This window comes from Nakamurella endophytica (genome assembly GCF_014646215.1).
GTDB lineage: Bacteria > Actinomycetota > Actinomycetes > Mycobacteriales > Nakamurellaceae > Nakamurella > Nakamurella endophytica.
Window position 1 is genome coordinate 1 of record NZ_BMNA01000014.1, and the last position, 56,893, is coordinate 56,893.

54 protein-coding genes (1 of these 54 cut by a window edge) are annotated in these 56,893 nt (G+C 74.2%); 16 read left to right on the top strand and 38 right to left on the bottom strand.

Going from position 1 to position 56,893, the window contains the following annotated elements:
- Positions 1-61: 61 nt before the first annotated feature.
- From IEY37_RS19135 to efeU, 4 genes are all read right to left on the bottom strand, one after another.
- On the bottom strand, positions 62-610 hold the full coding sequence (locus tag IEY37_RS19135; RefSeq protein WP_188944519.1) for a helix-turn-helix domain-containing protein: 549 nt from the start codon (positions 608-610) through the stop codon (positions 62-64).
- Between the two features lie 232 nt (positions 611-842).
- Positions 843-2,159 (bottom strand): iron uptake transporter deferrochelatase/peroxidase subunit, encoded by a 1,317-nt coding sequence (gene efeB, locus IEY37_RS19140; protein WP_188944521.1) that lies wholly within the window; start codon positions 2,157-2,159, stop codon positions 843-845.
- The gene (gene efeO, locus IEY37_RS19145; RefSeq protein WP_188944523.1) at positions 2,156-3,430 is read right to left on the bottom strand and encodes an iron uptake system protein EfeO; all 1,275 of its coding nucleotides are present in this window, start codon (positions 3,428-3,430) and stop codon (positions 2,156-2,158) included. Before efeO ends, efeB begins: the two co-directional genes overlap by 4 nt.
- Positions 3,431-3,500: 70 nt before the next feature.
- Positions 3,501-5,162 (bottom strand): iron uptake transporter permease EfeU, encoded by a 1,662-nt coding sequence (gene efeU / locus IEY37_RS19150; protein WP_188944525.1) that lies wholly within the window; start codon positions 5,160-5,162, stop codon positions 3,501-3,503.
- Positions 5,163-5,353: 191 nt separating this feature from the next.
- Between efeU and IEY37_RS19155 the strand changes: the two genes are divergently transcribed.
- Entirely contained in the window at positions 5,354-5,923 is a 570-nt protein-coding gene (locus IEY37_RS19155; RefSeq protein WP_188944527.1) for a peptide deformylase, read from the top strand.
- 105 nt (positions 5,924-6,028) lie between these two features.
- Positions 6,029-8,491 (top strand): bifunctional alpha,alpha-trehalose-phosphate synthase (UDP-forming)/trehalose-phosphatase, encoded by a 2,463-nt coding sequence (locus tag IEY37_RS19160; RefSeq protein WP_308426415.1) that lies wholly within the window; start codon positions 6,029-6,031, stop codon positions 8,489-8,491.
- 47 nt (positions 8,492-8,538) lie between these two features.
- Here IEY37_RS19160 and IEY37_RS19165 read toward each other — a convergent pair whose 3' ends face one another.
- The gene (locus IEY37_RS19165; RefSeq protein ID WP_188944529.1) at positions 8,539-9,615 is read right to left on the bottom strand and encodes a LacI family DNA-binding transcriptional regulator; all 1,077 of its coding nucleotides are present in this window, start codon (positions 9,613-9,615) and stop codon (positions 8,539-8,541) included.
- Between the two features lie 321 nt (positions 9,616-9,936).
- On the opposite strand from IEY37_RS19165, the gene IEY37_RS19170 reads away from it, so the two are divergent.
- Positions 9,937-11,082 carry an ABC transporter ATP-binding protein gene (locus tag IEY37_RS19170; protein WP_188944531.1) on the top strand — a complete coding sequence of 382 codons (1,146 nt, stop codon included), beginning with the start codon at positions 9,937-9,939 and terminating at the stop codon, positions 11,080-11,082.
- A gap of 182 nt (positions 11,083-11,264) precedes the next feature.
- On the opposite strand, the gene IEY37_RS19175 is transcribed toward IEY37_RS19170, so the two are convergent.
- From IEY37_RS19175 to IEY37_RS19185, 3 genes are all read right to left on the bottom strand, one after another.
- Positions 11,265-12,185 (bottom strand): metal ABC transporter permease, encoded by a 921-nt coding sequence (locus IEY37_RS19175; protein WP_188944533.1) that lies wholly within the window; start codon positions 12,183-12,185, stop codon positions 11,265-11,267.
- A complete protein-coding gene (locus tag IEY37_RS19180) occupies positions 12,173-13,120 on the bottom strand; it encodes a metal ABC transporter ATP-binding protein (protein ID WP_188944588.1) in 948 nt (315 codons plus the stop codon). Before IEY37_RS19180 ends, IEY37_RS19175 begins: the two co-directional genes overlap by 13 nt.
- A 119-nt stretch (positions 13,121-13,239) precedes the next feature.
- Positions 13,240-14,175 carry a metal ABC transporter solute-binding protein, Zn/Mn family gene (locus IEY37_RS19185; RefSeq protein ID WP_229674655.1) on the bottom strand — a complete coding sequence of 312 codons (936 nt, stop codon included), beginning with the start codon at positions 14,173-14,175 and terminating at the stop codon, positions 13,240-13,242.
- Between the two features lie 223 nt (positions 14,176-14,398).
- Here IEY37_RS19185 and IEY37_RS19190 point away from each other — a divergent pair, with 223 nt between their 5' ends.
- Positions 14,399-15,220: a tyrosine-protein phosphatase gene (locus IEY37_RS19190; RefSeq protein WP_188944535.1), complete on the top strand. Its 822-nt coding sequence runs from the start codon at positions 14,399-14,401 to the stop codon at positions 15,218-15,220.
- Here the strand turns inward: IEY37_RS19190 and rlmB are convergent.
- From rlmB to IEY37_RS19205, 3 genes are all read right to left on the bottom strand, one after another.
- The gene (rlmB, locus tag IEY37_RS19195) at positions 15,208-16,179 is read right to left on the bottom strand and encodes a 23S rRNA (guanosine(2251)-2'-O)-methyltransferase RlmB (RefSeq protein WP_188944537.1); all 972 of its coding nucleotides are present in this window, start codon (positions 16,177-16,179) and stop codon (positions 15,208-15,210) included. The genes IEY37_RS19190 and rlmB overlap by 13 nt on opposite strands.
- A gap of 171 nt (positions 16,180-16,350) precedes the next feature.
- A complete protein-coding gene (gene cysS, locus IEY37_RS19200) occupies positions 16,351-17,739 on the bottom strand; it encodes a cysteine--tRNA ligase (RefSeq protein WP_188944539.1) in 1,389 nt (462 codons plus the stop codon).
- Positions 17,740-17,986: 247 nt separating this feature from the next.
- Entirely contained in the window at positions 17,987-18,310 is a 324-nt protein-coding gene (locus IEY37_RS19205; RefSeq protein WP_188944540.1) for a hypothetical protein, read from the bottom strand.
- Between IEY37_RS19205 and IEY37_RS19210 the strand changes: the two genes are divergently transcribed.
- The 4 genes from IEY37_RS19210 (at position 18,297) to IEY37_RS19225 (ending at position 22,506) form a co-directional block, all read left to right on the top strand.
- Complete coding sequence (locus tag IEY37_RS19210) at positions 18,297-19,454, top strand: extracellular solute-binding protein (protein WP_188944541.1); 1,158 nt, start codon at positions 18,297-18,299, stop codon at positions 19,452-19,454. The genes IEY37_RS19205 and IEY37_RS19210 overlap by 14 nt on opposite strands.
- A 182-nt stretch (positions 19,455-19,636) precedes the next feature.
- Positions 19,637-20,554 (top strand): carbohydrate ABC transporter permease, encoded by a 918-nt coding sequence (locus tag IEY37_RS19215; RefSeq protein WP_188944542.1) that lies wholly within the window; start codon positions 19,637-19,639, stop codon positions 20,552-20,554.
- Between the two features lies 1 nt (position 20,555).
- Positions 20,556-21,470: a carbohydrate ABC transporter permease gene (locus IEY37_RS19220; protein WP_229674656.1), complete on the top strand. Its 915-nt coding sequence runs from the start codon at positions 20,556-20,558 to the stop codon at positions 21,468-21,470.
- A gap of 127 nt (positions 21,471-21,597) precedes the next feature.
- Positions 21,598-22,506, top strand: coding sequence for an SIS domain-containing protein (locus IEY37_RS19225; RefSeq protein WP_229674657.1), 909 nt, complete (start codon positions 21,598-21,600; stop codon positions 22,504-22,506).
- Positions 22,507-22,585: 79 nt separating this feature from the next.
- Here IEY37_RS19225 and IEY37_RS19230 read toward each other — a convergent pair whose 3' ends face one another.
- Complete coding sequence (locus tag IEY37_RS19230) at positions 22,586-23,377, bottom strand: sugar phosphate isomerase/epimerase family protein (RefSeq protein ID WP_188944543.1); 792 nt, start codon at positions 23,375-23,377, stop codon at positions 22,586-22,588.
- A gap of 60 nt (positions 23,378-23,437) precedes the next feature.
- On the bottom strand, positions 23,438-23,755 hold the full coding sequence (locus IEY37_RS19235) for a hypothetical protein (RefSeq protein WP_188944544.1): 318 nt from the start codon (positions 23,753-23,755) through the stop codon (positions 23,438-23,440).
- Between the two features lie 116 nt (positions 23,756-23,871).
- Between IEY37_RS19235 and IEY37_RS19240 the strand changes: the two genes are divergently transcribed.
- Positions 23,872-24,126 carry a hypothetical protein gene (locus IEY37_RS19240; protein WP_188944546.1) on the top strand — a complete coding sequence of 85 codons (255 nt, stop codon included), beginning with the start codon at positions 23,872-23,874 and terminating at the stop codon, positions 24,124-24,126.
- Positions 24,127-24,139: 13 nt separating this feature from the next.
- Here the strand turns inward: IEY37_RS19240 and IEY37_RS19245 are convergent, their stop codons facing one another.
- The 8 genes from IEY37_RS19245 to IEY37_RS19280 form a co-directional block, all read right to left on the bottom strand.
- Positions 24,140-24,820, bottom strand: coding sequence for a winged helix-turn-helix domain-containing protein (locus tag IEY37_RS19245; protein ID WP_188944547.1), 681 nt, complete (start codon positions 24,818-24,820; stop codon positions 24,140-24,142).
- Complete coding sequence (locus IEY37_RS19250) at positions 24,821-26,110, bottom strand: sensor histidine kinase (protein WP_229674658.1); 1,290 nt, start codon at positions 26,108-26,110, stop codon at positions 24,821-24,823. It abuts the gene before it with no gap.
- A gap of 172 nt (positions 26,111-26,282) precedes the next feature.
- Positions 26,283-27,026: a phosphoglyceromutase gene (locus IEY37_RS19255; protein ID WP_188944548.1), complete on the bottom strand. Its 744-nt coding sequence runs from the start codon at positions 27,024-27,026 to the stop codon at positions 26,283-26,285.
- Positions 27,027-27,121: 95 nt separating this feature from the next.
- Positions 27,122-28,150, bottom strand: a complete 1,029-nt coding sequence (locus tag IEY37_RS19260) for a DUF4349 domain-containing protein (protein ID WP_188944549.1) — start codon at positions 28,148-28,150, stop codon at positions 27,122-27,124.
- Positions 28,151-28,417: 267 nt separating this feature from the next.
- Positions 28,418-29,086, bottom strand: coding sequence for a type III secretion system chaperone family protein (locus tag IEY37_RS19265; protein ID WP_229674659.1), 669 nt, complete (start codon positions 29,084-29,086; stop codon positions 28,418-28,420).
- Positions 29,083-30,486, bottom strand: a complete 1,404-nt coding sequence (mshA, locus tag IEY37_RS19270) for a D-inositol-3-phosphate glycosyltransferase (RefSeq protein ID WP_188944550.1) — start codon at positions 30,484-30,486, stop codon at positions 29,083-29,085. The genes IEY37_RS19265 and mshA overlap by 4 nt, the downstream gene beginning before the upstream one ends.
- A gap of 70 nt (positions 30,487-30,556) precedes the next feature.
- Entirely contained in the window at positions 30,557-31,921 is a 1,365-nt protein-coding gene (locus IEY37_RS19275) for a L,D-transpeptidase (RefSeq protein WP_188944551.1), read from the bottom strand.
- A gap of 270 nt (positions 31,922-32,191) precedes the next feature.
- Positions 32,192-33,313 (bottom strand): UDP-N-acetylmuramate dehydrogenase, encoded by a 1,122-nt coding sequence (locus IEY37_RS19280; protein WP_229674660.1) that lies wholly within the window; start codon positions 33,311-33,313, stop codon positions 32,192-32,194.
- Positions 33,314-33,449: 136 nt separating this feature from the next.
- On the opposite strand from IEY37_RS19280, the gene IEY37_RS19285 reads away from it, so the two are divergent.
- The 4 genes from IEY37_RS19285 to IEY37_RS19300 all read left to right on the top strand — a co-directional run bounded on the left by IEY37_RS19285 (position 33,450) and on the right by IEY37_RS19300 (position 37,373).
- Complete coding sequence (locus IEY37_RS19285) at positions 33,450-33,944, top strand: DUF2505 domain-containing protein (protein WP_188944553.1); 495 nt, start codon at positions 33,450-33,452, stop codon at positions 33,942-33,944.
- A complete protein-coding gene (purU, locus tag IEY37_RS19290; protein WP_188944554.1) occupies positions 33,941-34,828 on the top strand; it encodes a formyltetrahydrofolate deformylase in 888 nt (295 codons plus the stop codon). Before IEY37_RS19285 ends, purU begins: the two co-directional genes overlap by 4 nt.
- 289 nt (positions 34,829-35,117) lie before the next feature.
- Positions 35,118-36,026, top strand: coding sequence for a proteasome assembly chaperone family protein (locus tag IEY37_RS19295; RefSeq protein WP_188944555.1), 909 nt, complete (start codon positions 35,118-35,120; stop codon positions 36,024-36,026).
- A 126-nt stretch (positions 36,027-36,152) separates the two neighbouring features.
- On the top strand, positions 36,153-37,373 hold the full coding sequence (locus IEY37_RS19300) for a potassium channel family protein (RefSeq protein ID WP_229674661.1): 1,221 nt from the start codon (positions 36,153-36,155) through the stop codon (positions 37,371-37,373).
- A 55-nt stretch (positions 37,374-37,428) separates the two neighbouring features.
- On the opposite strand, the gene IEY37_RS19305 is transcribed toward IEY37_RS19300, so the two are convergent.
- From IEY37_RS19305 to IEY37_RS19325, 5 genes are all read right to left on the bottom strand, one after another.
- Positions 37,429-38,214 (bottom strand): SAM-dependent methyltransferase, encoded by a 786-nt coding sequence (locus IEY37_RS19305; RefSeq protein WP_188944556.1) that lies wholly within the window; start codon positions 38,212-38,214, stop codon positions 37,429-37,431.
- Between the two features lie 67 nt (positions 38,215-38,281).
- Positions 38,282-40,045 (bottom strand): putative bifunctional diguanylate cyclase/phosphodiesterase, encoded by a 1,764-nt coding sequence (locus IEY37_RS19310; RefSeq protein WP_188944557.1) that lies wholly within the window; start codon positions 40,043-40,045, stop codon positions 38,282-38,284.
- Complete coding sequence (locus tag IEY37_RS19315) at positions 40,029-40,421, bottom strand: DUF7793 family protein (RefSeq protein WP_188944558.1); 393 nt, start codon at positions 40,419-40,421, stop codon at positions 40,029-40,031. The genes IEY37_RS19310 and IEY37_RS19315 overlap by 17 nt, the downstream gene beginning before the upstream one ends.
- Positions 40,422-40,595: 174 nt before the next feature.
- Entirely contained in the window at positions 40,596-41,564 is a 969-nt protein-coding gene (locus tag IEY37_RS19320; protein ID WP_188944559.1) for a cation diffusion facilitator family transporter, read from the bottom strand.
- A gap of 120 nt (positions 41,565-41,684) precedes the next feature.
- Complete coding sequence (locus tag IEY37_RS19325) at positions 41,685-42,569, bottom strand: sigma-70 family RNA polymerase sigma factor (protein ID WP_188944560.1); 885 nt, start codon at positions 42,567-42,569, stop codon at positions 41,685-41,687.
- A gap of 398 nt (positions 42,570-42,967) precedes the next feature.
- Between IEY37_RS19325 and IEY37_RS19330 the strand changes: the two genes are divergently transcribed.
- A complete protein-coding gene (locus IEY37_RS19330; RefSeq protein WP_188944561.1) occupies positions 42,968-44,329 on the top strand; it encodes a glycoside hydrolase family 1 protein in 1,362 nt (453 codons plus the stop codon).
- A 40-nt stretch (positions 44,330-44,369) separates the two neighbouring features.
- On the opposite strand, the gene IEY37_RS19335 is transcribed toward IEY37_RS19330, so the two are convergent.
- The 5 genes from IEY37_RS19335 to IEY37_RS19355 form a co-directional block, all read right to left on the bottom strand.
- Positions 44,370-45,218: an inositol monophosphatase family protein gene (locus IEY37_RS19335; protein ID WP_229674662.1), complete on the bottom strand. Its 849-nt coding sequence runs from the start codon at positions 45,216-45,218 to the stop codon at positions 44,370-44,372.
- A gap of 83 nt (positions 45,219-45,301) precedes the next feature.
- Entirely contained in the window at positions 45,302-46,396 is a 1,095-nt protein-coding gene (locus tag IEY37_RS19340) for an ABC transporter ATP-binding protein (protein WP_268238037.1), read from the bottom strand.
- A 94-nt stretch (positions 46,397-46,490) separates the two neighbouring features.
- Positions 46,491-47,381 (bottom strand): ABC transporter permease, encoded by an 891-nt coding sequence (locus tag IEY37_RS19345; protein ID WP_229674663.1) that lies wholly within the window; start codon positions 47,379-47,381, stop codon positions 46,491-46,493.
- The gene (locus tag IEY37_RS19350; RefSeq protein WP_229674664.1) at positions 47,369-48,280 is read right to left on the bottom strand and encodes an ABC transporter permease; all 912 of its coding nucleotides are present in this window, start codon (positions 48,278-48,280) and stop codon (positions 47,369-47,371) included. The genes IEY37_RS19345 and IEY37_RS19350 overlap by 13 nt, the downstream gene beginning before the upstream one ends.
- A 25-nt stretch (positions 48,281-48,305) precedes the next feature.
- Positions 48,306-49,298, bottom strand: coding sequence for an ABC transporter substrate-binding protein (locus tag IEY37_RS19355; RefSeq protein WP_188944562.1), 993 nt, complete (start codon positions 49,296-49,298; stop codon positions 48,306-48,308).
- Between IEY37_RS19355 and IEY37_RS19360 the strand changes: the two genes are divergently transcribed.
- Positions 49,297-49,716 (top strand): hypothetical protein, encoded by a 420-nt coding sequence (locus tag IEY37_RS19360; protein WP_188944563.1) that lies wholly within the window; start codon positions 49,297-49,299, stop codon positions 49,714-49,716. The two genes, IEY37_RS19355 and IEY37_RS19360, sit on opposite strands and share 2 nt — an antisense overlap.
- Before the next feature lie 151 nt (positions 49,717-49,867).
- On the top strand, positions 49,868-50,824 hold the full coding sequence (locus IEY37_RS19365) for an LLM class F420-dependent oxidoreductase (protein ID WP_188944564.1): 957 nt from the start codon (positions 49,868-49,870) through the stop codon (positions 50,822-50,824).
- 136 nt (positions 50,825-50,960) lie between these two features.
- Here the strand turns inward: IEY37_RS19365 and IEY37_RS19370 are convergent, their stop codons facing one another.
- The 7 genes from IEY37_RS19370 to IEY37_RS19400 form a co-directional block, all read right to left on the bottom strand.
- Positions 50,961-51,725, bottom strand: coding sequence for a GNAT family N-acetyltransferase (locus tag IEY37_RS19370; RefSeq protein ID WP_229674665.1), 765 nt, complete (start codon positions 51,723-51,725; stop codon positions 50,961-50,963).
- Positions 51,722-52,360: a YbaK/EbsC family protein gene (locus IEY37_RS19375; RefSeq protein ID WP_188944565.1), complete on the bottom strand. Its 639-nt coding sequence runs from the start codon at positions 52,358-52,360 to the stop codon at positions 51,722-51,724. Before IEY37_RS19375 ends, IEY37_RS19370 begins: the two co-directional genes overlap by 4 nt.
- Positions 52,361-52,430: 70 nt before the next feature.
- The gene (locus tag IEY37_RS19380; RefSeq protein ID WP_229674666.1) at positions 52,431-53,933 is read right to left on the bottom strand and encodes an amidohydrolase family protein; all 1,503 of its coding nucleotides are present in this window, start codon (positions 53,931-53,933) and stop codon (positions 52,431-52,433) included.
- Positions 53,930-54,331, bottom strand: coding sequence for an allophanate hydrolase-related protein (locus IEY37_RS19385; protein WP_229674667.1), 402 nt, complete (start codon positions 54,329-54,331; stop codon positions 53,930-53,932). Before IEY37_RS19385 ends, IEY37_RS19380 begins: the two co-directional genes overlap by 4 nt.
- Before the next feature lie 177 nt (positions 54,332-54,508).
- Positions 54,509-55,312, bottom strand: a complete 804-nt coding sequence (locus tag IEY37_RS19390; RefSeq protein WP_188944566.1) for an ATP-binding cassette domain-containing protein — start codon at positions 55,310-55,312, stop codon at positions 54,509-54,511.
- Complete coding sequence (locus tag IEY37_RS19395) at positions 55,309-56,280, bottom strand: ABC transporter ATP-binding protein (protein ID WP_188944567.1); 972 nt, start codon at positions 56,278-56,280, stop codon at positions 55,309-55,311. Before IEY37_RS19395 ends, IEY37_RS19390 begins: the two co-directional genes overlap by 4 nt.
- Positions 56,277-56,893, bottom strand: the 3' portion of a protein-coding gene (locus IEY37_RS19400) for an ABC transporter permease (RefSeq protein WP_188944568.1). 301 nt of this gene lie beyond the right edge of the window; the window shows 617 of its 918 coding nt (coding positions 302-918); the start codon falls outside the window, past its right edge; the stop codon is at positions 56,277-56,279. Before IEY37_RS19400 ends, IEY37_RS19395 begins: the two co-directional genes overlap by 4 nt.

Sequence of the window (56,893 nt, forward strand, 5' to 3'; positions counted from 1 at the left end):
ACACCGCCATCGGAGGTCAACCACCCATCACCAGATTGACCAACCTCCCTGGGCAGTACAGCTAGACCAGGCTGCCGCTGCGTTGTGCCGGGATCTCGATCGGGTGACCGTCGCGGGGGCTCACCGTCCGCAGGATCGACCGGCACTCCTGCGCCGGGACCCCCATCAGCGAGGACAGCGCGGTGATGGCGCCCTGGTCCAGCACCATGACGCCGGACGGCGCCGTCGACCAGCCCGAGCCCTCCTGCAGGTCCACCCAGCGACGCACCGGGGCCAGGCGCTCGTCGCGGCTGGCACCCAGCTCGGTCAGGTCGATGGTCAGCGGGCTGCCGCCCTGGTCGTCCTGGCGCAGCGCGAGGCCGCGCTCGGCCTGCGCGACCAGCGTGCTCATGCTCTCGCCCAGCGCGTGGGCGATGACCCACAGCACGTCGACGCGCAACGACCGGTGTCCGGTCTCGTAGTTGGCCAGCGCCGCCTTGGAGATCAGGCCCCCGGTGCGGGCGGCGACCTGCGCCTGGGTCAACTTCTGCCGGCGGCGCGAGTCGCGCAGCAGCCGGCACACCGCGGACGCGAACATCTCCTGCGACCAGGAGTCCACGGCCTGCGTCATCTCGTCTCCGTCTGGGCTCGGCCACGCCCGTGCACGCCGCGAAGCCGGCCACTGGGCCGGGTAGGTCGTGGTGTCACAGAACAGGGCGAATCTGTGGTGTGAGCGATCGGCTCGACAGCAGAGTGTCATACCGACGTTCAAGTAAACACACAGTCGGAGGCGAGTGTCCACTTTCGGACCAGTGAATCATCCGAACGTGACAGTGAGTAGTCGTATCGGGTCTGCCGAGCGGTCAGTCGAAGAGGGACCGGCCGAACCAGTCGCCGGCCTGCCGCACACCGGGCGGGCACGCCCAGACACCACCGCCGATGTGCGCGATGTACTCGTTCATCAGGTCGGACTTGCCCAGCCGCGTCTGCAGCACCTTGAACTGGGCGTGCGGGTCCCGCTGGTAGGACAGGAAGAACAGCCCGGCCGCCAGCTTGCCGGTGTCCGGGTCCTGGCCGTCGGTGTAGTTGTAGCCGCGGCGTAGCAGCCGGACCCCGCCGTTGGCCTCGGGCGAGGCCAGCCGGACGTGCGAGTGCGGGTCGATGACCGGCACGCCGTCCGCGCCCGTGCGGTGGAAGTCGATCGGCGTGAACTCGGTGCCGCCGGTCAGCGGCGCACCGGTGTCCTTGCGGCGGCCGAAGATCCGCTGCTGGTCGGCCAGGTCGTCGGTGTCCCACGACTCGATCTCCATGCGGATCTTGCGGGCCACCAGGTAGCTGCCGTCGTCCATCCACCGCTGGTCGCTGCCGGAGACCCAGACGTGCTGGTCCAGGCCACCGGTGTCGTCGGCATGGATGTTGTTCGTGCCGTCGCGGAAGCCGAACAGGTTGCGCGGCGTGGTCTGCCCGGCGCCGGTGGCCGACGCCCGGCCGAAGCCCAGCTGCGACCAGCGCAGCACGGCCGTCCCCCGGGCGGCCCGGACCATGTTGCGGATCGCGTGGAAGACCACCTGCGGGTCGTCCGCACAGGCCTGGATGCACAGGTCGCCGCCGGTGATGGCCGGCTTCATGACCGCGTCGCCGGGGATGGTGCCCAGCGGCGCCAGCGCGGCGGGGCGCCGGTCCGCGAGGCCGAACCGGTCGTCGAACAGGGACGCACCGAAGCCCACCGTGATGGTCAGCGAGTACGGCCCGGAGTCCATGGCCTCGCCGGTGTCGAAGGGCGGGGCGTCGGGATTGCCGGGCGAGTCGCTGACCGGCCGGCCGGCGGTGAACCGCGCGGCCAGGGCGGCCCACCGGCCCAGCAGCCGCTGCACGTCCTGGACGTCGGTGGAGGTCACGTCGAGCGCGGCGAACATCAACCGCTCCTGCTGCGGCGTGGTGATGCCCGCCTGGCGCGTCCCGTAGAACGGCACGGTCTGCGCCTCGCGCTGGGCGGCCAGCTGCCCGGCGGTGACCGGCGGTGCGGCCTCGGCCGAGGCCAGCCCGACCCCGGCGGCCGCACCGGCCGCCAGGCCTGCGGCTCCGATCGCGGCCCCGCCGAGGAAGCGTCGGCGGCTGGTGCCGCGGCGCGCCGGGTCCGGCGTCGCGGCCGAGGTCCCCGGTCCGTGCGCACCGGTCATGCCGTGATCTTCCCCGCGATGGCCGACAGTGGTTCCTGGACGGCCAGCAGCGCGTCGGTGAGCTTCTTCTTGTCCGCGCTGGACAGGTCCTGGTACGGCGTCCAGCCGCCCAGCGCCTTGGGATCGCGGTAGGTGTCCAGCACCGTGGTCAAGGCCTGGAACCGCTGGGTGATCTGCGGGACCAGCGTCGGGTCGATCCGGTTCAGCGCGGGTTCCAGCGTCGCGAACGCCTGCTGGGAGCCCTCGACGTTGGCCTCGAAGTCGAGCAGGTCGATCCGGGAGTACGCCTCCTCCTCGCCGGTGATCTTGGACTTCAGGACCTCCTCGAGCAGCCCGCTGGCGCCGTTGGCGATCTCGAACGGGGCGTACCCCTTGCCGTCGTCGGCCTTGGTCGCGGTGGACAGCTGACCGGTGAGCGTCTGCAGCTTCTTCACGTCGGCGACCAGCTTGTCCGCCAGCGGGCCGAGCCCCTTGGTGGTCTTCTTGACGAACAGCGCCTGCTCGATGGGGTGGAAGCCGGTCCACTCGGTGCCGGCCTCGACGTCCCCGACGCGCAGGTCGATCGCCGGGTCCAGGTCCGGGAACGACTCCGCGACCGGCTCGATGCGCTCGTAGAACGGCCGGGCCCTGGCGTAGGCGGCCCGGGCGGCGGCGAGGTCGCCCGCCTTGACGGCGTCGGCCAGCTGCCGCACCGGTACCTGCAGGAACGAGACCTGGTCGTCGACGTACCCGGCGTACTCGACCGCGGCCTGCTGCAGCAGCTCGGCGATGTCGCCGGTGCTCTCCGCCGCCTTGCCGGTGACCGTGAAGGGAACCCGCTCGGTGGCCGCCCCCGGGCAGTAGATCTGGTAGGCGCCGCCGTCGACCCGCACGCTGAACGTGCTGTCGAAGCCCGGCGTCAGGTTCTCCCGCTCGCCCAGGATCCGCTGCGCGGCGACCAGCTCGAGCTCGGTGACCCCGGTGGCGTCGACGTTCCGCAGGTCGAACGTGACCTGGCCGGCCGGGACGGTGTCCGGGCTGACCGCGCAGCCCTGGGCGTCGGTGATCGTCACGGTGACCCGGGAGCCGGACCCGGCCGCTGCCGAGGACGCCGCACCCGCCGACGACCCGGCCGCGCCGCCCGCCGACGACCCCGCCGACGAGCCGGCCGAGGTGGCGGCCGACGAGGCGCCGGCGCCGGTGCTGGTGCCGCACGCGGTGGACAGGACGGCGGTCGCCAGCACGGCGGCCCCCAGGGCGGTGGCGCGGCGGGACAGCCGGGCGCGGGTCATCGAGTCTCCTGCAGCAGGTGGGGTGGTCTCGCGGGTGGTCGGCGGGTGGTGCGTACGGCGCGCGGCCGGGTCAGCGACCGGTGCCGGGTGGCGCGGCGGTGGCCAGCGGCGGCGTCGCCGCTGCGGGACGGGGGACGGGTGCGGGACGCCGGCGGGTCCAGGCGCCGGCGGCGAAGGCCAGCAGTACGGCCGCGAACACCGCCAGCAGGGCCGGCACGACGGTCCCGAGCACCTGCCGGCGGTCCGCGGCGGACTCGGCGTCGACCGCCGCGGCCGTGCGGGCCTGCAGCGTCGCGGCGTCCGGGGCGAGCGAGACCGACCGGATCGACCCTCCGCTGAGCGACCGGCCGTCCACCGCGAACCGGACCGTCCTGGTGCCGGTGAGGGCGACACCGAGCACCGTCCCGGTGGCCTGGTCGACCGACACCTGGGGGATCCAGCTGTCCCGGTAGTCGACCGCGAAGGTCGCGGTGCGCGGGACGTCGCCGGTGCCGATGGGCAGCCGGCCGCCGCCCAGCGCGGCGACCTGCTCCCGGGTCAGCGTCGCGGGCAGCCCGGCGGACGCCGCGGCCGGCGCGCTCACGGCGGCGCCGTCGTAGCGCAGGGCCGTGCGGCCGGCCACGCTCTCCTGCCCGGCCAGCCGGAGCTCGGAACTGCCCTGCACCACGGACCCGTCGGACAGCCGGAGGTCGAGCGTCGCGGAGCCGTCGCCCGGGGCGACGTCGACGGTCCCGGTGGCGGTGAGCGTGGCACCGGACAGGTCCTGGCCGCCGGCGGGGTCGCTGCCGGACCGGACCGCGCCGAGGGCGGCGACCGACGCCGGGCCGGTGGCCGAGGCGGCCGGCCGGACGGCGACGAGAACGACCGCGACGACGGCCGCGACAGCGGCGGTGCCGGCGAGCAGCGCGGCCCGGGTCCGGGCGGACGGGGTGCGCCGCGGCGGCCACAGCACCACGGCCAGCATCGGAACCAGGTACAGCGCCCAGGCGACCAGCTCGATCACCGGGACCGTCGCCCGGATGCCGAGCATGCCGGTGAGCAGGGACTCCTGGACGCTGCCCGGCCGGGCGAGGACGTCGAGCCGGACGGCGGTCTGCTGGCCGACCGTGATCCAGCCCGCCTCGTAGGCCGCCCGCAGCGTGCTCATCACCAGGCCGGCGGCGACCAGGACGAGCACCACGCCGGTGATCCGGAAGAAGCGCGACAGGTTGAGCCGGACACCGCCGCGGTAGATGAGGTAACCGAGCACCAGCGCGACCGCGACGCCGAGCACGGCGCCGATCGAGGCCTGCACCGGTGAGGTGGTGGAGTGGAACGCCGCCAGCAGGAAGACGGCGGTCTCGAAGCCCTCGCGGAAGACGGCCAGGAACGCCATGACCACCAGGGCCGCGGCGCCACCGCCGGCCAGTGCTCCCCCGGCCGCGGCCTGCAGGTCGCTCTTGAGGTCGCGGGAGTGCGCGCGCATCCAGAGCACCATGTAGCTGACCATCACCACCGCGATCGCGGCGACGACGCACTCGAGCATCTCCTGCTGGCGCTGCGGCAGCGCGCTGTCCACCAGCTGCAGCACCACGCCGACCGCGACGCAGACGGCGACCGCGATGCCCACGCCGAGCCACATCCGGCGCAGCGCGTCCGGACGGCCGCTGCGGCGCAGGAAGGCGGCGATGATGCCGACGATGAGGGCGGCCTCCAGGCCCTCGCGCAGGCCGATCACCAGCGTCGCGAGCACCGCGCCTCCGTCCGATCCTGTTAGGCAAGCCTTGCCTGCCAGCGCGACGGTACCCCATCGCCCTCGCGGCCCCAAGCGGTCGGTGACCCCCGTCGCGGCGAATTCCCCGGCGGTTCGCCGGGCGACCGGGGCGCGGTCGGCGACCGTTCACCCCGACCGGGCCGGCCGGGCGCCGCCCGTACCATCGCCGAGTGACGATCCTGCCCATCGTGATCTGCGGCGAACCGGTCCTGCACCGTCCCACCACCCCGGTGACCGTGTTCGACGAGGAGCTCGAGCGCTTCGTGCAGGACCTGTTCGACACCAACACCGCGGCCAACGGGGCGGGCCTGGCGGCCAACCAGGTCGGCGACTCACGGCGGGTCTTCGTCTACGACTGCCCCGACGACGGGCAACGCCGCCGCGGGTACGTGGTCAACCCGGAGCTGGTCACCTCGACGGTCCCCGAGACCATGCCCGACCCCGAGGACGACCTCGAGGGCTGCCTGTCGGTGCCCGGCGAGAACTTCCCGACCGGACGGGCGGAGTGGGCCAAGGTCACCGGCGTGGACGTGCACGGCGAGCCGGTCGAGGTGGAGGGCACCGGCTTCTTCGCGCGCTGCCTGCAGCACGAGACCGACCACCTGGACGGGCACCTCTACCTGGACCGGCTGATCGGCCGGAACGCCCGCGCGGCGAAGAAGGCGGTCAAGGCGCACGGCTGGGGCGTGCCCGGGCACAGCTGGTTGCCGGGCCGCGACCCGGACCCGTTCGGCCACTGACCGGCCGGACGGCCGCACCGTCGGGGTCCCCGGCGCCGGCCGAGATGCCGCAACCGGAGACGGGCGGCCCGGCTGCGGTGACCCCGGGGCACCTAGGGTGGTTCAGTGTCCCCTGGTTCCGCCCCCGAGGCGACTGTCCCGTCCGACGTCGAGCGCGACGACCCGGAAGGCCGGGAGGACGACGCGGCCGCTGCCGCGGACACCCCGGCCGAGCCGAGGTCGGACGACGGCGCGGACCCGGACGACGACGCGGATCCCGACGCCGACCCGGACCCGGACCCGGACCCGGACGACGCGGACCGGGACGACGACGCGACCGACATCAGCACCGACACCGATCGGGCCACCGGTCCGGCACCGTCCGACCGGGTCGACCTGATCGTCGTGGCGAACCGGCTGCCGTTCGACCTGGAGCCCCAGCCCGACGGCACCACCAAGGCGCGCCAGGCCCCCGGCGGCCTGGTCACCGCGCTGGAGCCGATCCTGTCGCACCGGCACGGCGCGTGGATCGGCTGGCCGGGCACCGCGGACGTCGAGCTGGAAGCCACCACCACCGACGACCTCGTGCTGCACCCGCTGCGGCTGTCCGCCGAGGAGGTCGACCTCTACTACGAGGGCTTCTCCAACGCGACGCTGTGGCCGCTGTACCACGACGCCGTCGCCGACTCCGAGTACCACCGCGAGTGGTGGAACGCCTACGAGCGGGTCAACGAGCGCTTCGCGGAGCGGGCGGCCGAGGTGGCCGCGGAGGGCGCCACCGTCTGGGTGCACGACTACCAGCTGCAGCTGGTCCCGCAGATGCTCCGGCGCCGGCGTCCCGACCTGCGCATCGGCTTCTTCCTGCACATCCCGTTCCCACCCGCCGAGCTGTTCAACAGGCTGCCGTGGCGCACCCAGATCCTGGCCGGGCTGCTGGGCGCCGACCTCATCGGCTTCCAGCTGCCGGGCGGCAGCCGGAACTTCGTCCGGCTGGCCCGGACGCTGCTGGGCGTCCCGTCCAACGGCGGCGAGCTGCAGTGGGAGGGACGGCGGATCCGGGCCGGCGCCTTCCCGATCTCGATCGACTCGGCGGCGCAGTCCGCGCTGGCGGCCACCCCGCAGGTGCACGCCGAGGCGCGCCGGCTGCGGTCCGACCTGGGCAACCCGCGGAAGATCATCCTGGGTGTCGACCGGCTGGACTACACCAAGGGCATCGACATCCGCCTGCGCGCCTTCGGCGAGCTGCTGGCCGAGGGCGACCCCGCGGTGCAGGACACCGTGCTCGTGCAGATCGCCACGCCGAGCCGGGAGCGGCTGCAGTCGTACAAGGCCGCCCGCGAGGACATCGAGCGCACCGTCGGCGCGCTGAACGGCGACTACGGCCGGATCGGCCGGCCCGCCGTGCACTACCTGCACCAGTCGCTGCCGCGGCAGGAGCTGGCCGCGTTCTACGTCGCCGCCGACGTCATGGCGGTCACCCCGCTGCGGGACGGGATGAACCTGGTGGCCAAGGAGTACGTCGCCTGCCGGGTCGACGGCGGCGGCGTGCTGCTGCTCTCCGAGTTCACCGGGGCGGCGCGCGAGCTCAAGTCCGCGCTGCTGGTGAACCCCTACGACGCGGACGGCGTCAAGGACGCGCTGCGCACGGCCCTGACCACCTCCGCGGTGCAGGCGCGGCGGCGGATGCGGACGCTGCGCCGGCAGGTGCTCACCCACGACGTCGACCGCTGGGCCGCGGCGTTCCTGTCCGAGCTGGAGGGCACCCGGGACCGGCTCGCCGAGGCCCGGGACCGGATCGGACCCGACGCGCTGGCCGCAGTGATGGCCATCAGCGACACCGAGCGGCTGCTCGTCGCCACCGACTTCGACGGGACGCTCGCCCCGATCGTCGACGACCCGGCGACGGCACGGCCGCTGCCGGAGACCGTCGAGGCGCTGCGGGCACTGGCCGCCATCCCCGGGACGACGGTCGCGGTGGTGTCCGGCCGCGCCCTGTCGGACCTGCGGGAGATGGTCGGCGACGGCCCCGGCGTGGAGCTGATCGGCAGCCACGGCGCCGAGACCAGCGAGCCCGGCGGCCGCGACGACCAGCTGTCGGGGGTCGCGGCGCAACGGCTGGCCAAGCTGCGCCGGGTGCTCCAGGCCATCACCGCCGAGTACCCGGGGATCCGGCTGGAGCCCAAGCCCACCGGCGTCGCGGTGCACCTGCGCGGCGCCGACGACGCCGACGCCAGCGCCGTCACCCGCGCCATCGAGGAGGACCCGGCGACCTGGTCCGGGGTACACCTGCTGCGCGGCAAGAAGGTGCTCGAGCTGTCCGTCGTGGCCACCGACAAGGGCCGCGCGGTGTCCGAGCTGGCGCACCGGCACCACTGCACCGGGACGGTCTTCATCGGCGACGACATCACGGACGAGAACGCCTTCAACGCCCTCGGCCCGCACGACCTGGGCGTCAAGGTGGGCGGCGGCGCGACCTCCGCGGACGTCCGGATCGCCGACCCGGCCCACGTGGGTGACCTGCTCCGGGTGCTGCGTCACGCACGTGGGCGCGGCCGCAGCAGGCACGGCGTCGGCGACGACGCCGGCTGACCGGCCGGCTCCCCGCCGGCGGCGCCCGTCCCCGGTGAAGCCGCCGGTCAGATCCGCGGCGGCGCCGTGGTCCGTCCGGGGGTGAGCGCGGTGGGCAGCACCACCCGCCGGCCGCGGGCGGTGCGGCCCGGGTCGAGCAGCAGCCGGCCGGCCTGCCGTCCCTTCTCCAGGGACGGCTGGACGACCGTGGTGAGCTCCAGGTCGAGGGCGGCGCGGACGCCGTCGAACCCGGTGACCGAGACGTCCTCGGGGACGCGCTGGCGCCGCCGCGCGAGTTCCTGCATGGCGCCCATCGCCAGCACGTCCGAGGTGGCGACCAGCGCCGTGATGCCGGGGTCCATCGCCAGCACCGCCGCGGCGCCGCGGGCGCCGGCCTCGAGCGAGTGGTCGAACTGCTCGACCACCGGCACCCGGTCCCAGGCGACCCCGGCCGCGACGAACCCGGCCCGCAGCCCCGCCAGCCGGTGCCGCTGCACGTGGTAGTGCGCCTGCTGCTGGCGCGCCAGGTCGACGGGCCCGTCCCGGCGCGCCCGGCCGAGCCGCATGCACACCACGCCGATCCGCCGGTGGCCCAGCTGCACCAGGTGCTCGGCGATCTCCCGGGCGGCCGCGGCGTCGTCGATGCCCACCAGGTCGGTGCCGCGCAGCGCGGGCTGGTCGCAGATCACCGCGGGCAGCCGCCGGGACAGCACGGCGTGCAGGTGCGGGTCGTCGTCGGGCATCGAGTAGGCGACGAAGCCGTCCACCGCGGCGCTGGCGACGCCGCTGACGTCGTCGGACCCGGGCCGGGCCGGCACCAGCAGCAGGCCGACCCTGGCCGTGTCGCACTCCAGCGTCAGGCCCTCCAGGAAGGCGAGCGCGGCCGGGTCCCGGAAGGCGTAGGAGAGCTGCTCGGTGAGCAGCAGTCCCACCGCTCCGGCCTTGCGGGTCCGCAGCGACCGGGCCACCGGATCCGGGCCGGGATAGCCCAACCGCGCGGCGGCCTCCATCACCCTGGCGCGCAGCTGCGGCGAGAGCTGGTCCGGCCGGTTGTAGGCATTGGAGACCGTCGTGCGGGACACCCCGATCTCGGCGGCCAGGGACGCCAGCGTCGCCGGTGGCCGGGAGCGGGGCGGCGAGTCCATCAGCAGAGGGTAGGACGGCACCGGTGGCGCTCCGACCGCCCGGCGACAGCGCGCCGCGCGTCGCGCGGTCCCGCTCCGGCGCGATCCACCCGGCGATCACCGGTAAGCGCTTTCCAGACGATCCTTCCGTTGCCGTCCCCTCGGCGTTACGGTGGGCCCCAGCGGGAGTGATCTCTCGTTGCGACCCACCGGCGGGCCGATCGAGCCGCGGGTGCACGTCCGAGCAGCACAGCGTGCGGCCGGCGCGGTCGCGATCGACGCGGCGGGACTCCCGCCGCCCGCACCCGCCGCGCGCGGGTCGATCGAAGGGACGCACACCACATGGCAGAGGTCGTCTACGACGAGGCCTCGCGGGTCTACGCCGGCAATCCGCCGGTCCGCGCGGTCGACAAGCTGAACCTGAACATCTCCGACGGCGAGTTCCTGGTGCTCGTCGGCCCCTCCGGCTCCGGCAAGTCCACCGCGCTGCGGATGCTGGCCGGGCTGGAGGACATCAACGAGGGCCGCATCCTCATCGGCGGCCGGGACGTCACCAACGTCCCGCCGAAGAACCGGGACATCGCGATGGTGTTCCAGTCGTACGCCCTCTACCCGCACATGACGGTCGCCGACAACATGGGCTTCGCGCTCAAGCTGCGCGGGGTGAACAAGGCCGAGATCGCCAAGAAGGTCCGCGAGGCCGCCGGCCTGCTCGACCTGGAGCGCTACCTGGACCGCAAGCCCAAGGCGCTCTCCGGCGGCCAGCGGCAGCGGGTCGCCATGGGCCGGGCCATCGTCCGCGAGCCGTCCGTCTTCCTCATGGACGAGCCGCTGTCGAACCTGGACGCCAAGCTCCGGGTGGAGACCCGCGCGAACATCGCCGAACTGCAGGCCCGCCTGGGCACCACCACCGTCTACGTCACCCACGACCAGGTCGAGGCCATGACGATGGGCCACCGGGTGGCGGTGCTCAAGGACGGCATCCTGCAGCAGGTCGACACCCCGCGGACGCTGTACGACCGCCCGAACAACGTCTTCGTCGCCGGATTCATGGGCTCGCCGGCCATGAACCTCTTGACCGCCCCGCTGGTCAGCGAGGGCGCCAAGCTCGGCGAGACCGTGGTGCCGCTGCCCCGCGAGCTGCTCGCCGAGGCCTCGTCCAAGGGCCTGACCGAGGTGACCTTCGGCGTCCGACCGGAGAACTTCACCCTGGCCAGCGAGGGCATCCCGGTCACCGTGGACCTGGTCGAGGAGCTCGGTGCGGACTCCTTCATCCACGGCCACGGGCCGGACGGCCGGCGCGTGGTCATCCGCGCGGACGCCCGGATCTCGCTGACCAACGGGTCCACCATCCGGGCCACGGTCACCGACGGCGACCACATCCACCTGTTCGACCCGACGACCGGCCTGCGGCTGCAGAGCTCGAAGGCGGTCCCGGCGGACGCGACGGCCCACGGCGGTTCGTCGCCGGCGCTGCAGAAGTCCTGAGCGGCCCCCGCCGGCGCCACTCGCGCCGCCGGTGACACTCCGCGAGGGCGGCCCGCTGCGTGCGGGCCGCCCTCCGGCGTCTGCGGACCCCGGACGGCGACACCGTGCGGGGACCCGCACCCCTCGTTGCGGCGACGGTGTGGCGGGCCGGGTTCTCGGCCCGCCGGGCGGACGGTGGGGCGTCAGGCCGACGGGGTCGTCGCGGGTGCGGCCGCCGGCTCGGCCGCACCGGCCCTGGCGGGTCGCCGGACCCAGCCGCGCCGGTCCCGAGCCGCGCCCACCAGTCGGCAGCCGAGGTAGATCAGGAACGAGATGGTCGTGACGTAGGGGCTGATCGGCAGGCTGCCGCCCACCCCGAGCAGGATGCCGCCGACCACCGCGGTGACCGCGAACACCACCGACAGCACCGGCACCCACAGCGCCGACGCGGTCACCCGCATCGCCGCGGCGGCGGGCGTCACCAGCAGCGCCAGCACCAGCAGCGCGCCGACGATCTGCACCGACATCGCCACCGCAAGCCCGAGCACCACCATGAACAGCGGCGACAGCGCGCGCACCGGCACGCCGCGGGCCGCGGCGATCTCCGGGTCCACGCTGGCGAACAGCAACGGTCGCCACAGCACCGCCAGGGCGACCAGCACCACCGCACTGATCACCGACAGCCAGCGCAGCTGCGGGTCGTCGACGGCGACGATCTGGCCGAGCAGGTAGCCGAACTTGTTCGCCGCGCGCCCGGTGTACAGCGACAGGAACAGCACGCCGAGGCCCAGCCCGAACGGCATGACGACGCCGATGGCCGACGACCGCTCCCGGGCCCGCACCCCCAGCACGCCGAAGATCAGCGCGGCCAGCAGCGACCCGACGACGGAGCCGACCACGACGTTGGCGCCGAGCAGCAGCGCCAGCGCCGCTCCGGCGAAGGACAGCTCGCTGATCCCGTGCACGGCGAAGCTCAGGTCGCGGAGCACCACGAACACGCCGATCAACCCGCCGACCAGGCCGAGCAGCGCACCGGCCAGCAGCGAGTTGTGCACCAGGGCCAGTAGAGCGCCGTAGTTCTGGAAGTCGAAGACCCGGCTCCACAGGTCGTTCACCGGCGCCATCCCTGGGTGGCCAGCGGGTCGTGGCGACCGTGGTCGTGGGCGTCCGGCGGGTGCGGCAGGTGGTCGTCCCAGGACTGGTGCAGCCCGGCCGCCATGTCACTGGCCGCGACGACGACGAGCCGGCCGTGGGCCTGGATGACGTCGACCGGCGCCTGGTAGAGCTCGGACAGCCGCTCCGAGGTCATCACCTCCGACGGCGGCCCCAGGGCCCAGCGTCCCTCCGCCAGGTAGAGGACCTGGTCCACGTAGTCGATGACGGCGTTGACCTCGTGGGTGACGAACAGCACGGCCGTGTCGCGGTCGCGGCGCCGCCGGTCGATGAGCGCCGCCACCTCCTGCTGGTGGGCCGGGTCGAGGGCGGCCAGCGGCTCGTCGCACAGCAGCAGCAGGGGGTCCGTCGCCAGCGCCTGCGCGACCCGGACCCGCTGCAGCTCGCCGCCGGAGAGCTGGGCGACGGGCACGTCCGCGAGGTGGGCCGCGCCGACGTCCGCGAGCAGCCGGTCGACGGTGTCCCGGAGCCGGCGGCGGGCGGCACCCACGGTGAACGGCGGCCCCCACCGGTGCCCGTCCACGCCGAGCCGCACCAGGTCGCGGACCCGCACGGCCGCGGCGGCGTCGATCGCGACCCGCTGCGGGACGTAGCCGACCAGGCCGCTCCCCCGCCGGACCGGCGCCCCGGCGATCCGGGCGGAGCCGTGCCGCAGCGGCTGCTGCCCGAGCAGCACCCGGAGCAGGCTGGTCTTGCCGGATCCGTTGGCGCCGAGCACGGCGACGAACTCGCCGCGGCGGATCGACAGGTCCAGGTGGGTCCACAGCACCCGGGCGCCGTACGTCAGCTCGGCGTCGGCCAGCTCGACGACCGCACCACGCGGCGAGGCGCTGGGCTGGGCGGGCACCGGATCAGTGTCCACCGTCGCGAGGGGCGTCCCGACCATCTCTGCAGTCCCGAGCTCCCCTGCCGTCCCGGCCACGCCGACCGTCGTGGCCGCCCCGGCCGTCCCGGCCGCTGGGCCGGTGCCCGCCACCCCGGACCGGCCGGCCGGCAGCCCGCGCGTCACCGGGTGACCGCCGCGGCGATGGCGTCCAGGTTGGCCTTCATCCAGCCCTGGTAGTCCTGTCCCTCCGGCAGGGTCTCGGTGACCGGCACGACCGGGACGCCGTTGGCCTTGGCGGCCGCCAGCACCTGCTCGGTCTGCGGGCCGGTGGTCTGCTCGTTGTAGACGAGCGCCCGCACCTGGTGGCCGGAGAACAGCGCCAGGGTCTGCGCCAGCACGGCCGGCGCCACGTCGGTCTCGTTCTCGACGGCCTCGCTGAACCGCTCCGGCGTGCGGTCCTGCACGCCGATCGCCTCCAGCATGTACAGCGGCACCGGCTCGGTGATCGCGACCGCCGCGCCCCGGGCGGTGCGGGCCACGTCGGTCTCCTGCTGCTCGAGCGCCCGGACGGCGCCGTCGAAGCGGCTCGCGTTCGACCGGTACGTGTCGGCGTGCGACGGGTCCTTGCGGCCGAGGGCGTCGGCCACGGCGTCGGCCACCGTCACGGCCGTCTTCAGGTCGTACCAGACGTGCTCGTTCAGATCCTCGGACTCCGCCCGACCGGACAGGGCCACGGCGTCGAGCACCGGCGCGGTGCTGTGCGCGGAGTCGATGAGCGTCGTCATGAAGTCGTCGTACCCGCCGCCGTTGCGCACCAGGACGTCGGCCCGGCTGACGGCGAGCAGGTTCTGGGCGTTCGCCTCGTAGGAGTGCGGGTCCGCCGACGGGTCGGAGAGCAGCGAGGTGACGGTGACCCGGTCGCCGCCGACCTGCCGCACCACGTCGCCCCAGACGTCGGTGGACGCGACCACCGACAGCGTCCCGCCGGCGGCGGAGCTCTGCGTGCTGCCCGCCGAGCCCTGGCCGGTGGAGCCGCACGCCGTCGCGGCCACCACCACGACGCCGAGCACGAATCCTGCCACCACCCGCGGCGTCCGCCGCACCGTCGTCGCCATCGAGGCCTCCTCCTGAGAATGGTTCTCACTATAGACAGGACGCCGCCCCTTGCCGACCCGGGGTCGCGCCCGGCGCGTCCGACGTGGTGGGCTGGCGGCAGAGACCGATACGGACGGGCACGGCGCCCGGCGACGCGGGTCCGCGTCCCACCGGTTCGGTCCGGGACCCGGGCGCGGCCGGAACGGCTCCGTCGGTCGGGACAGGGCGATACAGGGGGATACGGTGCGGCTGGTCAACTTCCGCGATGCGGCCGAGTTCGGCGGGACCCCACTGGCACCCGGACGGCTGTTCCGCTCCGCGGCGCCGTACCTGCTGACCGGGGCGGACGTCCAGCGCCTGCAGCAGCGGGGCATCGCCACGGCGGTGGACCTCCGCGAGCCGGACGAGGCGATGCCGCCGGACTGGCAGCCGGCCGTCGACCGGGGCCTCCGGGTGGTGCGGGTGCCGCTCGCCGGTCAGGTGATGGCGTCGCGGCGGGCCCGCCGCCGGGTGCAGGCGGACCGGGCCGAGGGGCATGCCGTGCTCGGCGGCTTCTACGTCGACATCGTGGAGCACGCCGGGGCCGGGCTGGTGCAGGTGCTCGAGACGGTGGCCGCGGGAGGACCGGTCCTGGTGCACTGCGCCGCCGGCAAGGACCGGACGGGCACGGTCGTCGCGCTGCTGCAGAGCCTGGCCGGCGCGGACGAGGACGCCGTCGTCCGCGACTACGTCGAGACCAACCAGGCGATGCCGGCGGTGCTCCGTCAGGAGTGGCTGGCGCGGTCCGGCGCCACCCCGGACGACACTGACCGGGCGGACACCGACGACACTGACGACACCGACGACACCGACGACACCTCGCCGACCGCCGCCGCGCGGGGGTCCGCGGACACCGACCCGATCACCGCACCGACCGGGCTGCAGGCGGCGCCGGAGGGGGCCATCCGGATGCTGCTGGACCACCTGCGCGAGCACGGTGGAACCCGCGCGGTGCTGGGCCGCCACGCCTCCCCGGACCTGCTGGACCGGGTGGTCGCCGCCTTGACCGCCGGTCAGCCGGCCTGAGCCACCCGCCGGCGCCGCGCCACCTCGGCCAGCACCACGCCGGCGGCGACCGACGCGTTCAGCGACTCGACCTGGCGCGCCATCGGGATCGACACCGTCACGTCGCACACGGTCCGGGTCAGCCGGGACAGGCCGCGGCCCTCCGACCCGACCACGAGGACCAGCGGCCCGGTGGCCAGCTCGAACGCGTCGGTGTCCACCGTGCCGTCGGCGTCCAGCCCGGCGATCATCAGCCCGGCCTCCGCGTACTCCTTGAGCGTCCGGACCAGGTTGGTGCACCGGGCGACGCGCAGCCGTGCCGCGGTCCCGGCCGACGTCCGCCACGCGGACGCGGTCATCCCGGCGGAGCGGCGTTCCGGCACCAGCACGCCGTGGGCACCGAAGGCGGCGGCCGAGCGGACGATGGCGCCCAGGTTCCTCGGGTCGGTCACCCCGTCCACGGCCACCACGAGCGCCGGCCGCCCCGAGTCCCGGGCGCGGGCCAGCAGGTCCTCCGGGTGCGCGTAGTCGTAGGGCGGCACCTGCAGCGCGAGCCCCTGGTGCACCGCACCGCCGGTGAGCCGGTCCAGCTCCGCCCGCGACACCTCGAGCAGCGCGATGCCGCGCTCGGCCACGGCGTTCACCGCCTCGGTCACCCGCTCGTCGGTGGCCAGGCCGGTGGCGACGTACAGCGCGGTCGCCGGCACTCCGGCCCGCAGCGCCTCCACGACGGGATTGCGCCCGACCACGGTCTCCGGCAGGTCACCGCGGTCGCGGCGCTGGCCGCCGGCGGGTGCCGCGTCGCGCCGGGCCGCCGCGGCGGCGCGCCGGGCGGCGGGGTGTCCCTTGCGCGCCTCGGCCGGCGGCGTCGGGCCCTTGCCGCGCAGACCACGCCTCGCCTGCCCGCCGGATCCGACGACGGCGCCCTTCTTGGTCCCCGTCTTGCGGACCGCGCCGCGTCGCTGGGAGTTGCCGGCCATGACGGTGCCGCCTTCCACACCTCGTGCTGCTGTCCCTGCCATCCTCCCGGGCACGGCGTCGCCCCGCCAAACCCGCCGGGGGCCGGTGCGACCGCCCGTCGCCCCCGGGTGTGGCACCGGACCGGACGGGCCCGGCCGGTGCCCGGCGGCGCCGGCCGGTCCCTGGGGAGGTCAGCCGACGGACCAGACCGGCCCGTCCGGGGTGTCCTCGACGGCGAAGCCGGCCGCGGACAGTTTGTCGCGGATGGCGTCCGCGGCGGCCCAGTCGCGCCGGGCCCGCGCCGCGGTGCGCTCCTGCAGCAGCTCGGTGAGCAGGGCGTCCGTCGCCGCGCGCAGCCCCCCGCCGGTCCCGCCGGCCGACGTCCACGGCTCGGCGAACGGGTCCAGGCCCAGCACCGCCAGCATGCCCCGGACCGCCGACGCCTCCGCCGCGGCTCCGTCGCCGTCCGCGGCCGCCAGGGCCGTGTTGCCGGCCCGCACCCGGTCGTGCAGCACGGCCAGCGCCCGGGGCACCGACAGGTCGTCGTCCATGGCCGCGGCGAAGTCCTCGGGGACGTCGCCGACCCCGGCCGGACCCACCCGTTCCGCGACCCGGGACAGGAAGCCCTCGACCCGCTCGAACGCCGTGGCCGCGTCGTCCAGAGCACCGTCGGAGAACTCGATCGACGAGCGGTAGTGCACGCTCACCAGGTAGTACCGCAGGGCGATCGGCCGGACCCGCCGGGTCAGCGCCGGCACCGACAGCACGTTGCCCAGCGACTTGGACATCTTCTCGCCGGCCATCGTCACCCAGTGCGAGTGGACCCAGTAGCGGGCGAACCCGGCGCCGGTGCCGTGCGACTGCGCCGCCTCGTTCTCGTGGTGCGGGAAGATGAGATCGATCCCGCCGCCGTGGATGTCGAACGCGTCGCCGAGGTAGGCGCGGGCCATCGCGGAGCACTCGATGTGCCAGCCGGGGCGACCGGGACCCCAGGGCGACGGCCAGGACGGCTCCCCCGGCTTGGCGGCCTTCCACATCGTGAAGTCGGCCGGGTCCCGCTTGCCGGCGCCTTCGGACTCGCCCTGCACCATCTCGTCGAGCCGCTGCCCGGACAGGAACCCGTAGTCCGGCTGCGTCCGGACGGCGAAGTAGACGTCGCCGGCGGCCGCGTAGGCACGGCCGGCGTCGATCAACTCCGCGATCATCTGCTGGATCTGCGGGATGTGGCCGGTGGCGCGCGGTTCGACGGTGGGCGGCAGGCAGCCCAGGGCGTCGTAGGCCCGGCTGAACTCCCGCTCGTGCTCGGCGGCCCAGGCCCACCACGGCCGGCCGGCCTCGGCCGCCTTGGTCAGGATCTTGTCGTCGATGTCGGTGACGTTCCGGACATGCACCACCTCGAAGCCGCTGAACTCGAGCCAGCGACGCAGCACGTCGTACACGATGCCGGCCCCCCGCAGGTGGCCGATGTGCGGCACGGCCTGCACCGTGGCCCCGCAGTTGTACAGACCGACCCGCCCGGGATGCAGCGGCTCGAACGGCCGCACCTCGCGGGCCGCCGTGTCGTACAGGCGCAGGGGCATCCCGGCATCGTACGAGGTGGCGCGCGGCACCCACGGCGTCCGGCGGCCCGCCGCGGGCGGCGCACGGGTCCCGGCCGCCCGGTCCGCGGGACGCGACGCGGCGTGCCGCCGGGCTGCCGGACGGGCGGCGGGCGACGATCCTCTGGCGGACGGACGGCGCCGCGTCACTCCGTCGACCGCTTGACGCCACCTGCGTGCTCCTTCAAGATGAGCAGTAATCTGCTCGAAGTTGCACTTTTGGCGCGTTTTACGCGCAGAAACTCGCAGTCCACCACCTCACCCCGGAGCTGCCCATGAAGAGATCCGCCGTCCTGACCGGCCTGACGCTCAGCGCAGGACTGCTGCTCGCCGCCTGCGGAGGTTCGTCGTCCGGCGGGTCGTCCACGTCGTCGAGCTCGTCCGTCTCGAGCCCGGCGTCGTCCGCAGAATCGTCCCCCGCGTCCTCCGCCGGGTCGTCGTCCGCAGCGACCTCCGGCGGCTCGTCCTCCGGAACCTCCTCGTCCGGTTCGACGGCCGGTTCGGGCGGCAGCGGCGCCCCGATGACCGGCGATGCGAACTTGTCGACGAGCATCTCGATCCTCGCTCCCAGCTACGCCGACTCCTCGAAGTCGGACTGGGAGACGATCATCTCGGGCTACAACAAGCTGTACCCGAACGTGAAGGTCAACCTGCAGATCGAGGCGTGGGACGGCTTCACCGACAAGGTGCAGACCCGGATCCAGGGCAACGACCTGCCGGACATCCTCAACGACAACAACTACGCCGACTACGTCAAGAACAACCTGCTCTACCCGATCACCGACGTGATGAGCCCGGCGACCTTCTCGTCGATCGTCCCGAGCCTGGCGGCCAACGGCAAGGGCACCGACGGCAAGCAGTGGGCCGCACCGGACATCGCCTCGGCGCGGATCATGGTCTACAACACCCAGCTGTTCCAGCAGGCCGGGGTGAGCACGCCGCCGAAGACCTGGGACGAGCTGCTGGCCGACGCCCAGAAGATCCAGAAGCTGGGCAACGGCATCTCCGGCTACGGCATGCCGCTGGGCAAGGAGGAGGCGCAGGTCGAGGCCAGCCTGTGGATCTGGGGCAACAAGGGCGACTGGGTCGACAGCTCCGGCAAGATCACCGCCAACTCGCCCGCCAACGTCGCGGCGTTCGACGAGATGAAGAAGTTCATCGACGGCGCCGCGGTACAGCCGAACCCCGGCGCCACGAACCGGCAGGCCGTCGCGGACCTGTTCAACCAGGGCAAGCTCGGCATGTACATCACCCACCCCGGCCTGGTCGCCGAGACCCGGAAGAAGTTCCCGAACGTCAAGTTCGAGCTGGCGCCGGTGCCGAGCAAGGACGGCACCACCAACGTCTCGCTCGGCGTCACGGACTTCATCGTCGCCTTCGACAACAAGGACGACAGCCGCAAGCAGGCGACGAAGGCCTTCCTGGATTACATGTACAGCCCCGAGGTGTACCAGAAGTGGGCAGCCGGGACCGGTCTGCTGCCGGTGACGGAGGGCGCGATCAAGCTCGGCGAGCAGTCGACGCCGGAGAACAAGCCGTTCTACGACGCGTTGCCCAACGTCAAGTTCCTGCCCCAGAGCAACCCGAACTGGTCCAACCTGCAGAACGCCCTGCAGGCCAACGGCGGTGAGATCGCCACCAAGTCCGGCCAGGAGACCCTGGACGACATCCAGGCGCAGGTCGACGCGGCGGGCTGACCCGCCCCGTCGCCGGCCGCCGGGCGGTGCGCGCACGTCGCCACCGCCCGGCCGCCGGGGCGGCCACAGGTCCGCGCGCGCCGCCCCGGGGCCGCGCGCGGACCGACGCTCGCGGGCGCACCCGCACCCCGACCGGCTCCCGTGCCGGACCCACCGACCCCGACCGGACGACAGGAGCCCCGATGGCCACCGCGCTGCACCCGCCGGAGGTCCGGCGCCGCGGCCGCGGCCGCGCTCTGCTGGCCGCCCTGCCCTGGCTGGCACCGGCGCTGGTGCTGATCATCGGCGTGGTGCTCTACCCGGCCGGTTACATGATCTACACGGCGTTCCGGAAGATCACCAAGATCGGCGTCGAGACCGGCGCCGCCGGGTGGTCGAACTTCCGCACGGCCCTGACGTTCCCGGCCGTGCCGATCGGCAAGGTCTTCCTCAACACCTTCGTCTGGACCGTGGTCGTCGTCGTGGCGACCGTGCTCCTCTCGCTCGCGCTGGCGCAGTTCCTCGACAAGACCTTCCGCGGCCGCAAGCTGGTGCGGCTGGCGGTCGTCGTGCCGTGGGCCGCGTCGGTGGTCATGACCTCGACCGTCTTCTACTACGGCCTCAACCGCGACTACGGCCTGATCAACAAGGCCCTGGTCGACCTGGGGATCCTGTCGGCGCCGTACGGGTTCACGCAGAACGCGACGTCCGCGTTCTGGGTGGCCGTGTTCGTCGCCGTCTTCGTGTCGCTGCCGTTCACCACGTACACGGTGCTGGCCGGCCTGCAGTCGGTGCCCGGAGAGGTGCTGGAGGCCGCGCAGGTCGACGGCGCCGGTCCCGCCGTGCGCTACCTGCGGGTGGTGCTGCCCATCCTGCGGCCGGCCATCGCGGTCGCCACCCTGATCAACATCATCAACGTCTTCAACTCGCTGCCGATCCTGCGGGTGCTCACCGGCTCGCTACCGGGCTATGGCGCGGACATCACCACGACGTTGATCTTCAAGTACAAAACCGCGCTGGGACCCGGTGTCTCGTCGGCGCTGTCGGTGGTCAACTTCCTGGTGGTGCTCGTCATCATCGCCATCTACCTGGCCGTCGTCCGGCCGACCCGGGAGGTCTGAGGTGACCGCCACGCCGAGCATCGCGCCGGTCCCCACCGTCCGCGACCGGCGCACCGGCCGGCCGCCCCGGCGGCGCGCCGGCGGCGGCGCCTCCCGACGGTCCAACCCGGTCGCCATGGCGATCGGCGCCGTGGTCATCGTGGTGGTCTTCCTGCTGCCCTACGTGATCATGCTGTCCGGGTCGCTGCGGTCCCAGCCGGACATCACCCACATCCCGCCGACCTACTTCGGCCCGTCGGTGCTGTTCCGCAACTACCTCACCATGTGGTCGTCCAGCGTGGACCCGGTCAAGGGCCTCATCGCCACCGTCGTCATCTCGACGTTCGCCACCCTGCTGGTGCTGGTCTGCGCGACGCCGGCGGCCTACTACACGGCCCGGTTCCGCTTCCCGGGCCGGCTGGCCTTTCTGCTGCTGGTGCTCGTCACGCAGATGCTGCAGCCCACCGTGCTGGCCGTGGGCCTGTTCCGGGAGATGCTGCAGCTGGGCATCAACGACACCTGGCTCGCGATGATCCTGATCAACGCCGCGTTCAACCTGGCGTTCGCCGTGTGGATCATGCAGTCGTTCTTCGCCGCCGTCCCCAAGGAGATCGACGAGGCGGCGACGATCGACGGTGCCGGCAAGCTGCAGGTGCTGTTCCGGGTGTCGCTCCCGCTGGTCTGGCCGGGCATCGTCACCGCGGTCATCTTCGTCTTCGTGGCGTCGTGGAACGAGTACGCCGCGTCCTCGGTGATCATGACGAGCAACGACAAGCAGCCGCTGACGGTGACGCTGCCGCGGTTCATCGGCCTGTACAACGCCGAGTGGCAGTACATCTTCGGCGTCTCTGTCGTCGCCGTGCTGCCGGTCGTGGTGCTGTTCGCGGTCATCGAGAAGCGGCTGATCGGCGGACTGACCGCCGGCGCCGTGAAGTGATGCCGCCGGCCGGCCCGACACCGCCCGGGTGGCGCCGCAGACCGCTTCGCCCTCGCCGTCGCTGGTCCCGGACCGCCGGGTCCCGCGCACCGATCCCGTCCGTCCCTTCCCGTCAGGAACAGTGCTGATGACCCCCGCGCCGATGACCCCCGCCGCCCACGTGACCGCCGAGATCGCCAGCCAGCCCGAGACCTGGCAGCGGGCCCTGGAACTGCTGCCCCGGGTCCGCGACGTGCTGCCCCGACCCGGCCAGCGGGTGGCCGTGGTGGGCTGCGGCACCAGCTGGTTCGTGGCGCAGAGCTACGCCGTGCACCGCGAAGCGGCGGGTCAGGGCTGGACCGATGCGTTCGCCGCCTCCGAGTTCCCCGACGCCCGCGCCGGTCAGTACGACCTCGTGGTGGCGATCAGTCGCTCCGGCACCACCACCGAGGTGCTCGACCTGCTGCGCCGGCTGCCGGACGGGCAGCGGACGCTGGCCGTGATCGGCGACCCGCGGTCGCCCGGTGCGTCGGCCGCCGACGACACCGTGCTGCTGGACTTCGCCGACGAGCAGTCCGTGGTGCAGACCAGGTTCGCGACCAGCGCACTGCTACTGCTGCGGGCCGGGCTCGGCGAGGACCTCGGCCCGGTCGTCGAGCAGGGGCGGGCGGCCGTGACCGCGGACCTGCCGCCGGGCTGGCAGGACCGCTGGCAGTTCGTCTTCCTCGGCACGGGAACCTCGGTGGGCATCGCGCACGAGGCCGCGCTCAAGATGCGGGAGGCGGCGCTGGCCTGGTCGGAGTCCTACCCGGCGTGGGACTACCGGCACGGGCCGATCGCGGTGGCCCAGGAGCGGACCCTGGCGTGGATCTTCGGCGAGCCGCCGGCCGGCCTGGAGGACCAGATCCGGGCGACCGGCGCCACGGTGGTCCGCAGCGACGACGACCCGCTGGCCTCGCTGGTGCTGGCCCAGCGGCTGGCCGTGGCGGTCGCGCTGCACCGGGATCTGGACCCCGACACGCCGCCGCACCTGACCCGGTCGATCGTCCTGTCCTGAGGTCCGCCGCCGGTCGGCGCGCCGGCGCTCGACGGGCCGGCGCGACGGGCATCTCTCGCAGCGGATGCCCGAGGACGGGTCAGCCGCGTCCCGGTCCGGGCCCCAGGTACCGCCGGGCGAACTCCAGCGACTCCCGGACGTCGACCACCCGCTGTGCGGCGCTGACCGTCCGGGTGGAGATCTCGACGACGACCGACCCGGAAAAGCCGTCGGCCACCATGGACTGCAGGATCCGGGCGCACGGCTGCGCCCCGCGGCCGGGCACCAGGTGTTCGTCCTTGGTGCTGCCGGACCCGTCGGTCAGGTGCAGGTGGGACAGTCGGCTGCCCATGCGCCGGTACATGTCCCAGGTGTCGATGCCGGACGTCGCGGTGTGCGACAGGTCGAGCGTGTAGTGGGCGTGCCCGGCCGAGACCGGGTCCCAGTGCGGCCGGTACCCGTTCACCAGCGCACCGGCCACCTTGAGCGGGAACATGTTCTCGACGGCGATGACCACGTCGGTGCGGCTTTGCAGCTCGGCGACCGACTCGGTGAAGCTGGCCGCCGCCGCCCGCTGCCAGACGAACGGCGGGTGCGTCACCACGGTGCGGGCGCCGACCTTCTCGGCCATGTCGATCGACCGGGCCAGCTTGACCAGCGGGTCGGTGGACCACACCGTCGAGGTGACCAGCAGGCACGGGCTGTGCACCGCGAGCACCGGCATCCGGTACCGGTCGGAGTAGGCCTTGATGGCGTCCGGGTTCTGGCTGGCCAGCTCCGTCTGGACCATGACCTCGACGCCGTCGTAGCCCAGCTCCGCTGCGCGGGAGAACCCTGCCGAGGTCGGCTCCGGGTAGACCGAGCCGGTCGACAACCCGACCGCCACCGCCACTCCGGCTCCCCTCCCTGCTGCCGTCCCGGCCGGGACCGCCTGGCCCGGGGACCTGCCACGCTACCTGCCGCCCGTCTCCGGCCGGCCCGTCCGGTGGGGTCCGGGGACCCCCTGGTCGGACGCACCGGGGTCGCGCCCGACGGCTGCGCCGCCGAGGGCGACCGGCGGGTCGCCGGGCGCCGGGCTCGGCGCCGGGCGCTCGGCCTCGGCCCGCACCACGGTCTCGGCCCGGTGCGCCGCCGGGTTCCACATGTCCTCGAACGGCCCGAGGAACGAGTGGTCGGTGCCCTGCCGGCGGGCCCGCCGGGCCAGCAGCACGAAGGCCGCCAGCGCCGCCACGACGACGCCGACCCCCAGCGCCGGCAGCCAGGCCTCCATGGGGCGCGACCGTACGCCGGCCGTACCCCACGCGCGTCTCGCGGACGCGGGCGGGGATCCACACCGGCGGACCGGGCCCTTGACACCTCTCGAACATGTGTTCGACCATGGTCCGCATGAGCAGCGACCGCCGCAGCATCGGGCCCCTGTCGCACGAGGTCCGCGATCGTGGCACCTGGAGCCGCGAGCGGCCGCCGGGTCACAGCCGCATCTGTTGGGCCGCCGCCCTGGGACGGGCGCGGCATGCCGCGCCACTGGCCCCCGAGGCGGCGGTGCCCGCAGAGGCCGGGCGCATCCTGGCCGCCGATCCCGCGGCCTGCCTGTGCGGCCGGCAGGCCGGGCACACCCGCGGCCGCCGGCAGCGGGCGTGACGCCGTGGGTGGATCAGACCTCGAGCTTGTACCCCAGCCCGCGCACGGTGATCAGGTAGCGCGGCGCTGCCGGATCCGGCTCGATCTTGGCGCGCAGCCGCTTGACGTGGACGTCGAGCGTCTTGGTGTCGCCGACGTAGTCCGCGCCCCAGACCCGGTCGATCAACTGCCCGCGGGTGAGCACCCGGCCGGTGTTGCGCATCAGGTACTCGAGGAGGTCGAACTCCTTGAGCGGCAGCGCCACCTCGGTCCCCTGCACGCTGACCACGTGCCGCTCCACGTCCATCCGCACGGGGCCGGCCACCAGCACCGACTCGGCGGGTTCCTCCGGTTCCGCGCCGCGCCGGAGGACGGCCCGGATGCGGGCCACCAGCTCCCGGGACGAGTACGGCTTGGTGATGTAGTCGTCCGCGCCGAGTTCCAGCCCGACGACCTTGTCGATCTCCGAGTCGCGGGCGGTCACCATGATCACCGGCACGGACCCCTTGGCCCGCAGCTGCCGGCACACCTCGGTGCCGCTCATCCCGGGCAGCATCAGGTCCAGCAGGACGATGTCCGCGCCGGACCGCTCGAACTCCGCGAGCGCGTCCGGCCCGGTACCGGCCACCGCCGTCGAGAAGCCCTCGCGGCGGAGGAGGAAGGCCAACGGGTCGGCCATCGACTCCTCGTCCTCGACGATCAACACCTTGGTCACTCAGTTCCCTCCGGTCAGTGCGGTGCGGGTGCGCGGCTGCCGGCCGGCACCCCCGGCGGGCACGCCCGGCGTGCCCGCGTCGATCGGATCCGCCCCGGCATCCGCGGCCGGGTCGGCGCCGCCCGTGGCGCCGTCGTCCGGCTCGTGGCCGTCGGGCTCGGTGCGGTACAGCGGCAGGCGCAGCGTGAAGGTCGACCCGGTGCCCGGCTTGGACCACACCGTCGCCTCGCCGCCGTGATTGGCGGCCACGTGCTTGACGATCGCGAGCCCCAGGCCGGTGCCGCCGGTGGCCCTGGACCGCGCCGGGTCGACGCGGAAGAACCGCTCGAAGACGCGGTCCAGGTGCTCGGCCGGGATGCCGATGCCGCGGTCGGTCACCGAGACCTCGACGTAGCCGTCGCGGACGCGGCAGCTGACCGAGACGGCCGTGCCGGACGGCGAGTAGTGGACCGCGTTGTCGATCAGGTTGGACAGCGCGGTGACCAGCATCGGCCGGTCGCCGAGCACCAGCAGCCCGCACGCGGGGCCGCGGACCAGCGTGATGCCGGCGTTCTCGGCCAGGGTCGACGCACGCGACAGCCCCTCGCCGATCACGCCGTCCACCTCGACGACGGACAGGTCGGGCAGCGGGTCGGCGCCCTGCAGCCGGGACAGCGTCAGCAGCTCGGAGACCAGGGCGCCCATCCGGGTCGACTCGCGCACCAGTCGCTCGCCGAAGCGACGGACCGAGTCCGGGTCGTCGGCGCCGTCGACCACTGCCTCGGCCAGCAGCGACATGGCCGACACCGGCGTCTTGAGCTCGTGGGAGACGTTGGCGACGAAGTCGCGCCGGACCGCTTCCAGCCGGGAGCCCTCGGTGTCGTCGGTCGCGACCACCAGCACCGGCCCGGCCCGCAAGGGGCGCACCGTGACGTGCACGGTCATCGGCGCCGGTCGCGGGCCGAACAGGCCCGGCGGCGAGTCAGGGCCGCGCAGCTCGACGTCGACCGGCTCCCCCGAGGCCAGCGCCCTGGAGGCGGCCGCCGCGACGGACGGATGGGGCAGGCCGGCGCGGACCACGCCGAGCTGACCCGCCGCGGGCGTGGTGTAGAGGATCCGGGTCGAGGCGTCGAGCAGGACGTGCCCGACCGGCGAGCGGGCCAGCACCAGCTGGGCGTGGGCACCCGCGTCCGACACCGGGCCGTCCTCGGCGCCGCGCGGACGCCGGCGGTACCGCGCCACCAGCGCCGCGAGCACGACACCGAGCAGCACGCCGGCCGCCGCGACGCCGAGCACGGCGAACCAGGACATACGGCGATGGTAGGGGCCGGTCGGGCGCCGTCCTGCCCGAGCGCGCCCCGCTCGCCGCGGGTTGACCCGGTCGACGCCCGCCGGACCGGTGCCGCACACCCGGACGTCACCCGACGTTCACCCGGGCCCGGCGGCCGCCCGGTGCGCCTGCCGGGCCGGGCGGCCGCCGGGGTCAGCGGCCCTGGTTCGCGACCGCCGTGATCGCGGCCGCAGCGGCCTCCGGGTCCAGGTAGGTGCCGCCGGCCGTCACCGGGCGCAGATCCGCGTCCAGCTCGTAGGCCAGCGGCTGGCCGGTGGGGATGTTGACCTTGGCGATGGCCTCGTCGCCGATGCCGTCGAGCAGCTTCACCACGGCGCGGAGCGAGTTGCCGTGCGCGGCGAGCAGCACGGTGTGGCCGGCACGCAGGTCGTCCGCGATCGGTCCGCGCAGGTAGGGCTCGAGCCGGGCGACCACGTCCGCCAGGCACTCGGTGGTCGGCATCTCCGGCCCCAGGTCCGCGTAGCGGGGGTCGCCGGCCTGCGAGAACTCGCTGTCCGGGGCGATCGGCGGCGGCGGCACGTCGTAGGACCGGCGCCACAGCATGAACTGCTCCTCGCCGTAGGCCTGCAGCGTCTGCTTCTTGTCCTTGCCCTGCAGGTCCCCGTAGTGCCGTTCGTTGAGCCGCCAGGTCCGGCGGACGGGGATCCAGTGCCGGTCGGCCGCGTCCAGGGCCAGGTTGCCGGTGGTGATCGCGCGGCGCAGCAGCGACGTGTGCACCACGTCCGGCAGCAGACCGGCCGACTTCAGCAGCTCGCCGCCTTTGCGGGCCTCCTCCTGCCCCCGCTCCGACAGCGGCACGTCCACCCAGCCGGTGAACAGGTTCAGGGCATTCCAGGTGCTCTCGCCGTGGCGGAGCAGGATCAACGTCGAGGACATGGCGATCAGTCTGCCGCAGTGGCCGCGGCTGCCGGACCGGCGGGCGCGGGGTGGCCCGCCGGTCGCCGGGAGTGGTGTGGGGCCTCGGGTGCCGATCAGCCGGCGGGCTCGGCAGGCCGCGGCTGCGGCCGGCGGGCGCGCAGGACGTGCCGGCGCCAGACCAGGGCCACCGCCGCGACGACCGCGAGCAGCGGCAGGAACGGCAGCACCGCGCCCAGGAACGCGGCCGCGCCGGTGAGGAACGCCTTCAGGGCATCCCAGCCGTGGGTCAGGCCGGCGGCGAACCCGCTCTTGCCGGGTGGCGGCGCCGGCGCCGGCGCCGGTGGCTTGACCCCGACCAGCCGGCCCTGCAGGTTGACGGTGATCGTCGACAGCGCGACCTGGTTCGAGACCGCGGCCAGCTGGCCCTCGATGGACTCCAGGTCCGCCTGCCGCTGGTTGAGCTCCGACTCGATCGCCATGATGTCCTGGATCCGGGTGGCCTTGGTCAGCAGCGTCCGTACCGAGTCCACGCCCGCCCGCATGGTCTTGACCCGGGCGGTCAGGTCGGCCACCTGACCCGTGACGTCGTCGGCCTTCTCCGTGCTCGCGGTGACCCGGCCGTAGTCCTGCAGTGCCGACAGCACGGTCCCGTAGTCGGCGACCGGCACGCGGAGCGTGACGCTGGCGGTGGCTCCCCGGTTGGTGGCCGCGCCCACGAAGCCCTGCGACCCGACCAGGGTCTGTACCTTGTCGTACGCCGCGCCGACCGCGTCCACGACGAGCTGGTTGTCGGCCGCCGCGCCGCGCCCGCCACTGCGGACGTCGACGGTCACGTCGACCGAAGCCGTCTTGATCACCTGCCGCCCGACCGGCCCCTGCAGGACGGCACCGGCGTCCGCGGCGCCGGTCGCCCGGCCGGCGGCCGATCCGGCCGAGGGCGCGGCACTGGAGGACGACGACGACGCCGGGGCGCGGGCGGCTCCGCCGGCCGCGACGTTCTCCGTCGCGGCCGACGACGCCGCGGACGACGACGACGACGCGGCGCCCGCGCCGGAGTTCGAGCCGGTGCAGGCGGCCACCAGGCCGAGCAGCCCGACGGACAGCGCGGCCGCGCACAGTGCGGCCCTGCGGCGTGCGGTCATCGACGACCTCCCTCGCGTGGGGGCGGCACCCCCGATGGAGGCCGGACGGAACGACCGCGGTCGCGGGCTGCACGGCGCCGCGTCACGATCCGGCAACGGGTCGGGCACCCGGACGCACCGGTGAGGGGCCGTCCGGGCGGCAGCACCGGAGTCGGCGACGGGCAGCGACGTGTTCAGCCGCGGATACGGGCGGCGCCGCGGCCGCCGGGGACTGCGGGGCACGTGCGGCGTCCCGGCCGGTGGTCGTCCGGGATCCCGGACGGCGGGTCAGCCTCCGGTCGCGTCCGGGCCGATGAGGTGGCGGAACGCCTGCAGGTTCTTCACCGCGTAACCGCGCTCGGTCCGCCAGGCCCATTCCCGCCGGATGGCGCCGGCGAAGCCGCGCTCGAGGATCTGGTTGAAGTCCTCGTCCGAGGTGCTCAGCACGACTCCGAGCACGGTGTCCAGCTCGTCGGCGAGCACCGCGGGGTCGGCGAGCGGTCGCAGGCCGACGCGACCGACGAGGTGGATGTCGCCGTCGGCGTCGATGGCGTACGCCACCGACCGCAGCCGGGCATTGCGCTGCAGCAGGAAGCGGTGGACGCCGTCGGCGTTCTCGTCCGGCCGCCGGCAGACGAACGACTCGACCAGCAGCTCGTGCGTCCCGACCAGCAACCACACCAGCGTCCGGTAGCGCCGCTCGCCCGGCAGCGTGAGCAGGAACGCGTCGGGCGGCTCCGGCCGGGCGTCGACGCCCAGCGCGGCGAGCGCCCGGCCGACGCGGCGCGCGTCCGGACTCCAGCGGCCGTCGTCGGGGAGGTCGTCGAGCCGGCCCGGCACACCGCCCGCCGTGTCGGGATCGGTCATCGCGTCGGTGTCGGCGACGAGGTCGGGATCGGTCACCGGGTTCGCGCCGGTCATCGGGTCGCCACCGGTCAGAGGCCCGGACGCGGTCACCGCGCCACCCGGCCGGAGCCGACCGGCGCGCCGGTCCGGCCGGCACCGTCCCCGCCGACCGCGTCCGGCCGACCGTGGTCCCTGGCGGCGCGGACGTCACCGTCGCGACCGGGGCGGTCGCCGACCTGGCCCGGCGGCGGCTGCACCGCCCGCCGGTACGTCTCGAGCAACCCGTCGACGGTGGCCTCCCAGGAGAATCGCGCGGCGTGCCGGACGGCGCCTGCGGCCAGCGCGGCCCGGCGGGCGGGGTCGAGCACCACGCCGGCGATCGCGTCCGCCCAGCGGCCGAGGTCGTGGTCCCGCACCAGCACGCCGGAGACCCCGTCGGCCACCGCGACCGGCAGCCCGCCCACGGCCGCCGCGACCACCGGGGTACCCGCAGCCTGCGCCTCCAACGCCACCAGGCCGAACGACTCGTTGTGGCTCGGCACGACCACCGCGTCGGCCGCCCGGTACAGCTGCACGAGCTGCTCGGGGGGCATGGGCGGGCGCAGCTCGACCAGGTCCACGACGCCGAGCGACCCGGCCAGCGCCCGCAGGTCCCGGTCGGTGCGGTGACCGGAGCCGGACGTGCCGCCCGCGACGACGACCCGGAACCGCGTCCCCGGGTACCGGCGCAGCAGCACCGGCAGGACCCGGATCAAGAGGTCCGGGGCCTTGAGCGGTTGCAAGCGGCCGGCGAACACCAGCAGCACCTCGTCGGCCGGCAGTCCGGACGCGGCCCGCGCGGCTGCGCGCGACCCGGGGGTGAACAGATCGGTGTCCACCCCCGGCGGGACGACGTCGACCCGCGAAGGGTCGGCGCCGTACAACTCGCGCAGCTGGTCCGCCTCCACGCCGGTGTTCGCCACCAACCGGTCGGCCTCCGCCAGCACCTGGTCCTCGCCGATCACCCGACCGGCGGGCTCGGGCCGGTCCCCGGTGGCGAGCGCCAGGTTCTTCACCCTGGCCAGGGTGTGCGCCGAGTGCACGAGCGGGACTCCCCACCGGTCCTTGACCAGGTAGCCGACCTGCCCCGACAGCCAGTAGTGCGAGTGCACCAGCGAGTACGCCCCCGGCTCGCGGCGGGCGCCGGCCCGCAGCACACCGGCGGCGAAGGAGCACAGCTGGCCCGGCAGGTCGTCCTTGGCCAGCCCCTCGAACGGCCCGGCCACCACGTGCCGCACCGTGACCCCAGGCCACGGCTGCACGGACGGCGGCTGCCGACTGGACGTCGCCCTGGTGAAGATCTCCACCTCGATCGACCGCTGCGCCAGGCGGCGGGCGGTCTGCGCCACGTAGACGTTCATGCCGCCGGCGTCGCCGGTGCCCGGGAGTTCCAGCGGCGAGGTGTGCAGGCACAGCACCGCGAGCCTGCGGATCGGTGCGCCGGCGGGCCTGGACGAGCTCGCTCCGGTCACGCCTGCACCGTACCCACGCCGGACGGACGCCCGGGCGGACCGGCATCCCGGCCGGCCCCGCACCCGTGCGTCAGCCGAGCTTGGACAGCGCCTTCCACTCGTCCGGCGTGTAGATCCAGTCGTACAGGGCGTCGGCCTCGCTCATGGCCGGACCGCCGGTGTTGGTCACCTCGACGGGGTCGCCGTACATCGCGGAGTCGTAGTACTGCTTGGCGTCCGGCTCACCCATGTTCACGCAGCCGTGCGAGACGTTGGCGATGCCGAAGGCTGCCTGCGCCTTGAGGTTCTCGTGGATGAACTCGCCGTTGTTGTTGATCCGGACGGCCCACTTCTCCTTGGCGTTGCAGTAGTCGAACTGCGGGTTGCACATGGCGTACTCGGGATACTTGTTGGTCACCACGTGGATGCCGTTGAGCGTGCCGCGACCCGGGATCGACTCCTTGCCGTAGGACACGGCGTAGTTCTTCACCACCTTGTCGTCGACCGTGATGACCAACCGGTGGCTGGCGGCGTCTGCCTTGACGATCTGCGCGTCCGGCCGGATCGAGAACCGCGAGACCACGTCCTCGCGACCCCACACCCCGCCGCCGTAGTCGACGCCCCGCAGGTCGGCCTGCAACGTCACCTTGGTCCCGGCCGGCCAGTACGGCGTCGGGCTCTCCGGCGACTTGGTCGGGCGCCAGTGCGCCTGGGACTGCTTGTAGCCCAGCCGCTGGAAGTCCTCGTCCTGCACCCACGCCCAGTTGCCCTGCACCGCGTCGCCGGCGGACGTCGTGACCTTGAGCGCGGCCTCGGCGGCCGCCTTGTCGGCGACCTGCCCCAGGAACGTCACGATGATCGGCGCCGCGATCCCGACGGTGCCACCGTCCGGGATGTTGATCTGGATGCCCATCGTCTTCTTGGGCGTCACCGTGCTGATCGTGCCGCTGATCGGCACGGCAGCCCCGTTCAGAACCGCCTTGGCGACGCCGTCCGCGGTGTAGGTGATGCCGTAGTCCATGCGATCGGTGCTGGTCCAGGTCGCCTTGTCGGCGGAGATCTTGCCGTCGACCCGGGACCCGTCGTCGCCGATCAGCTGCAGCTTCTGGATCTGCCCGGAGAACACGGTGATCACGACCGGCTCGTTAGGGGCGATGTTCTTGGTGCCGAACCTGGGCTTGCTGGTGACCCGGACGCCGTTGTTCGTGCTCCCCGTCGACGGGTCGGAGCTGCCGGTCGTCGCCGCGGCACCGCCTCCGTCGCCGGTCCCGGCCGTGCCGGTCTGCGGCGGGACGGTCACCTGGGAGCTGGTCTGCTGGCCCGGGTTGACCGTGACCGTGACGACCCGGTCCTCGTTCGCGCTGGTGCACGCCCCGGCCGCGAGCACGGTCACCAGCACCCCCACCAGGAGCCCGCCGCGCCGCCGTGAACCGCCGATCGCCCGACCTCTGACCACGCCCGCCCTCTTCTCGTCCTCCGGCCATCCGACCGTCCGGCCCGATCGACCTTCCAGGCTACGGGCCGGGGCGTGTGGTCGTCGTCGGTCGCGGCGGAGCGGGCCGGTCCGGCCGCTGGTCCCCGCTGTCCGCGCTGTCCTGCCGAGGACGGCAGCGGGGCGACGGCGAGCGGGCAGGCGAGCCGGAGGACAGCAGGAGCACAGCGGCGACCGGACAGCGCTCAACGAGCGACGTTCGGCGGACGGCGGTCAGCGGTCGGCGGACGGCGGTCAGCGGTCGTCGGTCGGCGGTCGGCGGTCAGCGGTCGTCGGTCGTCGGTCGGCGGTCGGCGGTCGTCGGTCGGTGGTCGGCAGGGCCACCCCGACGAACACCGGTTCGGGTTCCAGCCGGACGGCGAACAGGTCCAGCACCCGGTCCCGGATGTCGGCGGCCAGTTCCACCAGGTCCGCGGTCGTGCCGCCGTCGCGGGTGACCAGCGCCAGGGTGTGCTTGCCGGAGACCCCCACCCGACCGCCCGGTCCTCGGTGCCCGCGGTGGAACCCGGCCCGCTCGATCAACCAGGCCGCGGACAGCTTGACGCCCTCGCCCGCCGGGTAGTGCGGCACCGGGACGTCGCCCAGCCGCTCGGCGATCCGGTCCCGGGCCGCCGCCCACCCGGCCGCGTCCAGGATCGGATTGGTGAAGAACGAACCCGCACTGCGGCTGTCCGGGTCCGCCGGGTCCAGCACCATCCCCTTGGACCGCCGCAGGGTGAGCACGGCCTCGCGCACGTCCCGCTCGTCGGCCACCTCGCCGGGCTGCACGCCCAGCGCGCGCGCCAGCTCGGCGTACCGGACCGGGGCCGGCGTCCGGGGCAGCCGGAACGTCACCGCCGTCACCACCGCCAGGCCCGTGCCGCGCAGCGCCGACGTCCGGTAGCCGAGTCCGAGCTCGGCGGCGGGCAGGGTCGCCGCGCGACGGGTCCGGCGGTCGACCACCCGCACGGACACCAGCAGGTCGGACACCTCGGTGCCGTAGGCGCCGACGTTCTGCACCGGCGTCGCGCCGGTGGAGCCCGGGATCCCGGACAGCGGCGCCAGCCCGCACCTGCCGTCGTCGACCAGCCGCTGCACCACCTCGTCCCAGTTCTCGCCGGCGCCGATGGTCACCGTGTCGGCATCCCCGTCGCCGCTGTCCTGGGTGATCCCCGGGATGGCGATCCGCACGACCGGGGCGTCGATCCCGGCGTCCGCCACCACCAGGTTCGAGCCGCCGCCGAGGACCAGGGCGTCGTCGGTGAGGGCGTCGGCCAGCTCCGCCTCGTCGGTGACGGTGACCAGCGACCGGGCGGGACCACCCAGCCGCAGGGTCGTGAGGTCGGCGAGGCGGACGCCGGCGGTGGTGCGGGGCACCTGCGCAGGGTAGTGCGGCAGGTAGGTTCGACCTCGCGGCGCAGGCCGGCGGGTGCCGCCGGGTGTGCCGGGACCGGCCCCGGGGCACCGGGTGGCCGCCCGGCCGTGCCGCAGCCCCCGAGGACAGGAGTGCCCCGTGCCCACCCCGATGTCGTCGACGTTCGAATTCCCCGCTCCCCCGGACCGGGTCTTCGCTCTCATGACCGACCGCGCCTTCCTGGAGGGCCGGCTCACCCAGACCGGCGGTCAGGATCCCGAGGTGGTCAGCGTGGACACCGCGGACGGCGTCACCACGCTCGTCACCCGCGAGGCCATTCCCGCGTCCGTGCTGCCCAGCATGGTGTCCGCGATGATCAACGGAGACCCGGTCACCGAGCGCACCGAGCGGTGGCGCGCCGAGGGCGACGGCTACGCCGCCGACTTCGGCGTCGTCGTCAAGGGCGCTCCCGCGTCGATGAAGGGCACGATGACGATCGCGCCGGCGCCGGGCGGCAGCACGCTCACCGTGGCCGGCACCGCGACCGTCCCGGTCCCGCTGTTCGGCGGCAAGATCGAGTCGATCGTCGTCGAGCGGGTGCAGACCCTGCTGGAGCGGGAGGCGCAGTACACCGCTCGCTCGCTGCAGGCGTGACCCCGGCCGGCGACCGGGAGGCCGACCGGCGCTCGGTCCTCACGCTGAGCTGCCCGGACACCACCGGGATCGTCGCCCGCATCTCCGGGTTCCTGGCCGAGCTGGGCGGCTGGATCGTGGAGGCCGCGTACCACTCCGACCCGGACTCCGGCCGCTTCTTCACCCGGCAGGTCATCCGGGCCGGCTCGGTCCCCGGCGGGGTGGAGCGGCTGCGGGAGAGCTTCGGCGCCGTGGCCGCCGACCTGGGCGCCGACCACTGGCAGGTCACGGACACCGGGGTGGGCAAGCGGGTGGTGGTGCTGGTGTCGACCGCCGGCCACTGCCTCTACGAGCTGTTGTCGCGGTGGCACGCCGGCGAGCTCGGTGCCGACATCGCCCTGGTGATCGGCAACCACGACCGGCTGGCGCCGGTGGCGCGGATGTTCGGCGTGCCGTTCGAGACGGTGCCGGTGCCGGGCGACGACGCCGGCCGGCGCTCCGCCTTCGACCGGATCCGCGCGCTGGTCGACGGGCAGGACCCCGACGCGGTGGTGCTGGCCCGGTTCATGCAGGTCGTCCCGCCGGAGCTGTGCGACCACTGGGCCGGCCGGCTGATCAACATCCACCACGGCTTCCTGCCGTCCTTCCGCGGCGCGCGGCCGTACCACCAGGCGCACCAGCGCGGTGTCAAGATCATCGGCGCGACCTGCCACTACGTCACCGCCGAGCTCGACGCCGGGCCGATCATCGAGCAGGACGTCATCCGGGTGGACCACACCGACTCCGCCGCCGCCATGGCCCTGCGCGGGCGGGACATCGAGAAGGCGGTGCTGGCCCGGGGTCTGGAGTACCACCTGCAGGACCGGGTGCTGCTGGACGGCACCCGCACCATCGTCTTCCGCTGACGGCCGAGCCGCACCCCTGCCGCACCCCGCCCGGCCTCGCCGGGCCGCACCGCCGTCCGCACCGCCCGTCCGCGGGACCCGGTGCACCCGGCACGGGCAGACGGCGGAGGGCGGACGGCGGATCCTGCGGTCCGGGAATGCCGCCGCGGGACGCGCGGTTGTCGGCTACGACCGCCGGCCGGTGGCCGCTGCGGAGCACGACCCGCCGCGGCTCGGGGCGGGGGACAATGGCGGGAACGCCGTCGCGGGACGACGACCCGGCCGGCGGGGCGCGAGAGAGGGTGACGCGATGTTCGGAGAACCGGGCGAGCTGTACGAGCTGCACCTCGAGGTGCCGGAGCTGGACGAGCTGGCCAACCCGGTGCTCGTGCACGGCCTGGACGGGTACGTCGACGCCGGCTCCGGGGCGAGCCTCGCGGTGTCGCATCTGCTCTCGGTGCTGCCGCACACGGTCGTCGCCACCTTCGACGTCGACGCCCTGCTGGACTACCGGTCCCGGCGCCCGACGCTGACCTTCAGCAAGAACGCGTTCACCGAGTACGACGCCCCGGCCCTGCAGATCCACCTGGTGCGCGACGAGGCGGAGACCCCCTTCCTGCTGCTCACCGGGCCGGAGCCGGACATCCGCTGGGAGGCGTTCGTGGCGGCCGTCGGTCAGATCGCCGACCGGTTCGCCGTCCGGCTGACCGTCGGCCTGATGGCCATCCCGATGGGCGTGCCGCACACCCGGCCGACCGGCATGTCGGTGCACGCCACCCGGCCGGGGCTGGTCGAGACCGCGCAGGACTGGATCGGCACCGTGCAGGTGCCCGGGCATGCGACGGGCCTGCTGGAGTACCGGTTCGGCCAGGCCGGCCGGGACGCCATCGGCTTCGCCGCCCACGTGCCGCACTACATCGCCCGCTCCGAGTACCCGGAGACCGCCCGGACGTTGATCCAGGCGCTCGCGGACTCGTCGGGGCTGCTGCTGCCCACCGCCGGACTGGACGAGTCCGCCGCCCGGGTGCAGGAGCAGCTGGCCGAGCAGGTGCGGGACAACGCCGAGGTCGCCCAGGTCGTCAAGGCGCTGGAGGACCAGTACGACGCCTTCGTCTCCGCGACCGGACGCGGCCTGCTCGCGCAGTCGGCCCCGCTGCCCACGGCCGACGAGCTGGGCGCCCAGTTCGAGGCCTTCCTGGCCGAGCGCGACCGGGGCTGACCCGCCGGCTCCACCACCCGCCGGCCCGCCGGACGGACCCGGCCCGGCACCCGCGGCTGCGTCGTCCCCCGCACCGCCCCGTCGGGTGCGACCCTGCAGCACGGCCGCCCAGTAGTGTGCGGCCTTGTGCCGGACGACGTGCGCTCGCGCATCCTGTTCCCCGAGCGGGACCGGGGTCCGGTACGGGCGATCGTGGTGCGGCTCTTCGTCGCGGTCGCCTGCATCGTCGTGGTCGCCGTCGTCGTGTACCTGGAACGTCACGGCTACCGGGACGGCGACGGCCGGGTGCGGACGCTGCTCGACGCGTTCTACTACGCCACCGTCACGCTCTCGACCACCGGCTACGGCGACATCACCCCGGTCACCGAGTCGGCCCGGCTGACGAACATCCTGCTCGTCACGCCGCTGCGGTTCCTGTTCCTGATCGTCCTGGTCGGCACCACCATCGAGGTGCTCACCGAGCGCAGCCGCCAGCTGTTCCGGTTCCAGCGCTGGAGGAGACGCGTGAAGCAGCACACCGTCGTCATCGGTTTCGGCACGAAGGGCCGGTCGGCCGCGCGGGCGCTCATCGACCAGGGCTACCCCGCCGAGAGCATCGTCGTCGTGGACACCAACGGCGGCAACGTCAAGGGCGCCGGCGCGATGGGCTGCGTCGCGGTGCTCGGTGACGCCCGCCGCGAGGAGGTGCTGCGCCAGGCCGCGGTGCCCACTGCGGAGCGCATCATCGTCGCCGCCGACCGCGACGACACGAACGTGCTGGTCACGCTCACCGCCCGCCGGCTGGCGCCCACGGCGACCATCGCCGCGGCCGCCCGCGAGGAGCAGAACATCGGCGTGCTGCGGCAGGGCGGCGCGGACGTCGTCATCCCCACCGCGGAGTCGGCGGGCCGCATGCTCGGCCTGTCGATCTCCGCCCCGAACGCCGGCGAGGTGATCGAGGACCTGCTCGAGCCCATGGCGGGTCTGGCCATCACCGAGCGGGTGGTGCGCCCGGAGGACGTCGGCCTCTCCCCGGCGCGGCTCACCGCCCAGGGCGAGATCGTCCTGACGGTCATCCGCAACGGCGTCGCGCACCGCTTCGACTCCGGCGGCGTCAAGGTGTTCCAGCCCGGTGACGTCATCGTGGTCATCTCCGGCAACGGGCCGGCAGCCCGCGACGCCAGCACCAAGGACGCCGGTCCCGCGGCCTCGTCCGGGGTCTCGTCGGTGCCGGGCACCGGCGCGCGGGCCGCGTCCGGGACGACGCCGGTGGTGCCGCCGAGCCGGTCGGTGCCCCGGCCGGCGATCCGCCGCCCGAGCGCCGCGCAGCGCCGGGACCACACCGACCGCGAACCGGGCGACGCCTGACCGCTCGCCGGCCCCGCCCGGCCGGCCCCGACCGGTGCCGGACGCGGATGCCCGGTCAGCGCCCGGCAAGCACCGCCCAGTACCCGGGGATCTGCACCGGGACGCCGGGGGTCCGCAGCGGCACCGTCCGGATCATCACGTCGCCCTCCTCCACCACGGTCCAGTCGGCGGGCACCAGCGCGTCGCGGAGCTCCGCGGCGCCGAAGTGACCGGGCCGCGGCAGCCGGCGGATGGCCCGTTCCAGCGGGCTCGGGAAGTGCCGTGGGCCCGCGCCCAGGTGCTCGAGGTAGGCCAGGCCCGACCCCGGGAAGTTGGTCTCGGCGAGCAGCACCCGGCCCCGGGCACCGACCAGCAGCCGCGCCGTCGCGGCGAGCAGGCGGCGCTGGGCAGGTGCGAGGACGTGGAACACGCCGCGGACGAAGACGTGGCAGTCGCCCAGCTCCCGGTGCAGCCGGCGGCCGGCGTCGGTGTCCGTGGCGTCGAGCACGTCCCAGTCCAGCGACTCGGGCGCACCCTCGGCCGACGCCTCGCGACGGGCCAGCTCGACGGCCGCGGCGGAGACGTCGACGCCGCGCACCTTCGGCGCCCAGCCGGTCAGCCAGCGCGCGAACCGCCCGTTGCCGCAGCCCAGATCGACCGCCGGCAGCCCGGGCTCCAGGTGCCGGTCGATCAGCGTCCGGTAGAACTGGCGCTCCGCGTCGTCGGCGGAGTCCCACAGCACCTGCCCGCCGTCGCCGGTGGACTCGATCTCCGACCAATACCGTTCCCAGGCGCGGACCGAGTCGCGCGGCACGCCGGCGCCCATCGTCGCCACCCGGGGGATCATCAGCGCGCGCCGCATGGGTCCTCCCTCCACTGCGTCCGCCCGGCGGCTCCCACGACGACCAGGTGCCCACGGGCCACGGTGCTCACGACAACGGCCCGGCGAGGTCCCGGGTCGGCAGGGACGGGGCCGAGGCACCGTCCACCGCGGGTGGGACCGAACGGGTCACGCCGACCGTCGCTCGGAAGCGCTCGGCGTCCACCGGTCGGCCGAGCCAGTATCCCTGACCGCGGTCGCAGCCGAGGTCCCGCAACACCTGCCAGTGCCGCCGGGTCTCGATGCCCTCGGCGATCACCCCGAGCTGCGCCGCCTTGATCACCTGCAGCACCGCGGCCAGGAACGGCCGCTGATCCGGGTCGCTGTCCAGCCCGGCGGTGAGCGACCGGTCCAGCTTGACGGTGTCGATCGGCAGCCGCCGCAGGTAGCTCAGCGACGAGAAGCCCGTGCCGAAGTCGTCGATGCCGACGCCGACGCCGGACCCGCGCAGCCGGGCCAGTGCCCGGGTGGCCTGGCCGTCGTCGTGCAGCAGCGCCGTCTCGGCGACCTCCAGCACCACGCGCGACGGCTCCACCCCGGCGGCCGCCAGCTCCTCGAGCACGCGTTCGTCGAACCGGACCCTGCCGACCTCGACCGCCGACACGTTGACGTGCAACCGGAAGTGCGGCAGCGCCGCCAGCAGGTCCGGCCACCGGGCCAGCTGCGTGAGCGACTCGCGGAGCACCCACTCCCCGACCTCGCCGATCCGGCCGCACTCCTCGGCCAGCCCGATGAACTCCTCCGGCTGCAGCAGGCCGCGCTCCGGGTGCTGCCAGCGGACGAGCGCCTCCGCACCGACCACGCGGTGCGTCGCCAGGTCGACCACCGGTTGGAACGCCAGCCGGAACTCTCCGTCGGCCACCGCTCTGGCAAGGTCGGACGAAGCCTGGAGGCGCCGCAGCATCCGGTGCTGCATCTCCGGCCGGAACACCCGGACGGTGCCGCGGCCGGCGGCCTTGGCGGCGTACATCGCGATGTCGGCGTCGCGCATGAGGATCTCGGCGTCGAGCCCGGGCTCCCCGAGCCGCACCCCGATGCTCGCGCCGGTGGCCACCGTCCGCTCCCGCAGCTCGATCGGCACGCCGACCGCCGACAGGATGCGGTCCGCGAGCCGGAGCACGGCGTCGTCGTCGGCGTCCGGCGCCAGCACGGCGAACTCGTCGCCGCCCAGTCGCGCCACGGTCTCCGCCGGCCTGGCCACCGCCGACAGCCGCTGTGCGATCTCCTGCAGCACGGCGTCGCCGGCGCCGTGCCCCAGGTTGTCGTTGATCGTCTTGAACTCGTCGAGGTCGACCAGCAGCAGGGCGGGGGGCCGCGGGCCGCGTCCCGCCGGCGGCCGCACCGGGCCGGCGTCCCGGTCACCGGTCGGCACGTCGCCGGCGGGGCCGGCCGGCGCGCCCGGACCGTCCGTGCCGTCCGTGCCCTCCGTGCCCTCCGTGCCGTCCGTGCCGTCCGTGCCCTCCGTGCCGTCCGTGCCCTCCGTCCGCGCCGGGCGGGCGAGGTCCAGGGCCGCCGACGTCCGGACCGCCAGCAGCGTCCGGTTGGCCAGCCCGGTCAGCGGGTCGAGCAGCGCCATCCGCGCGAGGTCCTCGTGCGCCTGCTCCAACTGTCCGGTGCGCTCCCGTACCCGGGACTCCAGGTCCTGGTAGAGCGCCTGCAGCTCGCCCGCGAGCAGGTTGATGCCGGTGATGACGGCGTCGATGGTGTCCCGGTCCGGCGACGTCGACCCGCGGGCGTCGAGGTCGCCGGACGCCAGCTGCACGATCAGGTCGACGACGGCCTCCAGCCGCTGGTCCTCAGTCCGGCTGGTCACCGGCGACCACACCGAGCCAGCGCAGCGCGTCCGGCTGCGAGGTGAAGTAGCGCGTCGGGCACGGCATGTTGCTGACGCCGACGATGAAGTTGGCGATCACCCGATCCACCGGCGACCGGCCGAGCAGGGCGATCCGATTCGCCTGGCAGGGACGCAGGAACACCGTCCGGGCACGGCGCTCGACGGCCTCGGTGGTCGCCATGTCGACCAGCATCGGGCGGCGGGTCTCGCCGCAGACGCGGTTCACCTCGGCCATCGCCGCCTCGGCGGCCTCACCGGTGATGGTCAGCCCGCGCCGCCAGCGCAGCCGCACACTGCCGTCGGCGTCGATCCGAACCGTGAATTCCGGCTCCGGCGACGACTCGGCTGCGGACACGGCGCTCCCCTCCCCATGCGGCAGCCGCCGCCGGGTGCGCCGTGGCGCATCCGGACACCGGCCGCGCCGCCGATGATAGGTCGGGGCGGAGCCCGAAACGGGCGGTCCGTCCACATCGCCGCGATCGTGGCCGGCCCCGACCGTCGGCCCCGCCGTGCTCGGTAAGCCTGCGGTCTACCAGCCGATCTCCCCGCACGCCGTGTGGTCCGCCGGTTCGACCTGCAGGGTGGCGTGCATGATGCGGTGGTCGCGGGCCAGCACGTCCCGGGCCGCGTCCAGGACATGGTGGTGGTCGGCGCCGGGCTCGGCCACCAGGTGCGCGGTGGCGACGTCCATGCCGGACGTCAGCGCCCAGACGTGCAGGTCGTGCACGGCGGCGACCCCGGGCACCGCGGTCAGGTCGCCCAGCATGCGGTCCAGGTCGGCGCCCTGCGGCGCGTGCTGGCCCAGCACGGACAGCACCGACCGTCCCAGCGACACGGCGCGCACCAGCACGAAGACCCCGATGGCCGCAGCGACCACGACGTCCCACACGCTGCTGCCGGTCCACCGGATCAGTGCCGCCGCGGCGAGCACACCGACCGAGCCGGCGGCGTCGCCGAGGACCTCGAGGTAGGCGCCGCGGACGTTCAACGATTCGGTCGACCCCTGCCGGAGCAGCATCAGACCGACCAGGTTGACGAGCAGGCCGATGACGCCGACGACCAGCATGACGCCGGTCGCCACCTCGGGGTGGGTCCCGATCCGGTCGACCGCCTCGACGACGACGAAGACACCGACTCCGACCATCAACAGCACGGTCAGACCGGCCGAGAAGACCTCGGCCCGGTACCTCCCGTACGTGCGCCGGCCGGAGCCGTCGGGACGACCGGCGATGCGGGTCGCGACCAGCGAAGCGCCCAGCGCGAGCACGTCGGTGGCCATGTGGCCGGCGTCGGCCACCAGGGCCAACGAACCGGACAGCAGCCCGGCGACCAGCTCGACCAGGAACAGCGCCGCGGTCAGGCCGAACGTGGCCGCCAGTCGGCCACGGAACCGCGCCGACGGGGACGGGGTGCCGTCGGCCGACCGCGGAGCCGGACCGTGCGAGTGGCCCGCGTGCCCGCCCCCGGCAGGGTGGTGCCCGCCGTCAGGGGCGGTCATGACGCGGACCGGTGGTGACTGGACTGCACACCGACCATCCTGCACCGGCGCTCGACCGGGTGCGGCGACGTCCGGAACGGCGCGGGCGACGTTCTGCACCCGCGCCCGTCCCGGAAGCCGTCAGCTCGCGAGTTCCTGGTAGAGCTTGCTGGTGATGGACCGCAGCAGGCGGGACACCTGCATCTGGCTCACCCCGATGCACTCGCCGATGCGGGCCTGCGACATGCCCTCGACGAACCGCATCCGAACGATCTCCCGCTCGCGGGGGGACAGCGACCGCATCAGGACCTGGACCGTCATGCGGTCCTCGATCTGGGTGATGCGCTCGTCCTCCGAACCCCAGGTGTCGGCGATCGGGCATCCCCAGCCGGACTGCGCGTCCAGCGAGATGGGCCGGCACAGCCGCACCGCCTCCCTGGCCTCGCGGATGGCGGCCTCGCTGACACCGAGCTCCTCGGCGCGCCGCGCATCGTCCGACCGGCCGTCGGCGGCGTGACCGTCGTCGTCCGCGGATCCCACCGGGCGCTCGTCCTCGCTGGAGGTCAGCGCGGCCCGGAGCTCCTGGATCCGCCGCGGGGGGCGCACCGCCGCGGAGTGGTCGCGGAAGTAGCGCTTGATCTCACCGGCGATGGTCGGGACGGCGAACTGGAGGAAGTCCTCGCTCCGTCCCGGCTGCCACCGGCGTACTGCCTTGACCAACCCCAGGTTGGCCAGCTGCTCGAGATCGTTACGGTCGACGCCTCTTCCGCGGTACCGGGCGGCGACCGCGGAGGCGACGCCACGGCATTCGAGCACCACCTGGTCGCGCAGGGCCTTCAGTTCCTGCGGATCGGTGCACTCGGCGACCTTCTCGAGCAGTGCTCGAACTCGTTCCCTGCGATCCCCGGCTCCGGGTTGCTGCCGGTCGGCGGATCCTTGGCCCCGGCGGTGGTCGACCACCAGGCGGATGTGCTGCGGGCGCGGCGTTGCCACCGGTTCCACGGGCAGTACAGGCAATGCTGACATCAGTAGTCTCCTCGATCGGGAGAGAACTACTGGCGCTCTGCTGGACCAGTGCCACGACCGTACTCCCACTTTTCCCGGGCCGCTGCCGCGGGTCCACGACCACGGCAGCGCGCCCGGCCCGGCGGGAGGAGGCGGTGCACCGGTGGGACGAGCGTCGTCGCAGTTCACAGCGCTGTCCGGGGCGGTGGTCCGCGGCCGGCCGGGCCGATCGGCGCGGGCCGTCCGCCGGCTCCACCGGCCGGACGCCGGCCCGGGCGGGGCCCGCCGTGGCCCGGCGCCCGGCGGGACGGTGCCGGCGCATCGGCCGCCGGACGGAGGGTCCGACCGGGCGCCTGAACGTTCATGGAACAGCACGCCGCACAGCAGGTCCCGCCGGCGGGACGCCCGGAGCCGGGACGATGGCTGACCGCGACGCGCTGGTGCTGCCCAGCGGGTTCCTGCTCGGCACCACGTCGGCGGCGTACCGCGTGGAGGGCGCCGCCGACGCCGGTGACCGCACCCCGTCCATCTGGGACGTCGTCGGTGCGGCCCCGGGCCGGACGGCCGACGGATCCACCGGATCCGAGCGCATCTCCCACATCAAGCATGCCGATGGCGATCTCGCGTTGCTGCGCTTGCTGGGCCCTGATGCGCACCGCTTCTCGGTGTCCTGGTCGCGGGTGTCGCCCAGCGCCGGGCGTCCCCACGGCGACCCGGTCGGGGTGGCTCACTACGACCGGGTTCTCGACGGACTGCTGGCGGCGGGGATCGAGCCGTGGTTGTGCGCCTACCACTGGGACCTGCCGGTCGAGCTGATGGCGGCCGGTGGATGGCTGGTGCGGGACACCGCCGACCGCTTCGCCGACTACGTCGGTCTCCTCGCCGAGCGCTTCGGCGACCGCGTCGCCGCCTGGATCACGCTCGCGGACCCCTGGCAGCACATGGTGTTCGGCCACGCCGCCGGGGTCGACGCCCCCGGCCTGACGCTGCTCGGCGACGCGCTGCCGGTGCTGCACCACCAGCTGCTGGGCCACGGCCGGGCGGTCGCCGCCCTCCGGGCCGCGGGCGCCCGCCGGGTGGGCATCGCGGTGCAGCACGCCGTGATCCGGGCAGCCTCACCGGCCCACGCCGACCGGTGGGCCGCCGCCGCCTTCGACGCGTTCCTCAACCGCTCGGTCGCCGACCCCGTGCTGCACGGCCGGCTGCCTCGCGCGCTGGAGACATGGTTCCGGGAGGTCGATATGGTGAAGGACGGGGATCTGGCGGTGATCTCGGCGCCACTGGACTTCTACGGCGTCGACCATCACCAGCCGCTGACCGTCGCGGCGGCGCCGGGCAACCGCAGCGTGCCGTTCACTCTCGTCGACCCCGCAGGGGCGGCGACCGATGCCGGGGCCGCGATCGAGCCTGCGGCGCTCACCGCGGCCCTGCGCACGCTCGCCCGCCGCCACCCCGGCCTGCCGCCGATCGTGGTCAGCGACAGCGGCGGCTCGTTCGCAGATGTCGCCGGCGGCGACGGTCGGGCAGATGTCGCCGGCGGCGACGGCACGGACGACCGGATCCGCTACCTGCACGAGCATCTCGCGGCGACGCTGGCGGCGCGGGCCGACGGTGTCGACGTGGAGGGCTATTTCCACCGCTCGCTCACCGACGGGTGGGAGGGCGCCGAGGGCTACACCCAGCGCTACGGGCTGGTCGCCGTGGACCCGGACGGGACCCGGCGTATCCGCCCCGCTTTCGAGTACCTGCGGCAGCTGCTGTCCCGGTCGCGGAGCCGCTGACCCCGGACGGCACCGGGCCCCACGTCGGCCCGGCCGCGCCTCAGGACCCGGCGGCCCGCAGCGCCGCTTCCAGATCGGGGTGCAGCGCGGGTCCGGCGAACAGGTAGCCGGTCGGCGCGTCGGTGAGCCGCAGGTGGGACACCACCGCGCCGGCCTCGGTGGCCACCAGGCCGCCGGCGGCCACGTCCCACAGCTGGATGCCCTCCTCGTAGAAGGCGTCGAGGGTGCCGGCGGCGACCGCGCACAGGTCGAGAGCGGCGGAACCGATGCGCCGGATGTCCCGGATCCGCGGCAGCACCCCGCCGATGACGGTGGCCTGCCGCCGTCGCCGCTCGGCGCTGTACCCGAAGCCCGTGCCCAGCAGCGCCCGGTCCAGCGGGACCGGGTCGTTGACGGCCAGCGGCCGCCCGTTGCACCGCGCCCCGCCACCGCGCACCGCCGTGTAGGTCAGGTCGCGGCGGGGGTCGTGCACCACCCCGACGACGCTGCCCGCCTCGTCCTGGGCGGCGACGCTGACCGCCCAGTTGTCCAGCTGATAGAGGTAGTTGACGGTCCCGTCCAGCGGGTCGACGACCCAGGTGATGCCGGACGTCGACGGACGGGAGGCGCCCTCCTCGCCCAGCAGCCCGTCCGCCGGGCGCTGCTGCGTGAGCATCCGGACGAGCAGCGCCTCGGAGGCGCGGTCGGCGTCGCTCACCGGGTCGGTCGCCGTCGACTTGGTCGCCAGCCCCTCGACGTGCCCGTAGCGCTGCAGCAGCTCCTGCCCGGCCGCCCGGGCAGCCGTCACGGCCAGCTCCAGCAGGGCGGCGAGGTCCACCGGGTCGGTGCCGGCGGAGGTGGCGGTGCTCGCGGGCTCGGCGGCGGTGGCCCGGTCGGGGGTGTCGGTCATGCCGCCATCCTCGCCGGGCCATCGGCCCGCCCCGGCGCCGACCCCGCACCGCCCGCGGCGAGCGGCCCGGGGCCGGACGGCGCTCAGTCGGCCGTCGCCAGCACCGGGGTCGGCACGACCTGCACCGCGACCTGCTGCCCCACCTGCAGCGCGACGATGTCGGCGACGGGGAGCTGGGCGACCAGCAGCGTGCCATCCTGCAGGCGCGCCTGCACCCGGCCGTGCGCACCCAGGAAGCTGGTCGCCACGACGACCGCACGGCCGGCGTCCGGCGCGGCGTCGGCGGCCGGAGCGAGCCGGACGGCTTCGGGCCGCACCAGGGCCGTCACCGGCCCGGAGGCCGGCGATCCGGGCAGCATCGGGACCCGGGACCCGAGCACCGTCACCGTGTCGCCCGAGGCGTGCCCCGGCAGCCGGTTGGTCAGCCCGATGAACGCGGCGACGAACGCGGTGGCCGGCCGCGAGTAGATGACCTCCGGCGCGTCGATCTGCTCGATGCGGCCCTCGCGCATGACCCCGACACGGTCGGCGACCGCCAGCGCCTCCTCCTGGTCGTGCGTCACGAACAGCGTCGTGATGCCGACCTCGAGCTGCAGCCGGCGGATCTCGTCGCGCAGCTGCACCCGCACCTTGGCATCGAGCGCCGACAGCGGCTCGTCCAGCAGCAGCACCTTCGGCGCGATGGCCAGCGCGCGGGCCAACGCGACGCGCTGCTGCTGACCGCCGGACATCTGGTGCGCGTACCGGTCGGCGTGGTGGTCCAGGCCGACGAGCTCCAGGTACTCCTCCGCGCGCCGCCGGCGCTCCCCGGCGCCCTGACCGCGCAGCCGGAGCCCGAAGGCCACGTTGTCCCTGGCCGTCATGTGCGGGAACAGCGAGTAGGCCTGGAACACCATGCCCATGTCCCGCTTGTTGGTGGGCACCCCGGAGATGTCCCGGCCGTCCACCACGACCGCGCCGCTGTCCGCGTCCTCGAGCCCGGCGAGCACCCGCAGCGCGGTCGTCTTGCCGCAACCGGACGGCCCGAGCAGCACCACCAGCTCACCCGGGTCGATGTCCAGACGCATGCCGTCCAGGGCCCGTACGTCGCCGAAACTGCGGCGCAGATCCTGCAGCTGCACCCGGACCCCGGTCCGCTCGGTCGCGGTGGCGGGTCCTGCGGTGGTCGTGGCCGTCACGCGGCCCTCCTTCGGGGATCGGCGGCGGGCGCCCGGCAGGCGTCCCGCGGTGTCCGTGTCGCGTCCCGCGGTGTCCGTGTCGCGTCCCGCGGTGTCATCGCCGGGCCCGCCGGCGGTTGCCGACGAACGTCAGCACGAACAGCAAGAGGAACGCCAGCAGCAGCACGACCAGCGACATTGCGGTCGCGAAGCGCGGGTCGGCGGAGCTGACCAGCACCAGCGAGGTCTGCAGGTTGTTCTTGGACAGCAGCGACGCCACGGTGAACTCGCCGAGCACCAGCGCCACCGACAGGAACGCGGCGCCGGCGATCGCCGTGGCGATGTTCGGTACCACGATGCGCCACATCACGCCCGCCCACGACGACCCCAGGCTGCGGGCCGCCTCGGACATGGTCTTGACGTCGATGGCGGACAGCCCGGCGTCCAGCGCCCGGTAGGCGTACGGCAGCACCAGCACGCCGTACGCCAGCGCGAGCCAGACCGAGCTGGTCGAGAAGTGCTGGCCGATGAACCGGTAGATCGGGTAGTAGCCGACCACCAGCACGATCGCCGGGATGATCAGCGGCAGCAGGCAGATGAACTCGATCGTCCGGGTCATCCCGGGCAACCGCAGCCGCACCCAGGTCATCGTCGGGACCAGGAGCACGACCATGATCACCACGGTCAGCACGGCGAGGATCAGCGACGTCCGCAGGCCGTCCACCAGGAGGTCCTTGGCCTGCGGGTCCAGCTGCCCGAAGTCGACGACCTTGCGCCAGGCGATGCCGGACCGCTTGCCGGACAGCAGGCGCGTGGTGAAGTCGACCATCGACACCATCGGCGTCACGAAGAACGCCAGGACCAGCACCACGACGACCCAGCGGATCGCCGCCTGCCTCCGGCGCCGAGCCGCCCGCAGCCGCGGCCCGGACCGCGCCGGCCGGAGCGGGGCCAGCGGCGACTCCGCCTGCACCAGCGGCGCGCTCGTCCCGGTCATCTCAGCCATCGGGAGGCCCTCCGCTGCAGCAGGTAGTACAGCGCCATCATGACCCCGACCACCAGGACCATCAGCAGGGCCAACGCCTTGGCGAAGTTGGGTGCGCCGAGACCGGTCTCGGAGATCAGCGCACCGCGGATCTGCAGCGCGATCAACGGGTTGTACTGGCTGACCAGGGTGGCGGCGGTGGCATAGGCGGAGAACGCGTTGGCGAACAGCAGCAGCACCGAGCCCAGGAACGGCGGCAGCAGCAGCGGCCCGCCGACGTGCCGCCAGAACGCCCAGGTGGACCCGCCGAGGGTCTCGCACGCCTCCCGCCACTGCGGCCGGATGCCGTCCACCGCGGGCAGGAACACGATCACCATCAAGGGGATTTGGAAGTACAGGTACACCGGGATGAACCCGGACAGCGTGCTGAGGTAGTTGGGGTCGATCGTGATCCCCAGGCTGCTGGCCAGCGCGCGGGTGACCAGGCCGTTGGTCCCGAGCGTGGCGATGAAGGCGAACGCCAGCAACGCACCGCCGAACTGCGCGAGCACCGAGCAGGCCGCCGTCACCAGTCGGCGCAGGGCGCCCCCGGGGGCGCCGGTGGTCAGCACGTAGGCCAGCACGCCGCCGATCACCGCGCCGACGACGGCGGTGACCAGCGACAGCACGACGGAGTTCCAGAGGGCGTCCATCGTGGCCGGGTCGCCCATGGCCTTGATGTTGGCCAGGGTGAAGCCCCCCGACCCGTCCTGGAACGAGCCGATCAGGATGATCGCCGTCGGCAGCAGCAGGAACAGGCCGGTGTACAGCAGGAACGGGACGGTGCCCACGAAGGCGCTGCCCCGACGCCGACCCCCGCGCCCGGTGGGCGCGGGGGCCGGCGTCGGCGTGGCGGCGACCGGGGCGGCCGGAGCGCTCACGACGGTCTCGTCGGGGACGAGCCGGTCAGCTGCCCACCGCCTTCGACCAGTTGGCAGCGAGGTACGCGTTGACCTTCTTGTTCTGGTCGGCGGACAGCTGGACCAGCGAGCCCTGGATCTTGGGCAGGTTCGCCTCGGCGGCCGCGTCGATCGTGCCGGCCTTCTTCATCGCGTCGTAGAGCACCGGGGCGGCACCGCCCTTCATCCACAGGTTCTGCGCCTCAGGGCTGTACAGGTATTCCTCCCACAACCGGGCCGCAGCCGGGTGCGGGGCGTCCTTGTTGATCGCCTGGTTGTAGAAGGCACCCAGCGCCACGCCGCTCGGGGTGAACGTCTTCCAGTTGACGCCCTCGTCCTTGAGCTTGTTCACGTAGCCGAGCTGGTTGTACGACCAGTCGAACAGCACACCGACCTGTCCCGAGGTCACCGTCGCCGGCGTCGGGTCGACGCTGGAGAGCGTGCCGGCGTCCTTGAGGGACTTGAAGTAGTCGACGCCCTTGGAGACGTCGTCCAGCGATCCGCCCTTGGCCAGCGCGGCGAACACCACGCCGTTCAGCGCGGCGTTGGCCTGCGTCGGGTTGCCGTTCAGCGCGACCGCGCCCTTGAACTTGGCGTCGGTCAGCTGGTCGAGCGAGGTGATGTCGCCGTACTTGTCGGCGTCGTAGCCCACGGACATGACGCCGGTGTAGTCGTTGACCCAGAGGCCGGTGGACTCCTTGTTGGCGTCCGGGATGTCGGCCCAGGAGGCGACCTGGTACGGCGCGAAGTACTTGGTGGACGACAGGGTCACCGCGGCGCCGAGGTCGAAGACGTCGGGAGCCTGGTCGGTGCCCTTGTTGGCGTCGGCCGCCTGGATCTCCTGGGCGCTGGAGATGTCGGGCTGCTGGCTGTTGAGCTTGATCTCCGGGTACTTGGCCTGGAAGCCCTTGATGACCTCGCCGTAGTTGGCCCAGTCCGGGGGCAGCGCGATGACGTTCAGCGCACCCTCCTTCTTCGCCGCCGCGACGAGGGCGTCCATGCCGCCCAGCGCTTCGGCGGAGGTGGCCGTCTTCGGGTCCGAGCTGCCGCCGCCGGAGGACGACGAGGAAGACGGGGCCGACGAGCCGGATGAGCCGCTGGCGGACGAGCTGGACGCGGTGTCGGTCACCGACGCGGAGGCGATCGGCGACGTCGGCGCGGTCGACGAGGAGCTGGAGCTGCTCGACGCGCTGGACGTGGTGCCGGTGCCGCTGTCGCTGCTGGAGCCGCAGGCGCTGGCGGCCAGGGCGAGGGCCGCGACGCCGGCGATCAGTCCTCGCCGGCGGAGGGTCGTTCGGGCAGGGGTGACGCGCACTGCATTCCTCCTAGGGGTGGCACGGGCCCCCGGACCGTCACGAACGCAGGTGACCGTACGGGTGGTGCCAGGCGTCGACGCGGTGAACTCGTGCAGAACGTAGCAACGGGACCCCCGGCTGGGAATGGCGACGACGTTTCGATTGCGCAACCGGGCGCGTCAGCCGCAACAGGCTCGGCGGTGGTGGCAGGCCACCCGGACGGCCGCGGCACGCGACCCGCGGGCCGGCCGCGGACGCCGGTTACCGTGCCGGCATGGAACTGCGCATCTTCACCGAGCCCCAGCAGGGCGCCGGCCACCGCGACCTGCTCGCCGCCGCCCGGGCGACCCGCGACGCCGGCTTCGGCGCCTTCTTCCGGTCCGACCACGTGCTGGCCATGGGCGAAGGATCCGGTCTGCCGGGCCCGAGCGACTCGATGGTCAACCTGGCCGCGCTCGCCGCGCTGGTGCCGGATCTGCGCTTCGGCACGCTGGTCACGTCGGCCACGTTCCGGCACCCCGGGATGCTGGCCATCGCCGCGGCCAACATCGACGACATCTCCGGTGGCCGGCTGGAGCTCGGCCTGGGCACCGGATGGTTCGAGCAGGAGCACACCGCCTACGGCCTGCCGTTCGGCTCCAGCTTCGGCGAGCGGTTCGACCGGCTGACCGAGCAGCTGGAGATCCTCACCGGGTTGTGGGCCACCCCGGTCGGCGCGACGTTCGACCACCGGGGCGAGCACTACCGGCTGTCCGGCGCGCCCGGGCTGCCCAAGCCGGTGCAGCAGGCCGCCGACGGCACGCCGCGCATCCCGCTGGTCCTCGGCGGGCACGGACCCCGGCGCACGCCCGCGCTGGCCGCGCGGTTCGCTGACGACTTCAACGTCGGCTTCTCCGATCTGGCCACCACCCGGGCACAGCACGACCGCGGCCGGGCGGCGTGCGAGGCCGCCGGTCGGGATCCCGGCTCGATGGTCTACTCGTCCGCGCTGACCGTGGTGTGCGGCGTCGACGATGCCGAGGTGGCGCGACGGGCGCAGGCGATCGGCCGGGACCCCGGGTCACTGGCGGACGCGGGCCTGGCCGGGACCCCGGACCAGGTGCTGGACCGGCTGCGGCAGTACGCCGACGCCGGGGTCGACCGGGTCTACCTCCAGGTCATGGACCTGTCCGACCTCGAGCACATCGCGCTGCTCGGGGAGCGGGTGCGGACCGTCGCCGACGGCTTCTGACCGGACCTCGGCCGCCAGGCACCGCGGTGCCCGACGCCGCGGGACGGGGCGGGACGCGGCGGGACGGGACGCGGCGGGACGGGACGGGACGGGACGTCCGGCGTCGGTACCACCCGTGCCGGCCGCCGCCACGGGGTCACGGCCGGACGAGCACCGTGGCCAGCACCGGCGTGTCGTCGCCACCGGTGCGGTAGTAGGCCAGCGGCCGGACGAACGCCGCGCCGGGCCCGGCCAGCCGCAGGGCGGCCGTCCGCAGCGACTCGCCGTGGCGCAGGGCCCCGCGGGCGAGCTCGCCCGGCAGCGGGCCGGCGGCGACCTCCCCCGGATCGGGCCGCGGGCCGTCCGGTGCGGCCGACAGCACCACCACGACGGACGCGAGGGGGTCCGGTGCGCCGCGCAGCACCGGCCGCGCCATGGTGACCACGGGTACCCCGAGGTGGTCCGCCGTCCGGCCGGTGACCAGGTAGCCGTGCCCGGCGTACCAGGCGTGGTTGCCGGTCGACCGGCCGCCGGTCCACAGCGAGAACCCGGTCACCGACGGCCCGAGGTCGTCGTGCAGCCGCTGCAGCAGCGCACTGCCGATACCCGTACCCGCCACGTCGGGGGCGACGGCGACCCGGCCGATCCACCCGCGGCCGTCCCGCACGGTGCAGCGCGCGGCACCCACGAGTCGACCGCCGCGGGGACCCGCCAGCTCGGCGACCAGCACCCGGGTGCCGCCGTCGGTCAGCGCCGCCCGCACTTCGGTCAGGGTCTCGACGAGCGGCGGCAGGTGCGGGGTGTCGTGGGCCTGGGCCTCGGTGACGAACGCGGCACGCTGCACGGTGAGGATCTCGCCGGCGTCCGCCGGGTCCGCGGCGCGGAGCAGCAGCGGCGGCGACACCGCAGGGCCCGCCGTCACGGCGCCGCGGGCACGGGCCGCCCCAGGCCGTCCAGCACCTCGGCGGTGGGCAGGGCGCCGAGCGAGGCACCATCCAGCACCAGCTTGGAACCGCGCACCCCGGAGCCGATGACCACCGGGCCGGCCGCGGCGACCGCGGAGTCCACCAGCACCGGCCAGCCGGCCGGCAGCCCGACCGGGGTGATGCCGCCGTACTCCATGGCGGTCGCGGCCACCGTCTCGTCGTGCCCGCCGAACGACACCTTGCGGACGTCCATCCGGCGGCGGACGGCGCCGTTGACGTCGGCCCTCGTCGTGGCCAGCACCACCGCCGCGGCCCAGCGCACCTCGCCCTCCCGGCGGCCGGAGACGACGACGCAGTTGGCACTGCGCTCCGCCGGCACGTCGTAGGCCGCGCAGAACGCGGCGGTGTCGGCGAGCGCCGGATCGATCGCGGCGACGAGCACGGCGAGGTGGGCGGGGTCGCCCAGGTCGCCGCGCCGCAACGCCTGCAGCACGGGCTCGGCCACCAGGTCCGGCCGGTCCAGGACCGGCACGGCGTCCAGGGCTGGGAAGGCTGCGGCCAAGACAGTGGCCAGGACAGTGCCCCGGACAGGGGCGGGCGCCGGGGACGGCCCGGCGGGCTCGGCGGTCATGCCGGCCACTCTGACACGGGTGCCCGTGGGCGTGGGCGGCTGACCGGCGTGGCGCTGTGCGCAACGACGGTCAGCGGGCCACCCCCGACCCGGCGGGGGTCGGGCCCGGCTGCGCCGTGGCGGTGTCGGAGTGCGCAGGGGCGGCGTCGGAGTGCGCAGGGGCGGCGGGTCCCAGCCAGCCGAGCCCGCGCAGGTCGATCGGACCGGCCTGCAGGTGCCGGCCGAGCGGCCGGTCGTCGACCAGGCGACCGTCGTCCACCACCACCCGGCCGCCGACCAGCACCGTCGTCGGCCGGCCGGTCAGCCACATGCCCTCGTACGGCGTGTAGTCCGTGGCCATGTGCAGGTCCGCGGCCGTCACCTGCCACCGGGCGTCGGGATCCCACAGCACGACGTCGGCGTCCGCGCCCGGCATCAGCGATCCCTTGCGCGGGTACAGGCCGTTGGTGCGGGCCGGGTTCGCCGCGGTCAGCTCGACGAAGCGTGGTAGCGGCAGACCCTGGTCGACGACGTACCGGGAGAAGACGACCGGCAACCGGGTCTCGACGCCCGGCAACCCGTTCGGCATCTGCCGCACGTCGTGCCGGTGCGCGCGCTTCTGGGCCAGGTCGTAGCAGCAGTGGTCGGAACCGATCGTGCTGATCTCGCCGGTGAACAGGTGCCGGCCCAGGGCGGCCACGGTGGCGGCCGGCCGCAGCGGCGGGCAGCACACGAACCGCTCGGGTTCCTCGCCGGAGTAGCGCGTCTCGTCCAGCACCAGGTGGTGCGCGACGGACTCGGTGAAGGCGGCCAGCCCCCGCCGGCGGGCGGCGGCGACCAACTCGACGGCCTCGGGTGTCGACTGGTGCACGAAGTACACGGGCGCACCCTGCGACTCCGCGATGGCGAGGATGGCTGCCACCGAGGCGGTCTCGGCCAGCTCCGGACGGGTGTCCGGCATGTGCCCGGCGTCCACGCCGCCGCGGGTCTGCGCCCGGTGCTGCGCGTCCTCGACGATCGGGTTCGACTCGCAGTGGATGACGACCATGCCGTCCCCGCCGCGCAGGGCGTGCATGGTGGCCAGGATGGTGTCCTCGTCGGCCATCGTCTCGCCGCGGTAGGTGGTGAACATCTTCACCGTGCGGATGCCGTCGGCGGCCAGCGACCGGAGCTGGTCGGCGGTGGTGTCGTCCCACTCGACCACGCAGGCGTGCAGCGCGGCGTCGCACAGACCCTCGGTCGCCTTGGCGCGCTGCCGGTGGGCCGCGTCGATCGGCGACTGCCCGGGACGCGGGATGGCGAAGTCGACGATCGTCGTCGTGCCGCCGAAGACGGCGGCGGTCGTGCACTGCCGGTAGTCGTCGAGCGAGGTCCACTCGCCGGAGGTGAACCCGACGTGGCAGTGCGGATCGACGCCGCCGGGGAGCACCAGCCGGCCCGAGGCGTCGACCACCCGGGCGGCCGCCGCACCGTCGGGCCGATCGCCCGGTCGCAGCAGCGCCTGCACCACGCCGTCCCGGATCCACAGGTCCGCCGGTCCCTGCCACGCCGAGTCCACGACGGTGCCGCCGCGGACCAGCACGTCGACGCTCACCGCTGCCGCCCGATCGCCGCCAGGTACGCCAGCCAGCCGCCGCGGTCGGTGATGTCCACGACGCCCGGCAGGTCCAGCGCGTCCGCGCGCATCCGCATCGAGAGCGAGCCGGAACCGTCCTCCAGCTCGATGACGCCGAGCTCCAGCTCGAGAGGTTCCTGCGGCAGCAGGCCCTCCCGCAGCACCGCGTACGAGACCACGTACACCTCACCCGGTACCGACGTCCCACCGCTGTCGACCGGGTGCAGGCCGGGGAACTCGTCGCGCACCGAGTAGAAGCGGTACCGGGGCGCGGTCCGCACCGGTCCCAGCAGGCGGCCGCCGGCCAGCGCGCCGTTCAGGCTGCCCCCGGACAGTGCCTGCCCGTTGACGAACATCCGGACCTCGTCGCCGTCCATGCGGGTCTCCTCCCGGTCTGCACCTGTGCGGTGTCGTGCCGTCCGTGTGGCTGTCGTTCCGTCGCGCTGGATCCGCGACCCGGCGCCGGCGCTCCCGGTGCAGTGTCGGTCACCGTCGTTGCCGGGCCGTTGCAGTGCTGTTGCCGCGAGCCGGGTGTCGCCGGTGGCCCGGCCCGCTCAGGTGGCCACCGCGCGCAGCCGTTCCCTGGCCACCGCAGGGTCCGGGACCGGGACCGCGGCCAGCAGCGAGCGGGTGTACGGGTGCTGCGGGTGCTCGTAGACCTGGTCGCGGTCGCCGATCTCGACGATCCTGCCCTGCTCCATCACGGCGACCCGCTCGCACAGGTACCGGACCACGGCCAGATCGTGCGCGATGAACAGCAGGGACAGCCCGAACCGCCCGCGCAGCTCGTTGAACAGGTTCAACACCTGCGCCTGCACCGAGACGTCCAGCGACGAGACCGGCTCGTCGCAGACGAGCAGCCGCGGGCGCACCGCCAAGGCGCGGGCGATCGCGATGCGCTGCCGCTGGCCGCCGGAGAAGGACTGCGGGTGCCGGTCCAGGTCGGTGCCGCCCATGCCGACCGTCTCGAGCAGCTCGGCGGCGGCCGCCCGCAGCTTCGCCCGGGAGCGGGCGACGCGGTGCACGACCAGGGGCTCGCCGACGAGCTGCGCGACGGTCATCCGGGGGTCGAGCGAGGAGTACGGGTCCTGGAACACCATCTGCATGACGCGCCGCGCGCCGCGCACCTGGTCGCGGCCGCCGGCCAGGTCGTGGCCGTCCACGAGCACCCGGCCGGCGTCCGGCTGCAGCAGGCCGTTGACCAGCCGGGCCGTCGTCGACTTGCCGGAGCCGGACTCGCCGACCAGGCCCAGGCAGGCACCGGCCGGCACGGTGAAGCTGACGTCGTCCACCGCCGGCGCGCTGCGTCCGCGGAACGTCTTGGTCAGCCCCTGCACGACGAGCAGGTCGCCGGTCACCGGGTCACCTCCTGGGTCGGGGCGGCGTCCCCCGCCGCGGGTCCCGGCGTCTCCGGCGGCACCACGGCCAGCGGGACGGACGGGTCCGCGTCCAACCGCGGGACCGCGCCGAGCAGGCCCCGGGTGTACGGGTCGTGCGGCCGGGCGTAGACCTCGTCCACCGTCCCGCGTTCCACGACGCGGCCGGAGCGCAGCACCACGATGTCGTCGGCGAACCCGGCGACGATGCCCAGGTCGTGGGTGATGAGCACGACGGACATGCCGCGGTCGTCGGCGAGCCGCCGCAGCACCGCCAGCACCTGCGCCTGGACCCGGACGTCCAGTGCCGTGGTCGGTTCGTCGGCGATCAGCACCTCGGGATCGGCGATCACCGCGATGGCGATCACGACCCGCTGCCGCATGCCGCCGGAGAACTGGTGCGGGTAGTCGTCGAACCGCCGGGCCGCGTCCCGCACCCCCAGCTGGCCGAGCAGGTCGATGCCGCGCCGGCGGGCCTCCGCCCGGCTGACGCCACGGAACCGCAACGGCTGCATGATCTGCCAGCCGACGGTCATCACCGGGTTCAGGGCGGACAGCGGATCCTGGAACACCAGCCCGACCCGCGCGCCGCGGACGGTGCGCAGCCGGCGCCGCGGCAGCGCCAGGACGTCGGTGTCGCCGAGCAGCACGCGGCCGCTCACCCGCGCGTCCGGGTCCAGCCGGAGCACCGCCCGGGCGGTGACCGACTTGCCGGATCCCGACTCACCGACGACGGCCAGCGTCCGCCCCCGGCCCACGGACAGGTCGACGCCGTGCACCACCTCGGCTGATCCGGAGGCCGACGGGTAGCTCACCCGCAGGTCCTGCACGGTGAGCGCGGGACGCTGCTGCGCCGGTCCGAACGGCGCGTCACCCGGTGCGGTGCCGGACGACGGGCGCAACGGGACGGCGGCCGGCGCCGCGCCCCCGGTCCCCCGACCGGCGGTCACCGGGACCACCGCACGGTCGGATCGGTCCGCACCCGCAGCCAGTCCCCGGCCAGGTTGAACGCCACCGCGGTGACGGCGATGGCCAGGCCCGGGAAGAGCAGCGCCCACCAGGCCGTGCTGATGTCGTCCACCGCCGCGGCGATCATCGCCCCCCACTCGGCGGCGGGCACCTGGGCGCCGACCCCGACGAACGACAGGCCGGAGATGACCAGCATGACCGCGGCGACGTCCAGGGTGACCTGCACGAGCATCACCGGCACCACGGTGGGCAGCAGGTGCCGCACGACCACCCGGACCGGGCCGGCACCGATCGACCGTGCCGCCTCGACGTACTCGGCGTCGCGGTGCTGCCGGACCACCGTCCGGACCAGCCGGGCGTACCCCGGCCACCAGGTCAGGCACATGGCGACCACCGCCGACGTCAGGCTGGGCCCCAGCGACGCGGCCAGCCCCAGCGCCAGCACGATGGACGGCAGCGACAGCCCGATGTCGCAGATCCGCATCAGCACCTCGTCGACCACCCGGCCGCCCAGGGCCGCGGCCGTGCCGATCAGGACGCCCAGCACCGTCGCCACCACCAGCACGATCACGGTGGCCAGCAGCGTCTCCCGGG

Excerpts from the sequence above, each read along its gene's own strand:
- IEY37_RS19135 (WP_188944519.1), bottom strand. The coding sequence starts at position 610 with ATGACGCAGGCCGTGGACTCCTGGTCGCAGGAGATGTTCGCGTCCGCG.
- efeB (WP_188944521.1), bottom strand. The coding sequence starts at position 2,159 with ATGACCGGTGCGCACGGACCGGGGACCTCGGCCGCGACGCCGGACCCG.
- efeO (WP_188944523.1), bottom strand. The coding sequence starts at position 3,430 with ATGACCCGCGCCCGGCTGTCCCGCCGCGCCACCGCCCTGGGGGCCGCC.
- IEY37_RS19165 (WP_188944529.1), bottom strand. The coding sequence starts at position 9,615 with ATGGACTCGCCGCCCCGCTCCCGGCCACCGGCGACGCTGGCGTCCCTG.
- IEY37_RS19170 (WP_188944531.1), top strand. The coding sequence starts at position 9,937 with ATGGCAGAGGTCGTCTACGACGAGGCCTCGCGGGTCTACGCCGGCAAT.
- IEY37_RS19175 (WP_188944533.1), bottom strand. The coding sequence starts at position 12,185 with ATGGCGCCGGTGAACGACCTGTGGAGCCGGGTCTTCGACTTCCAGAAC.
- IEY37_RS19180 (WP_188944588.1), bottom strand. The coding sequence starts at position 13,120 with ATGGTCGGGACGCCCCTCGCGACGGTGGACACTGATCCGGTGCCCGCC.
- IEY37_RS19185 (WP_229674655.1), bottom strand. The coding sequence starts at position 14,175 with ATGGCGACGACGGTGCGGCGGACGCCGCGGGTGGTGGCAGGATTCGTG.
- rlmB (WP_188944537.1), bottom strand. The coding sequence starts at position 16,179 with ATGGCCGGCAACTCCCAGCGACGCGGCGCGGTCCGCAAGACGGGGACC.
- cysS (WP_188944539.1), bottom strand. The coding sequence starts at position 17,739 with ATGCCCCTGCGCCTGTACGACACGGCGGCCCGCGAGGTGCGGCCGTTC.
- IEY37_RS19205 (WP_188944540.1), bottom strand. The coding sequence starts at position 18,310 with ATGCTCGTCGACAAGTTCGCATCGCCGGTCATCGGGGCGCCGCTGCCG.
- IEY37_RS19215 (WP_188944542.1), top strand. The coding sequence starts at position 19,637 with ATGGCCACCGCGCTGCACCCGCCGGAGGTCCGGCGCCGCGGCCGCGGC.
- IEY37_RS19225 (WP_229674657.1), top strand. The coding sequence starts at position 21,598 with ATGACCCCCGCGCCGATGACCCCCGCCGCCCACGTGACCGCCGAGATC.
- IEY37_RS19235 (WP_188944544.1), bottom strand. The coding sequence starts at position 23,755 with ATGGAGGCCTGGCTGCCGGCGCTGGGGGTCGGCGTCGTCGTGGCGGCG.
- IEY37_RS19240 (WP_188944546.1), top strand. The coding sequence starts at position 23,872 with ATGAGCAGCGACCGCCGCAGCATCGGGCCCCTGTCGCACGAGGTCCGC.
- IEY37_RS19250 (WP_229674658.1), bottom strand. The coding sequence starts at position 26,110 with ATGTCCTGGTTCGCCGTGCTCGGCGTCGCGGCGGCCGGCGTGCTGCTC.
- IEY37_RS19255 (WP_188944548.1), bottom strand. The coding sequence starts at position 27,026 with ATGTCCTCGACGTTGATCCTGCTCCGCCACGGCGAGAGCACCTGGAAT.
- IEY37_RS19260 (WP_188944549.1), bottom strand. The coding sequence starts at position 28,150 with ATGACCGCACGCCGCAGGGCCGCACTGTGCGCGGCCGCGCTGTCCGTC.
- IEY37_RS19295 (WP_188944555.1), top strand. The coding sequence starts at position 35,118 with ATGTTCGGAGAACCGGGCGAGCTGTACGAGCTGCACCTCGAGGTGCCG.
- IEY37_RS19305 (WP_188944556.1), bottom strand. The coding sequence starts at position 38,214 with ATGCGGCGCGCGCTGATGATCCCCCGGGTGGCGACGATGGGCGCCGGC.
- IEY37_RS19320 (WP_188944559.1), bottom strand. The coding sequence starts at position 41,564 with ATGACCGCCCCTGACGGCGGGCACCACCCTGCCGGGGGCGGGCACGCG.
- IEY37_RS19325 (WP_188944560.1), bottom strand. The coding sequence starts at position 42,569 with ATGTCAGCATTGCCTGTACTGCCCGTGGAACCGGTGGCAACGCCGCGC.
- IEY37_RS19330 (WP_188944561.1), top strand. The coding sequence starts at position 42,968 with ATGGCTGACCGCGACGCGCTGGTGCTGCCCAGCGGGTTCCTGCTCGGC.
- IEY37_RS19335 (WP_229674662.1), bottom strand. The coding sequence starts at position 45,218 with ATGACCGACACCCCCGACCGGGCCACCGCCGCCGAGCCCGCGAGCACC.
- IEY37_RS19345 (WP_229674663.1), bottom strand. The coding sequence starts at position 47,381 with ATGGCTGAGATGACCGGGACGAGCGCGCCGCTGGTGCAGGCGGAGTCG.
- IEY37_RS19360 (WP_188944563.1), top strand. The coding sequence starts at position 49,297 with ATGCCGCCCAGCGCTTCGGCGGAGGTGGCCGTCTTCGGGTCCGAGCTG.
- IEY37_RS19355 (WP_188944562.1), bottom strand. The coding sequence starts at position 49,298 with ATGGACGCCCTCGTCGCGGCGGCGAAGAAGGAGGGTGCGCTGAACGTC.
- IEY37_RS19365 (WP_188944564.1), top strand. The coding sequence starts at position 49,868 with ATGGAACTGCGCATCTTCACCGAGCCCCAGCAGGGCGCCGGCCACCGC.
- IEY37_RS19375 (WP_188944565.1), bottom strand. The coding sequence starts at position 52,360 with ATGACCGCCGAGCCCGCCGGGCCGTCCCCGGCGCCCGCCCCTGTCCGG.
- IEY37_RS19385 (WP_229674667.1), bottom strand. The coding sequence starts at position 54,331 with ATGGACGGCGACGAGGTCCGGATGTTCGTCAACGGGCAGGCACTGTCC.